This window comes from Paraburkholderia unamae (assembly GCF_003096875.1).
GTDB classification, from domain to species: Bacteria; Pseudomonadota; Gammaproteobacteria; order Burkholderiales; family Burkholderiaceae; genus Paraburkholderia; species Paraburkholderia unamae.
In genome coordinates this window covers 284,851-340,925 of sequence record NZ_QEOB01000006.1, presented here as the reverse complement: position 1 = coordinate 340,925, position 56,075 = coordinate 284,851, and the positions used below count along the sequence as shown (strand labels likewise).

Sequence of the window (56,075 nt, the reverse complement as noted above, 5' to 3'; positions counted from 1 at the left end):
CAGCGTGAGCAGGCGCTCGCCCGATTCGCCGGGTTTGGCGTGCAGCGTGGCGATGACCTGTGGAATGCCGCTGCCTTCCGCGCCGCGAAAGAACGTGCGCGTGAGCCATACCGCAACGGCGGCTACGGCGGGCGTGATGATGAGCGGCAGCCAGACGTGCTGCTTTTGCACGTGCAGGAACGCTTCGTAGCCCCAGTCGATCAGCTTCGCGTAGAACACGGCCACGACGCCGACGGCGATCGCGCCGAGCCAGAACACGCCGTATTGCCGCCAGAGGCGTCGAGCACGCCGCACGACGAGCGAAGAGAGGTTCGGGTTCATCAAGCGCATGGCCTCTTTTGAGCCGCAAAACCCCGATTATAGCGATGCACCTCGCGCACCTCTTTGCCACTGCGGCCGGCGCCCGCGCATTACACGGTTGTTAAAAGTGTCGCCGTTGCCTGGCGCATGCGGCGTAGAAAGCGCGCCGGAGCGCGTGTTTCGCGCGGCGTGTTACACGGGGCACACCGCTGCTTACAAATTGCAACGCCTCAACGGTTCGCCGTCGTGTTCAATCGAAACCGTCCAGCCCGACATCGAATGGCCGGACACAGACATTGACTTGAAGGGAGAACAACGTGAAACGACTGACGCTTACCCTCATCGCCGGCGCCTTGCTTGCGGCCTCGCTGGGCGGCTGCGTCGTGGTGCCGGCCGGCGGCTACTACGGCGGCGGATATCACCACGGCTATTACTATCGTTGATGGCCGGGAACCGCGAGATGCTTCCCTGACGAATGGCGCGTCCCTCGCGTGAGTGTCGCGCGAGCGGGCGGCTCGACCGCCATCCGGCGATCTGCCGATTCAGGCAAGCAGCATTTCGATCGCGACGACCGCGGCGATGGCCGCCGCGTTCGCCGCCAGTGCTTCGAGCAGCACGGCACGCCAGCTTGCGGTGCGCAGGCGAAACGCCAGCAGGAGCGAAATGCCCAGGGCGAGGGCGATGATCAGAACAAGGTCGGCGTTGCTCAGATGCAGGTTCATCTTCGGCTCCCCCGGGAGGTCACTCCCCGCCTGTTGATTCGAGTATAGGCACGCATCGCGCATGCCTGAAGCAATCAAAAAAGCGCGCATGAAAAAAAGCGGCATCCGCCAGGCGGATGCCGCTTTTTTGCTGTTGCGGGGAATGCGTCGGGCGAACTCAGCTCAGCGAGGTGTGGCGCGTTTCGCGCATGCACAGGACACCGAACAGGCTCACGCAGGCCGCGATCGACACATACGCGCCGACCCACGACAGACCGCCTCGCGCGGCCAGCACCTGCGCGATATACGGCGCGACCGAAGCGCCGAGAATGCCGCCCAGGTTGTACGCCACGCCCGCGCCCGTGTAGCGCACGCTGGTGGGGAACAGCTCGGGCAGCAGCGCGCCCATCGGCGCGAAGGTGGCGCCCATCAGGAACAACTGGATCACGAGGAAGAGCAGCACGAGCGGCGTCGCGCCGCTGCCGAGCAGCGGTTGCATTGTGAAGCCCGAGAGAATCGCCAGAATGCAGCCGACGATCAGCACCGGCTTGCGGCCGAAGCGGTCGGACAACCAGGCCGAGATCGGCGTGGCGATGCCCATGAACACCACCGCAATGCACAGCATGCCGAGGAAGGTCGGGCGCGGGATATGCAGCGCCGTCACGCCGTGCGAGAGCGAGAACACCGTGGCGTTGTAAAAGAGCGTGTAGCACACGACCATGGCGAGCGCGCCGAGCAGCGTGGGCACCCAGTGCTTCGAGAGCAGCGTGGCGACCGGCACCTTGACGCGCTCCTCGCGCTCGACAGCGGCCTTGAAGGCGGGCGTTTCGGCGATCTTCAGGCGCACGTAGAGGCCGAGCGCGACGAGCACCGCCGAGACGATGAACGGCACGCGCCAGCCCCAGTCGCGGAACTGCTGGTCGGAGAGCGTGGAGGCGAGCCCGAAGAACAGACCGTTCGAGGCGAGGAAGCCGACCGACGGCCCGAGCTGCGGGAACATGCCGAACCAGCCGCGCTTGCCTTGCGGCGCGTACTCGGTCGCGAGCAGCGCCGCGCCGCCCCATTCGCCGCCAAGGCCGATGCCCTGGCCGAAGCGCAGGATGCACAGCAAGATCGGCGCAAGGCTGCCAATCGCGTCATAGCCGGGCAGGAAGCCGATCAGCGTGGTGGACACGCCCATCACGAGGAGCGACGCCACCAGCGTCGATTTACGGCCGATACGGTCGCCGAAATGGCCAAAGATGAACGAGCCGATCGGGCGCGCGACGAACGCAATGCCGAACGTGACGAACGCCGAGAGCGCCTGCGCCGTGGCCGAGCCATGCGGGAAGAACACGGGGCCGATCACGAGCGCGGCGGCCGTTGCGTACACGTAGAAGTCGTAGAACTCGATCGCGGTGCCGATGAAGCTCGCGAAGATCACGCGCGCGGTGCTTTGCTGCTTGCCCGCTTGCGTCTCATCGGCGCGCGCGGGCGAAATGGGGGAGGTGGACATCCAGGGGTCTCCAGTCGTTGTGATGCGCGCTGGCGCCTCGGTTTCGCGATTTCACGCTTGTCATGAGGCGACGCGGGCGTCTTTGTTCAGGCTCGAAGCCTGGGGCGGGGCGCGCGGTTGGCGGAGGACGCAAAGCATGCGTCCGTCAGCCGGCGACGCCTCGCGCCAGTATGCATCGCGCGACGCGGGCTGCGTGCGCGACGTCGGGACCGGGCCGGGCCCGCGCCGATAGGCGCAAGTGGGCAAGGAGCACGGTCGCGGCCTCGCGCGGCCGCGCGGATGGCGCGTGGCGAGAGGCATGGCCGGCGGGCGCCGGCATGGGATAGCGAAAAATTATAACGACCGTGCGTACCGGCCAGCAAGGCGCGCGAAAGAGCGGCGAAAGGCGCGGGCGCAACGATTGCCGCTGGCGTCGCACAGCGGACCCGGTGTCACTGGAAATTCTGCGCCTGCGGCGAGGCGAGCGTGCGCAACTGGAACTTGCCGTTGTCGTTGAAGAGCCAGTCCTCGAACATTTCGAGCTGCCCGGCGGAATTGAGCAGGCGCCCGGGCGGCGCGGGCAAGGGCGCGGAGCGGCGCAGGGTGGCGAGCGCCGTGGTTTCGGCGTCGTCGTCACCGTTGGTCCGGTAAACCGACGACTTCACGATCTGACCATTGCGATCGACGGTGAACGAGACGACCACGAGCGAGCGCAGCATGGCTTGCGGCGTGCCGTGCAGGACATAGGACGGGTTGCGCTCGACGATGTGTTTCGCGACGGCCGTGCGGTAGTCGTCGAGTGTGGCGCTGTTGATCGCCGCGGGTGGAATGAGGAGGAGCGGCTTGGGCGGCGGTGTGATGGTGCAGGCGCTGAAGCCGCCGAGGAAACCGAGCAGCAAAATCAGGCCAAGGCGCCGTGCCAGGGCGGCGCAAGATGCGGACGGACCGCAGGACAGGCGGGCGCGGATGAGCATGTCGATCAGGCTCGGATGCGAAACCTGAATCGAGCTTAGTTCATACGCCGACAGACGCAATCAGCAGTGTCCCGCGTCCGTCAGGATGACCGCGCGGTGACGCGTGAAGCCTTATTCGACGGGGAATTGCGCGCAGGGATCGGTGACGACCGTGGCGCATGCATACGAGTATTCGCCGCTCTTCAGGAACAGCTCCTTGCCGACCTGGAAGTTCTCGCGCAGATTGGGCGAGCTTTCCCATGCGATGTAGCTGGAGCACATCACGGCGAACAGGACGACGAGCGAAAACGCGAACTTCTCAAGCAGTTGGTATTGGTGCGGCATGGTGACTAATCCCCTCAATGCGTAGGATTTTACCGCATTATTAGGGTTTTCACCTAGGTATTTGACAGCGGGCGCGTGATGTGCGCTGCCGCGCTATTCAAGGTGCGACCCTTAAATAGCGCGGGCATGGCTATCGTTGGGGCCGATGCCGGAACACCCACCAGCGGGCCGACGCGAAATTGACGCCCAGGCCCGCCACCGAACCCGCCGCGACGCCCAGGAAGGGCACGAAGCCCGCGCGCGGCAGCAGCAGCACCACGGCGCAATAGGCGGCGTAGTTCACGCAGCCGCCCGCCGACATGGCGGCGAGATAGCGCCACCATTCGTGCCATACCGAGCCGGATCGATGGGTGGCGAACGTAAAACGCCGATTGATCTGCCACGTCACCCAGACCGCGGCCAGAAACGAGGCGGCCCGCCCGACGAAATAGCCGGAGCCAAGCCGCAGGGCAAGCCATAGCACGCCCGCATCGACGAGGAAACCAACCGTGCCCGCCACGGCAAAACGCAGTACCTGGGTACGCATGTCAGTGCTGATCTCCAGCCGGTTTGGGGGCGGGATGCAGCAGGTAGGCGAACCGCTTCGCCTCCGCGCGGCCGCGCGTCACGGTGTCGAGCACGATGCCGCAGGTGAGCAGGATTGCGCCGAACAGCATGAGAGCGGCGCACAGCAGCGCCGTTGGCAACCGGGGAACGAGACCCGTGCGCAGGTACTCGTCGATCACGGGCACGGCGAGGACGATCGACAGCAGCGCGCACACGAAGAAGCCCAGCGAGAAGAACAGCAGCGGCTTCTCGGCCTTGAAGAGCCGCACGATCATGAGCAGGATGCGCAGACCGTCTTGCCACGTGTTCAGCTTGCTTTCCGACCCTTCCGGCCGCGCGCCGTACAGCGTGGCGACTTCGGCCACCGGCATGCGCAGCTCCAGCGCATGGACCGTGAGCTCCGTCTCGATCTCGAAGCCTGCCGCATGCGCGGGGAACGACTTGACGAAGCGCCGCGAGAAGGCGCGGTAGCCGGACAGCATGTCGGTGAAGGTGCGGCCGAACAGCGTCGCCACGCACTGTGTGAGCAGCCGGTTGCCGAAGCGGTGGCCGGGACGGTACGCCGCGCGTTCGTCGCTGACACGGGTGCCGACCACCATGTCGAGCGCGCCCGAGACCAGCGCGTCGACGAGTTGCGGCGCCGCTTTCGCGTCATAGGTGCCGTCGCCGTCCACCATCACATAGACGTCGGCCTCGACGTCCGCGAACATGCGGCGGATCACGTTGCCCTTGCCCTGGTCGGACACGGCGCGCACCACGGCGCCGGCTTCGCGCGCAATGCCCGCGGTGCCGTCCGACGAGTTGTTGTCGAATACATAGACCGTTGCCGATGGCAGGGCATGCTGGAAGTCACGCACGACGTCGGCGATCGTCGCCGCCTCGTTGTAGCAAGGCACGAGCACCGCGATGCGCTGTGTGCCCGGCGGTTGTGATGTGGGAGGCTGCAAGCCACGCAGCCCTGATGAGCGGTCCATGTGCAATCTGTTGTGTTCTTTGGATCGCGCAATTATAGAGCGGCGATGTGGGCGGCCCGTTTGCGGATTCGTTGCTCGCGGTTTTGCGCGATGAAGCGTGGCGCCACGGCGTGATGAGCGGGTAGTGCGGGGGGACTGGCTGGCCGGATGAACGCGCGGTGCGAGTTTGCGGCTGGGGGGATGGGGCGTCGGGATACTTCTGGCGGAGGCGGTGAGATTCGAACTCACGGAAGGGTTACCCCTTCGCCGGTTTTCAAGACCGGTGCATTCAACCACTCTGCCACACCTCCGGAGCCGCGCATTGTAACCCGAAACGCGAGCGCGGCGGCACTCGCCCAGACGATCTGCGTCGACCTCAGTGCGGGTCCTTGAGGAACAGCGCCTGCAAATCGTTGAGGAAGCGCTGCCCGAGCTCCGTCGGCGCGATCTTTTCGTAGTCGCGCGTGATGAGCCCGCGCCGCTCGGCCTCCTGCAACGCCGGTTCGATCGTCGTGATGGGCAGGCCGGTGCGCTCGATGAAGCGATGTACGGGAAACCCTTCCACGAGACGCAGCGCGTTGAGCATGAACTCGAACGGCAAGTCGCGTGCGTTCACTTCGTGCTCTTCCTGGACCGGCGTGCCCGCGCGCGCCTGCTCGATGAAGGTCGCCGGGTGCTTGTAGCGCGCCTGGCGCACGATGCGGTTCGGAAACGAAAGCTTCGTATGCGCGCCCGCGCCGATCCCCAGATAGTCGCCGAAGCGCCAGTAATTGAGGTTGTGCTTGCATTGCCGGTCCGGCTGCGCATAAGCCGACACCTCGTAGCGCCCGTATCCCGCGGCTGTGGTGCGCTCGTGAATCCAGTCCTGCATGTCGGCGGACTGGTCGTCGTCGGGCAGGGCGGGCGGGAACTTCGCGAACAACGTGTTCGGTTCGAGCGTGAGGTGATAGAGCGACAGATGCGGCGGCTTGAACGAAAGCGCCGTTTCGATATCGGCCTGGCATTCGTCGAGCGTTTGCTGCGGCAGCGCGAACATCAGGTCGAGATTGAAGTTGTCGAAGGTGCTCGCCGCGACCTCGACGGCATGGCGCGCCTGCGCCGCGTCGTGAATGCGTCCGAGCGCTTTCAGATGCGCTTCGTTGAAGCTCTGGATGCCCACTGAAAGCCGGTTCACGCCGCTCGCGCGAAACTGTGCGAACTTCGCGGCTTCGAACGTGCCGGGATTCGCTTCGAGCGTGATTTCGGCGTCGGCGTCGAGGGGCAGGAGCGCGCGCACATCGGAGAGCAGGCGATCGAGCCCCGCCGCCGAAAGCAGGCTGGGTGTGCCGCCGCCGATGAACACCGTATGCACCTGGCGGCCCCAGACGAGCGGCAGCGCCTGTTCGAGATCGGCGCGCAGCGCGTCGAGGTAATCGTCTTCAGGGAAACGCTCGCCTTTCCACTCGTGCGAGTTGAAATCGCAGTACGGGCACTTGCGCACGCACCACGGGAAATGCACGTAGAGCGCGAGCGGTGGCAGCGAAGTGAGGCGAATGCTGCCGGGCATCGTGAACGACTTCACGACTTCGATGCCGATGCGATGCTGCTGGCTCACGCTTCCTCCTGGAGCCGCGCGAGCAGTTGGCGCAGGGCGATTGCGCGATGGCTCGACGCGTTCTTGAGCGCCGGATCGAGTTCGGCGGCCGTCGCTTCCAGCTCGGGAACGTAGAAGTAAGGGTCGTAGCCGAAGCCGTTGTCGCCGCGCGGCGCGTCGAGCACGACGCCGTGCCAGCGGCCTTCGGCGATGAGCGGCTCGGGGTCGTCGGCGTGACGCACGAGCGCGAGCACGCAGTAGTAGTAGCCGCGGCGATCGGCGTGATCTTTCAGGTTGGCGACGAGTAGCGCGTTGTTCGCCGCATCGCTCTTTTCTCCGCCCGCAAGCTGCGCGTAGCGCGCCGAATACACGCCCGGCGCGCCGCGCAGCGCGCGCACGCACAGGCCCGAGTCGTCGGCGATCGCGGGCAGCCCCGTGAGCTTCGATGCATGGCGCGCCTTGGCGAGCGCGTTTTCCACGAAGGTGGGATGTGGCTCCTCGGCTTCGGGCACGTTCAGCGCGCCTTGCGGCACGAGTTCGATGCCCGCTGCGCCGAGCAGCGCCGCGAACTCGCGCAGCTTGCCGGCGTTGTTCGAGGCGAGCACGACGCGCGAAAGCGCGTCAGCCGCCGTTTTAGCCTGTGCATCCGGCTGTGAATCCGGTTGTGAAGCCGGCCGCAAATCAGCCATGCGTGATCTCCAGCGCCGCTTTCTGCTTCTCGACCAGCGAGCGGATGCCGCTTTGCGCGAGATCGAGCAGCGCGTTCAGTTCGTCGCGCGAAAAGGGCGCGCCTTCCGCCGTGCCCTGGACTTCGACCATGCCGCCCGAGCCCGTCATCACGACGTTCATGTCCGTGTCGCACTGCGAGTCTTCGGCATAGTCGAGGTCGAGCACCGGCACGCCTTCGTACACGCCCACCGAAATCGCCGCCACGTAGTCGGTGATCGGCGAACGTTCGATGCGGCCCGTGGCGAGCAGCTTCGAGACGGCGTCGTGGGCCGCCACGAACGCGCCCGTGATGCTGGCGGTGCGCGTGCCGCCGTCCGCCTGCAACACGTCGCAGTCGAGGTTGATGGTGCGCGCGCCGAGCGCTTCGAGGTCGAACACCGCGCGCATGGCGCGGCCGATCAGGCGCTGGATTTCCTGGGTGCGGCCCGTTTGCTTGCCGCGCGCGGCTTCGCGGTCGCTGCGCGTGTGCGTGGCGCGCGGCAGCATGCCGTATTCGGCGGTGAGCCAGCCCTGGCCCTTGTCGCGCAGGAACGGCGGCACGCTTTCGGACACGCTCGCGGTGCACAACACCTTGGTGTCTCCGAATTCCACGAGGACCGAGCCTTCGGCGTACTTCGTGTAATGGCGGGTGATGCGGACTTCGCGAAGCTGGTCGGCGGCGCGGCCGGAGGGGCGCTGGATGGATTGGGTCATCGTGGGGCGTGCGCGAGGCAAAAGAGGGTAGGGGAAACCGTAATTTTACCGCCTTCGTGTGTCTCGCGACGGGCGCCGCCCGATGGCCACAGGACGGGCGCGCGAAGGCGGCGGCGATGCCGCCGCGCCGGGGCGCGCTTGCGGGCTCGCGCTCGCGGGGACGCGGCTCCAAAAATGGGATAATACGGTTTCTCCGCCCCGCGCTATCGTCCGTTCATTGACCGTTCGCGACTACACGCCGGGCGCCTCGATTCCTCCGCCATGGCACGCGCGCCCGCCGCACGACGCCACGGCTTTTTCGCGAGACGAACCATGATTTACAGCATGACCGGCTATGCCAGCGCCACGCGCGAGCTTGCAGCGGCATCGGGCACGGGCGGCGCCAGTGTCTCCGTCGAATTGCGCACGGTGAATTCGCGCTTTCTCGACCTGAACTTCCGCATGCCCGAAGACGTGCGCGTGTGCGAGCCCACGCTGCGCGAGATGCTGATGACGAAGCTCTCCCGCGGCAAGGTCGACATTCGCATCAACATCCAGCGCAGCGAGCAGGGCGCCAACGCAGGCGCGCTCAACCGCGACGCGCTCGATCAGCTCGCCTCGCTCGAGCGGGCCGTGCTCGATGCGTTCCCCGAGTCGGGCCGTCTGCGCACGGGCGAGATCCTGCGCTGGCCAGGCGTGCTGGCGGAAAGCGGCGTGGCGGCCGAGGTGCTGCGCGACGCGGTGCTCGGCTGCGGCAAGCAGGCCATTGCCGACCTGATCGAAGTGCGCGGTCGCGAAGGCGCGCAACTCGCCAACATGCTGCTCACGAACGTCACCGAAATGGAGACCATCGTTGCGCGCATCACGCCGCTCGTGCCGGAGCTCATCGCCAAGCACCAGCAGAAGATTGTCGAGCGCTTGCAGGAAGCGCTCGGCATCGCGGCGCCGGACAGCAACGGCAACGGCGGCAGCATCGGCAACATCTCGCGCGAGGAAATCGCTGAGCGCATTCGCCAGGAAGTGACGATGTACGGCATTCGCATCGACATCGCCGAAGAACTCTCGCGCCTGACCGCGCACCTCAATGAAACGCGTCACGTGATCGAGAAGGGCGGCCGTGTCGGCAAGCGTCTCGACTTCATGATGCAGGAGCTCAACCGCGAAGCGAACACGCTTGGCTCGAAGGCGGCGGCGAAGGAACTTGCCGATGCATCGATGACGCTCAAGCTGCTCATCGAGCAGATGCGCGAGCAGGTCCAGAATCTCGAATGAAGGAAGCAACGAACATGACCGACCACACCAGCGCGCCGCACGTGGACGCCAAGCAGGACAAAAAGCGCAATCCGTACGCGGGCAACTACCCCGGCAACCTCTTCATGGTGGTGGCGCCTTCGGGTGCGGGCAAGTCGACGCTCGTGAACGCGCTGCTCGCGGAAGACAGCGCGATCCGCCTGTCGGTTTCGTACACGACGCGCGCGCCGCGTTCGAAGGAGCGCGACGGCGAGCACTATCACTTCACGACCGTCGACGACTTCCTCACGCGCCACGCAACGGGCGAGTTTCTCGAGAGCGCGGAAGTGCACGGCAACTACTATGCGACTTCGCGCGTGTGGATCGAAGACCAGATGAAAATCGGCCATGACGTCCTGCTCGAAATCGACTGGCAGGGCGCGCAGCAAGTGAAGAAGCAGTTCCGCAATGCCGTGGAAATCTTCATCCTGCCGCCGTCGCTCGAAGCGCTTGCCGACCGCCTGAAAAAGCGTGGCGAAGACGAGCCGAACGTCATCACGCGACGCCTGCTTGCAGCCGGTAGCGAGATCGCGCATGCGAGCGAATCGGAGTACGTCGTGATCAACGAGAACTTCGATCGCGCGTTGCAGGAGCTGCGCAATATCGTGAGCGCCACGCGCCTGCGCTTCGCTTCGCAATACGCACGGCATACCGAGCTCTTCGTGCAGCTCGGTATCCACCACCCGCAGCCCGGCGCATCGGGCACATAAGGTAGAATAAGAACCTGCTGAGAATGAGAAGGAACCCGACATGGCCCGCATCACCGTCGAAGATTGTCTGAAACAGATTCCGAACCGCTTCGAACTGGCGCTCGCCGCGACGTATCGCGCACGCCAGCTCGCACAAGGTCACACGCCCAAGATCGAAAGCCGCGACAAGCCTACCGTCGTCGCGCTGCGCGAGATCGCGTCTGGCCAGGTCGGCCTCGAAATGCTGAAGAAGGTGCCCGTCTGAAGTTCTCGGACTAAGGGCGCGTTCACACGCATTCCGTTAGCTACGTAGTTCGTACCACGCGCAGTTGCATCGACCCGCTTAATCGTCAACGCCAAACCTGATACGGAGGGGAACATGAGCATCACGCCCTCGCCGGCCACCGAGGTGGACCAGGAAGCCGAGACTGCGAGCCCTGCGCGCAATTACATCGACGCGGTCCTCGAACAGTCGTTTCGCCATCTGTTCGGACCGACCGCGACGCCGGAGCAGCCCCGTAAGCACGGGGTCGTCTCCATCGCCAATCTGACCGCCGCGCTCTCCGGTTACCTCACTCCCGAGGAAATCAAGGAGGTCAAGGCGGCGTTCCACTTCAGCGATGAAGCCCACCTCGGGCAATATCGCCAGAGCGGCGAACCCTATATCACCCATCCCGTCGCCGTCGCGGAAATCTGCGCCGGCTGGAAGCTCGACGCGCAGTCCATCATGGCCGCGCTCCTGCACGACGTGATGGAAGACCAGGGCGTGACCAAGGCGGAACTCGCCGAGCGCTTCGGCGCGAAGGTCGCGGAACTGGTCGACGGCCTGTCGAAACTCGACAAGATGGAGTTTCGCAACCGCGAGGAAGCGCAGGCGGAGAACTTCCGCAAGATGCTCCTCGCGATGGCGCGCGACGTGCGCGTGATTCTCGTGAAGCTCTCCGACCGGCTGCACAACATGCGCACGCTCGGCGCGGTGCCGCCCGAGAAGCGCCGCCGCGTGGCGCGCGAGACCATCGACATCTACGCGCCCATCGCGCACCGTCTTGGCCTGAACAACACCTACCGCGAGCTGCAAGACCTGAGCTTCGCGAACTTCAATCCGAATCGCTACGCCACGCTCGAAAAGGCGGTGAAGGCCGCGCGCGGCAATCGCCGCGAGGTGGTGAGCAAGATTCTCGAAGCGGTGCAGCGCGCCATTGCCGACGCGAAGCTCGACGCCGAAGTCACCGGCCGCGAGAAAACCATCTTCAGCATCTACAAGAAGATGCGCGACAAGCAATTGTCGTTCTCGCAGGTGCTCGACGTGTACGGCTTCCGTGTGGTCGTGGAGTCGGCGCTGGAGTGCTACACCTGCATCGGCGCGCTCCATGCGCTTTACAAGCCGGTGCCGGGCAAGTTCAAGGACTACATCGCCATTCCCAAGGTGAACGGCTATCAGTCCCTGCACACCACGCTCGTGGGCCCGTTCGGCGCGCCGATCGAATTCCAGGTGCGCACGCGCAAGATGCACGAGATCGCCGAAGCCGGCGTGGCCGCGCATTGGCTCTACAAGAACGGCGGCGCCGATCTGAACGACGTGCAAAAGCGCGCGCACCAGTGGCTCAAGTCGCTGCTCGACATTCAGAGCGAAGTGGGCGACTCGAGCGAGTTCCTCGAACACGTCAAGATCGACCTGTTCCCGGACGCCGTGTACGTCTTCACGCCGAAGTCGAAGATCATGGCGCTGCCGCGCGGCGCCACGGCGCTCGACTTCGCGTATTCGATCCACAGCGACCTGGGCAACCAGTGCGTGGCCGTGAAGATCAACAACGAGCTGCTGCCACTGCGCACCGAGCTCAAGAGCGGTGACATCGTCGAGGTGATCACCGCGCCGTATTCCAAGCCGAATCCGGCGTGGCTCGGCTTCGTGCGCACCGGCAAGGCGCGCTCGGCGATCCGGCACTATCTCAAGACCATGCGTCTCACGGAGTCGGTGCAGTTGGGCGAGCGGCTCGTCGATCAGGCGCTCAAAGGCTATGGCTACCAGCTTTCGGAAGTCACGCCGGAAGTGTGGGAGAAGCTGGTTCAGTGGACCGGCAACAAGAACCGCCAGGAAATTTTCGCCGACATCGGTTTGGGCCGGCGCGTGGCCGCGGTCATGGCCAAGCGCATCGAAGTGCTGATGAGCGGCCAGGACGCCGACGACGCCGAGCATCATCATCCGCCGCGCGACCCGAATGCGCCGCCCGCGCCGCCGGTCGTCATCACGGGCACCGAAGGCATGTCCGTGCAGCTTTCGGCCTGCTGCCGCCCGATTCCCGGCGACGCCATCATGGGCTACATCGGCATCGGCCTCGGCATGGCGATCCACACCACCGACTGCCGCGTCGCGCAGCGCATCCACCGGCGCGATCCGGGCCGCTGGATCGACGTGGCCTGGGCGCCGCAGCCGGGACGTCTGTTCGACGTCGCGGTGAAGGTACTCGTGAAAAACACCAAGGGCGTGTTCGCGCGCGTGGCGGCCGACATCACGTCCGCGGACGCCAACATCGTGCATATCGCCATGGACGACGATCTCGCGCAGGAGTCGAACATGCTGCGCTTCGTGATCCAGGTGAGCGACCGCGTGCACCTCGCGAACGTCATGCGCCGCGTGCGCACGAATCCGGACGTGATGCGCATTGCGCGCGAGCGTTCGAGCGACGACGGCCATCATCGCCACGACGGTGGCATGCGCATCGACCGCGAGCGCGCGGATTATTGATCGGTCGGGTGGCCCGCGGCGCGCACGCGCCGCCCCGCCATGTATCGCCATGCGCTACGCCCGTGACGCGAAACACCGCCACACCGCGTCTGTCGCGGTAATCTAGCGTTATCTCATCGGCCGCACGTTTTGCGGCAGCCTGGCCGCTTTCGGCGGTCACGGCGTGATCTTCCTTCGACCCGAAACGAGGGACCTGCAATGAAAGTAGCTGAACTGACCGGACTCGCGCTCGATTACTGGGTGGCGCGCAGTCTGCCGGATTTCGTCCGCGAGATCTATTTCACCGACAGTGGCGAGACGGTCGCCGTGCGCGGCAACGACAGGGGTCGTCCGTGGGACGGGCGCTTCGTGCCCACCGATTCGTGGGAGGCGGCGGGTGTCGTGCTCGATCGCGCAGTGCGTGTCGAACTGCGCGAAGGCGACCCGGCGCGATGCGTCGCGCAATTCGAGGGCGGGCGCGATGGAGTGGAAGCCCACGGCGCAACGACGCGCGAGGCGCTGCTCAGAGCGTTCGTGGCGAATTGTTTTGGCGAAACGGTGGGAGAGATGCTGCGCCAGCCCCAGACGCTGATCGGCGCGGGCATGGAGCCGATATCGGAGCCGAGCGCCGTAGGCGACGTCGAAGACTTGCCGCGACCCGACGCGCAGATCGGCGACATCGGGACGGCGCCGCGCTAGCGATTCGCGAACCGGAAGAGGCAAGCAGGCAGTAGCCGATTTTGCCGCTGAAAAGACAAAGGGCCTTTCCGATTGGAAAGGCCCTTTGAATGGTGGCGCGGCTGGCAGGATTCGAACCCACGACCCCTTGGTTCGTAGCCAAGTACTCTATCCAACTGAGCTACAGCCGCACGCTAAAGCGGTACAACCTACAACATATACTGCCTGAAACTTTTGCCGCCGAAAAGCAAAACGGCAAAAGCATCGAATAAGTGGCGCGGCTGGCAGGATTCGAACCCACGACCCCTTGGTTCGTAGCCAAGTACTCTATCCAACTGAGCTACAGCCGCACGCAGAAGTGAGATTATAGCAGGGGTTTGAAAAAAGGGAAGACCCTTATCGCGATTTGTCTTGAGAAGCGCTTCGTGTAACCTGTTTGTCGTAGTAGGGTAGTAGGCGTCAGCGTTCCGGGCGCCCGCACTGGCACGCACCAACACCGCAGCAAACCATCATGAACAAGGCCTTTGTCAAAGAATCGACCGACAACGACGACGACGATCTCGAAGCCGGTTACCCCGCGATTCCCGCCGGCACGAAGAACTACATGACGCCCGCCGGCTATGAGCGCATGCGCAACGAGCTGCTGCACCTGATCGACGAGGAGCGCCCCGAGGTGGTCAAGCTCGTCTCGTGGGCCGCTTCGAACGGCGACCGCTCGGAGAACGGCGACTATATCTACGGCAAGCGGCGGCTGCGCGAGATCGACCGGCGCATCCGTTTCCTCACGAAGCGTCTCGATCTGGCCGAGGTCGTCGACAGCAGCCGGCAAGAGAACGTGGACCAGGTGTTTTTCGGCGCGACCGTCGAATACGGCACCGAGGACGGCGAGGCGCATACGGTCACGATCGTCGGCGTCGACGAGGTCGATCTCGATGTCGGCCACGTGAGCTGGGTCTCGCCTGTCGCACGCGCCCTCCTGAAGGCGAAGATCGGCGATCAGGTGACGCTGTACACGCCGGTCGGGCCGGAGACGATCGACGTGCTCGACGTGCGCTATCCGGCACCGCCTGCCTGAGTTGCGCGCCAATGAAAAAAGGCACCCTCGGTGCCTTTTTTTAGCTGCAACGCTGGCCACAGGGGGCCAGCAGCGTGCGGCTTAGAAGCGGTGACGCATACCAACCGTCACAGCGACCTGGTCTTGACGGGTCGATGCCGAACCGAGACCGTTCAGGTAAGCGCCGATGTTCTCCGGGTTCGACGACACGTGTTGCCAGTCGCCTTGCAGGTAGACGTCGGTGCGCTTCGACAGTGCGTAGTCCGACTGGAGTGCAACCGTGTTGTAGTTCGGGTTCACGCCGCCGCCGATGTTTGCACGGGTGTACGTGTACGCGCCAGCCAGGCTCAGGGCCGGGGTCAGAGCGTAACGGACGTTACCTTCAAAGTTCTGGAAGCGTGCGCTGTTGGCGTTGAAGCCGATGCCGCCCGTCGTTGCCGTGCCCGTACCCGATTGCGTACCCGAGATGCCGCCGCCTGCTGCGTCGCTCAGGTTCGTCTGCGTGTACACGAAGCCAGCCGTTGCCGGGCCGAACGTGTAGTTGATGCCACCGCCGAACGTGCGCTGACGGCCTGCCAGGAACGTCCACTCACCCGTTTGCGCGCCTGCCGACGCCGACGAGAACACTGCGGCGTTGTTCATGTCGTTGTTCAGTTGCAGGTAGCCGGCTGCGACGTTCAGGCCGCCCCAGCTATACGATGCGCCGAAGCTGTATGCACGGTTGTTTGCGAATTCGGTGCTGTTCGAGAACGAGTACGTGCCGCCGAACTTGAAGCCGGCGTAGTTGATGCTCGTGTACTTGACCGTGTTGTTGAAACGAACCGAGTTGTTCAGGTTGTCGTTATCGAACGGGTGGGCAGCGATCGTGCCGCCGTATTGCGTGCCGGTGTTCGACAGCGGTGCGACGTAGTCGACCACGGAGTCGTACTGACGACCGAGGGTGACCGCGCCGTACTGGTCGCTTGCGAGACCGACGAAAGCCTGACGGCCGAACATACGGCCCGACTGGCCCGACGTGCCGTTCATGATGTTGAAGCCGTTTTCCAACGTGAAGATGGCCTTCAGACCGCCACCGAGGTCTTCAGAACCGCGCAGGCCCCAACGGCTGCCGTTGACCGTGCCGCTCGTTGCCTTCCAGAGGCTGTGGCCGCCGGAGTTGTTTGCGTAGGTGATGCCGGCGTCGATCAGGCCGTACAGCGTAACGCTGCTTTGCGCGTGTGCAGCCGTTGCAAAAACGCCCGTCAGGGCAGCGACCATGAGAGTCTTTTTCATCTTTGTAAACTCCGAGAACAGAGGTGGGTTTCGTTGAACCCGTTTGGGAAACCGTCCACGCGAAGCGCAGCGAGAGGCAAAGTTCGCGTGGTACGAATTAATCCGTCAAGTCGGTTTCCAGACAGCCAGAGTGTAGAGAGGGTGTTCGAAAAGGGGGTATTCCGATTTGCGCAATAAAGTATTGCGATATCGGAAATGATTAAGCCGCTGCCCTTAAGCCCTGCTGGTAAAGGCTTCGAGCGGGTTTCGCGAAATTGAGAGGGGGGTGTCAACCGCACGGGCGTTGTGCGATCGCTACAACAATTGATTGCGCAAAACGGCTTAAATGACCCGTTCTGATTATTGCGCTCAGCGTAACAGATGATTGTCTGTCGTAAGCTTAATGGTCAGACGAGAGTGCGGCTATACTGCAATTGCTGCTTTCCGAAGCAGACTTTTTCGTTGACGAAAAAGATCTCCAAACCTTTGTCGGCGCGGCCTTCCAGCCGCGCTTTTTTTTGCCCGCGTTTTTCACTCGCGGTTCACCGCCGTCTTGCCCGCCGACTGAAAGCCTGCCCGAAAGCCTTATCGGGCGCCAGTCTGCGGGGGTTCCGGCTGTAGGCTCCAGTCTTCCATTACGTAGTGCCGTGCGTCCATAGGGGAACACAGCAGGTTGTGCCAATGGTCCCCGTGCCACGCGCCATAGGTCTCGGCTTCTTCAGCCGTCGACGCCATTGCATCGGTTTGCACGAGCCAATGGATCCATCTCCGCAGAGTCGTCAGCATGATGACCTCCGATGCCTCTAACAATATGAATCTTGAATTGAATGTATTACTCGAACAACCGGTAGAAACACTTACGTTTGACACGAATTGTTACATTTCGGGAAAAACTTCCCGGTAGATGTGACGTGAAGAAGATAATCGGGTAAAAATGACGCATCCCGATATTCATTCACATGGCATACGATTTTCTGAAGATTTTTTGATGCGTACCGCTTTTATCTTCGAATCGGGAATGCTGTTATAAAAAATTCGCTTGACTGCCGATTGGCGTTCCCCGTATAACGGCAATGCTGATTTTCGTTCCGCTTCAATTCCAATAAGTGGAATTCACCTGATGCGGAACAGCGGGAATTGGCTGGTATACGGCGTGAGGGTGAATGCCCGCGTCATTAAAATCTCGAGGGAAACTGAAACATGGAAACCGGTATCGTCAAATGGTTCAATGATGCGAAGGGCTTTGGCTTTATCACGTCTGACGCCGGCGGCGACGATCTGTTCGCGCACTTCTCGGAAATCCGCGCCGACGGCTTCAAGTCGCTGAAGGAGAACCAGCGTGTCTCGTTCGACGTCAAGGTGGGTCCGAAGGGCAAGCAGGCCGCGAACATCCAGCCGCTGTAATGACAGCGTGCGGGCGCTCGCCGCGCGAGCGCTCAAGTCGTACAGAGCCCCGGACAAATCCGGGGCTTTTTTATTTTTGGCATATTGATATTCGCGTGATAATAATGGCCGCATTTTTTTTGGCCGCCTGGTTAATCGGGAAAACCCTGGATTAGCCGGATTTGCCGATTCGGGCTTCGAAAAATCGGCAAACGGGATTCATCTTGCCGACGCCGTCGCCGCGCGGCGTCCAAACGGTGCATACTTGGGCCGTTTTCCAATTTCCCTGCTGTTTCATCATGCTTGAATCCTCCTTGAACGCCGCACAGACTGCCGGCGATCTTCCCCTCGTTTTTGTCGATCTCGAGACAACAGGAGGCTCGGTCGGCGAACACCGGATCACCGAAGTTGGCGTGGTCGAAGTGGCGCAAGGGCAGGTGACGCGATGGAGTACGCTCGTCGATCCCGGCCAGTCGATTCCGCCCTTTATCCAGCAACTCACGGGTATCACGGACAAGATGGTGCGCGGCGCCCCGAGCTTTGCCGATATCGCCGCCGGACTCTACGAGCGACTGGCCGGCAAGCTCTTCATCGCGCATAACGCGGCCTTCGATCGCGGCTTCTTGCGCGCGGAGTTCGAGCGTGCCGGTTATTCCTTCAATCCGGACGTGCTCTGCACGGTGCGCCTGTCGCGGGCGCTTTTTCCGGGCGAGAAGCGCCACGGCCTCGATGCGCTGGTCGAGCGCCACGCGCTCGTGCCCTCGGACCGCCACCGCGCGCTCGCCGACGCCGACCTGCTCTGGCAATTCTGGCAGCGGCTGCCGGCACTCGTGCCCGAGGACGCGCTGGCGGCGCAAATCGAGCGCACGACGCGCCGTCACGTGCTGGCCGGCGACATTACCGATGAACTCATCGACACGGCTCCGGCCGGGCACGGCGTTTATGCGTTCTATGGCGAGAACGACGTGCCGCTCTACGTCGGGCGCAGCGTGCGTGTGCGCCAGCGCGTGCGCTCGCACCTCTCGGGCGACCGTCGGTCGTCGCGCGAACAACGCATGGCGCAGCAGGTGCGGCGCGTGGAGTGGCGCGCGACGGGTGGCGAACTGGGCGCGCTCCTCGTCGAGGCGCAATGGATCGCGATGCTCAAGCCGTCATTCAACCGCCTGCCGCGCGTGTCGAAGCGAGACCCCGCCGATCTCGGCGCGGCGCCCTGGCCGTTCGGCGGCGCCGTGCTCGTGCAGGAGCAGGACAACGCGAACGGCGCCGACGTCTTTCATTTGATCGATCGATGGTGCTATGTGGGCGCCTTCGCCAGTTCGGCCGAAGCGGCGCTGCTTGCGGATCCGGCGGTCGAGCGCGCGTTCGAGCTCTCGACCTGGCGCATCCTGCAAAGCCGCTTCGAGCGCGGCTTGAGCGTGCAGGTGCTGCAACCTTCCGAAGCGGACGGGCTGACGAGCCCGGCCTGACCCGCGAAGCGGGCGGGTGGCATTCAGGCGACGCCGCCTACGCCACCCGACTCGCAAACATGTCCCAGTGCCTGAGTCATGGCGTTCGCGCGCGTGGAGTCGTAGCGCGTGAGTTCCTTCCAGCTCGCCACCGACCGTGCGACGCGCGCCGGACAATCCGGCGCCTGACGCATCGGCTGCACGCGAGCGAGCGCGCCGATCAACCGCGCGGTGAGCTGGTCGAGTTGCGGCCGGGTGGCGGTGGCGAGATCCGGCGCCGGGTCGCTCGGCGCCTGCGAGGTGCGCCACGTGTCGAACAGCGACTTTTGCACCTGCGTGCTCGTATCGATCTGATCGCGGAAGAAGGTACGCGCAAACGCGGGGTCGACGCCGGCCGCCGCGGCGCGCTTCTGGACATCGGCGAGCAGGGCGTCTTCGCGGGGCGTATCGGTGATCGGCTTGTGGTGTTGCCACTTCCAGTGCGCGACCGGTTCGGCGAGCGCGAGGCGCTGCGAGACGAGTGCGACGAGGTTGGTGAGCGCGGTGTCGTCGCCATCGGCATGGGCGGACGTGAACGGCAGGGCGAAAAGCATCGCGGCGGCGCAACGCGCGCTCGTACGGATGAACAAAGACATGGAGTGGGAAGAGGCCGGCAGGGAAAAGCGAAGCATAGCCGGTTATGCTGTGCCTGCGTTCGGCAGCGACGCAGTCGTTTCGAGCGACCGCAGAGAAGCGCGCACGCAATCAAGCGTGCCAATCAAACGCATCAAACTAATCAGACAAGCATCGCGAGCACAACGTCGCGCGCAGAATTAACGCGCGCAAGCCCGCATTGCGCCTGTCAGCAGTGCGCATGCTGATACGCACACGCCTTTGCGCCGCGTGTGCGTTCCCCGTCACTTCTGTTCGTGTGCCTTGCGTTGCTCGTCAAGAAATGCCCGCACGTGAGCGGGCAATTCATCGCCGAGAAACTCGACGGCCACCGGTTCCGGATCCGGGCTGAAAACTTGGTCCGGGGTCGGAATCCTTGGCGGTTTGGCGTCCATGATCATTCTCCTGTGTAAGCCGATTATCCGGCTCGGCACTTCAATTGCGCTAGCCCCGCTTGCGGTAACAGTGCTTTTCCGGCGCGCCTGTTGCTTTATTCGGACAGCGATACAAATGATTAACGGCGCGGGAATATAATTGTCGAGATGTTCCTCGTCATGCACCATGCCGCATGAATCGCCATGTTGCGCATTCGGCGTGGCACGGCTGCTGCCCCGCACAATCCCTCAATCGCTCGCCCCGCAACCGCTGAGCCACGCGCTCGCAGGCGTCATGTCGCGCTCGCGTGACGCTGTGCCGCACGCTCGCTGCGAGCTTGCCTGCATGGCGCGACAGCGCCACCCGTCTACAACGGTTGATTATGCGATCGCGTTGACGTCGAAACGTTAATAAGAATTAAAACTATGTAAGCGTCCGTTTCTCGCCAATCGGCGGATTAATACTTTCGCTCACCAGCATTGGCCTGTGATTTAACGATCGTGCGTGCATAAATCGCCACGCGCAAAGGCGTGGCGTCCTGGCAAACGCCGTAAATTCGTTACGATTGCGTGGCCGGCGGCGCGGGCACGCGCTGCACATGGGCATGATTGTCGGGCGTCGCGCGCACATCGACCTGGCCGTGAATGCGCGCCTGATGACCGTCAGCGAACATGTAGTACGGAAACGGATGGGCGGGTTCGGAGGCCGCGTCGAGGCGCGCAACCAGTTCCGGCGCGAGCGTGAATTCGAGCGCGCCGAGCGATTGCTCCAGTTGCGAGACTTGGGTTGCGCCGACGATGATGCTCGCGACGCCTCGTTTCTGATACAGCCAGTTCAGGGCGACTTGCGCCATCGGCCGGTTGGCCTCGTGGGCGACGCGCTCCAGCTCGGCGACGATCGCGAAGTTGCGCGGCGAGAGCTTGTCGAAGCCAGGCGGCGGCTTGGCGCCCACCGTTTGCAGACGGCCCTCGCCGGACACACCCACAAGACCCGAAGCGTTGTGAGCGCCATCAGCGCCATCAGCGCTGGTTTGCGAGGGCCGGTATTTGCCCGAGAGCACGCCCATGCCGAGTGGACTCCACGGCACGAGACCCATGCCGAGTTGGGTCGCGAGATCCGCAAACTCGTGTTCCGCGTTGCGCTCGATCAGCGAGTATTCGAGCTGCATGGCCGCGACCGGTTCGAAACCGCGCCAGTCGGCGAGCGTCTGCGCGCGGCCAGCGTACCAGGCCGGGACGTCGGAAAGGCCCACGTAGCGGATCTTGCCCGCGCGCACCGCGTCGTCCATGGCGCGCATGACTTCGTCGACGGGCGTCATGCGATCCCACGTGTGCAGGTAATAGAGATCGATGTAGTCGGTGCCGAGGCGCTTGAGCGAACCCTCCAGCGCGCGCAGCAGATTCTTGCGATGGTTGCCGCCTGCATTCGGATTGCCCGATTCCGCGTTGTAGGAGTATTTGGTCGCGATGACGAGCCGCTCGCGCACACCACGCGCCGCCGCGAAGCGGCCGACCCACGATTCGCTTGTGCCCTCGGTGTAAAGATCGGCGGTGTCGATGAAGTTGCCGCCCGCATCGACGTAGAGATCGAAGAGTCGCTGTGCGGCGGCTTCGTCGGCGCCCCAGCCCCATTCGGTGCCGAACGTCATCGTGCCGAGAGCAATGGGGCTCACGCGCAGCCCGGAACGGCCCAGCAGGGTATAGCGATCGAGTTTCATGGCGGGTTCCTCAAAGGAAGAGCGGTGAAGACGAGGCCATCTTGCGCTTTTCCTTTTTGTGGAAAAATCGGGTTCACTTGAAATAACTGTGAAGCGGTACTTCACAATGGAGACGCCATGGACCCGATTACGAGCGCCAGCCCTGCGGCCCAAAGTCTCGCGGGCCGCCTGCCCGCGCTGCTGGCGGTCGCCGCCGTCGCGCGGCATGGCAGTTTTACGCGGGCCGCCGCCGCGGGCTTCTCGACTTCGGCGCTCTCGCAAACCGTGCGCGCACTCGAAGCGCAACTCGGCGTGAGGCTCTTCAATCGCACGACACGCCGCGTCGCGCTCACCGAAGCGGGCGCGCTGTTCCTCGCGCGCGTGCAGCCCGCGCTCGCCCAGATCGAGGAGGCGTTCGACGCGCTCGATGCTTCGCGCGACCAGGCCGCCGGTACGCTGCGCATCAACTTGCCGCGCGTGGCGAGCGAGCTGCTCGTGCTGCCGCATCTCGCGGAGTTCATGGAGCGCCACCCACAGATCAAACTCGAACTCGCGCTCGACGACGGTTTCGCCGATCTGGTGGGCGAGGGTTTCGACGCGGGCATCCGGCTGGGCGAATCGGTCGCGCCCGGCATGGTCGCGGTGCCGATCGGCGGCCCGATCCGTATCGCGGTGGTGGGTGCGCCGGACTACTTCAGACGTCATGCCCGGCCCGAGACTCCGGACGATCTGGCCGCGCACGATTGCCTGCATTACCGTTTCGCGACGGGCGGCGTGTACCGCTGGGAGTTTGCGCAGCCCGACGACCCGCAGCGCGTATTCGACGTGCTCACCACAGGGCGTTTCGTGACCAACGACCTGCGCACGATGGTGCGGGCCGCGGAGCAGGGCGTGGGCCTGCTGCACGTGATCGAGGACTACGTGCGGGCGCCGCTCGAGTGCGGCAGTCTCGTGCCGGTGCTGGAGGCGTGGTGCCCGTCGTTTCCGGGCTTCTATTTGTATACGGCGGGACGCGCGCAGCTACCGCCCAAGCTGCGCGTGTTCATCGACTTCTTGCGGGCCAAACGCCCGAGCGCCTGAAATCGCGCAGCCGTTTTCAGACATGTCTGATTCGGTAGCGTGCCGATCTTATTTATCTTTAAAAAGTACAGACGCGGAGGCCGCCCGGGCCCGAGCGCACCGCCCAGATCGAACCCGACCTGCGCGCCACCCATACGGCGCGAATTCACGATGAGCCACCCCGTCACCGCACCGGCCGAGACATCGGCTGACACTACGGCCACACACGCCCGCGCGAGCGAACCACTTGCGCTCGCAGACTTGCACTTCCAGGCGGGGCGAACGCGCGAGGCGTTGATCGCCTATCAGGATGTGCTCACGCAAGAGCCGCGCCACGCGCACGCGTTGCACCGCGTGGCGCTCTCTTATTTTCGCGACGGGCAACGCGACCTTGCGCGCGAATACCTGGAGCGCGCCATCAACGTGTCGCCCGAGCGCGCCGAGCTATGGGAGCATCGCGGTTTGCTGGCCGCGCTGGAGAAAGCCCACGTCGTGGCCGAAGCGTTATACCGCCGCGCGATCGCGCTCAGCGGCGGGACAGCCAGCCAGCATCGCAACCTGGCCGATGTGCTGAAGCTCGCGGGGCGCCGGGCCGAGGCGCGCATGCATTACGAGAAGGCGCTCGAATTCGATCCCACGTTGCATGACGCCATGCGTCGTCTTGCAGCGCTTTGCCTCGACGACGAACGCTTCGAAGAAGCTGTGATCTGGTCTCGCCGCGCGTACGAGTCAGGCGCTTCCCGTCTTGCCGATGGTCTCGATTTGCTGAAGGCGCTCGCTGGTCTCGGGCATGCCTCCGGGTTGAACGCGCAGATCACGCAAATGCGCGCGGCCTTCGCGCGGGACGCCGCGGCGCTCGAAAGCCTCGCTTTGCGGCTCAACGAAATCCATCGCTTCGACGCAGCATACGAGGTGGCGCTTCAGGGGCTCGCCGTCGACGCCACGCGCGGCAAGCTGCACCATTACGCGAGCTACGCCTTGAACATGCTCGGCGAGTATGCGCGCATGCGGCATCACGCCGACGAGGCGGCGCGCCTCTTGCCCGACGACGAGTCCGTGCAGTTCAACGCGGCCGTCACGATGTTGCGCGACGGCGACTTCGAGCGCGGCTGGCGGCATTACCACTGGCACGAGCGTCTGGCGTGCAACAGCACGCTGGTGCGTCCCGGTTTCGCGGAGTGGTCGGGCGAACCGGTGAGCGGGCGGCGCTTCTTGCTGGTAGGCGAGCAGGGGTTGGGCGACCAGCTTCAGTCCTTGCGCTACGCCGCGTGGCTGGAGCGCCAGGGCGCGACGGTCGACGTCTGGGTGGACAAGGCGATTGCCGACGTGGCGGCCCGCGCGCACGGCGTGCACCGGGTCTGGACCACGCTGCCGCCTGGCGCCTACGACTTCTGGAGCCGCATGTTTCGGCTTCCTGAGCATATGAAGCTGACGCTGGACAGGCTGCCGCTGGCGATGCCTTATCTCGGGGCGCCGCTCGACCTCATCGAGCGCTGGCGCGCGCGGCTCGCTGGCGGGGCGCCGCGTGGCGCGCGCAGGCTGCGCGTGGGCCTCGTCTGGGCGGGCAACCCCGATTACGAATTCGACCGCTACCGATCGCTCGCGTTACGCGTCATGCAGCCCGTGCTTGAGCGGGGCGGGGTGTCGTGGTTCTCGCTGCAAAAGGGCGCGGCGCAAAGCGAACTGGAGGCATTGCCTGCCGGCATCGACATTGCGCCGCTCGGGCGGGAAATATCGAGCTTCATGGACACGCTCGCCATCGTCCAGTCGCTCGACCTCGTGATTACCGTCGATACATCGGTCGCGCATCTCGCGGGTGCGGTGGGCGTGCCGGTGTGGATCCTGCTGCCGACCTGCACCGACTGGCGCTGGATGACGAAGCGAACCGACAGCCCGTGGTATCCCTCGGCGCGGCTTTTCAGGCAGCGCGAACTCGGGCGTTGGGATGAGGTGATCGAGGAGATGGGGGCGGCGCTCGATGCGTTGCCGCCAAAGGCGTGACGCAGTGGCCTCAGGGCGCGCTGAAAAGCAAAAAGCCCAGTCCGAAAACTGGGCTTTTGCTTGAATCCTGGTGCCGGAAAGAGGAATCGAACCCCCGACCTTCGCATTACGAATGCGCTGCTCTACCGTCTGAGCTATTCCGGCGCTGCATCAGAGAAGAAAGATTATAGGAAAGAGCCTCAGACTATGCAAGCCCTTTCTTCATCTTTTTTTATTTTTTCGCTTCGTGGTGATAGCGGGTCACGCGCTCGACCTCGTTCTTCGAGCCGAGGAACACGGCAACGCGCTCGTGCAGGCTCTTCGGCTGGATGTCGAGAATGCGTTGTTCGCCATTGGTCGCCACGCCGCCCGCCTGTTCGACGATGAACGACATCGGGTTCGCTTCGTACATCAGACGCAGCTTGCCCGGCTTCGACGGGTCACGCTTGTCCGCCGGATACATGAAGATGCCGCCGCGGTTCAGGATACGGTGCACGTCGGCGACCATCGAGGCGATCCAGCGCATGTTGAAGTTATCGCCGCGCGGGCCGTCCTTGCCCTCATTCAGCTCGCCAACGTACTTCTGCACCGGCTCATACCAGTGGCGCGCATTCGAAGCGTTGATCGCGTATTCGCGCGTGTCTTCCGGAATGCGCATGTTGCTTTGCGTGAGCACCCACGAGCCCAGTTCGCGGTCGAGCGTGAAGCAGTTCACGCCGTTGCCGGTCGTGAGCACGAGCACCGTTTGAGGGCCGTACACCGCGTAGCCGGCGGCGACCTGCTGCGTGCCGGGCTGGAGGAACGATTCTTCGGTGGCCTGCTTGCCGTCCGGGCAGCGCAGCACCGAGAAGATCGTGCCGATCGACACGTTCACGTCGATGTTCGACGAGCCGTCGAGCGGGTCGAACACGAGCAGGTATTCGCCCTTCGGGTAGTTGGCCGGGATCGGGAAGAACGTTTCCATTTCCTCCGAAGCCATCGCGGCGAGATTGCCGCCCCATTCGTTGGCGTCGAGCAGAATTTCGTTCGAGAGGATGTCGAGATTCTTCTGCACTTCGCCCTGGACGTTCTCGCTGCCGGCCGTGCCGAGGGCGTCGCCGAGCGCGCCCTTGCTGACGTTGAAGCTGATCGCCTTGCACGCGCGTGCGACGACTTCGATCAACAGGCGCAGGTCGGCGGGCAGGTTGCTGTGCTGGCGCTGCTGCTCGATCAGGTACTTGGTGAGGGTGGTGCGACGTTGCAAAGCCATTGCAGTACTCCGGATGCGCTTAGGGATGCCGCAATTCTACCCGCTCGACTGTGACCGGCCGCCGCGCAGCCGCGCAAAATAAAGCGCCGGAGCGTGCGCGGGCTTGACCGTGCGCGCTTTCGCGCGTCGGCCGGCCTGCTCGCGCCGTCAAAAATAATCACGAAAAAATGCGTAAAAAAACCGGCGCGAAGGCCGGTTGCCGGGTTGCCGGGTGATCGCGCGGCGGCTTGAACCTGCACAAGCGCGCCGCGCCTATTGTCTGATCAAGCCAGCGCTTTCTCGACGATCTCGCGCACGTCGCGCGATTTCGCCTCGGCGGCCACACGCTCCAGCGCCGCGCACATCGCGTCGCGCAGCGCGGGCGTGAAGCGGCGCCACAGTTCGAGATTGCGGGCGAGGCGCGCCGCGACTTGCGGGTTGAGCGCGTCGAGCGCGATCACCTGGTCGGCCCAGAACGCGTAGCCCGAGCCGTCGGCGGCGTGGAACTGCGCGGGGTTCGCGGCGCAGAAGCTGAAGATCAGCGAGCGGGCGCGGTTCGGGTTCTTGATGTTGAACGCGGGGTGAACCATGAGCGCGCGCACGGTTTCGATGGTCGGACGTTGCGCCGTGCCGCGCTGCGTGGCCTGGAGCGCAAACCACTTGTCGATGACGAGCGGCTCCTTTTCGAAGCGCACATAGAAGTCTTCGAGCGCCTTGCGCGCGACGTCGCCGCCGCTCGCCGCCTGGGCGTTCAGCAGCGCGGAAAGCGCCGCCGAGCGGTCGGTCATGTTGTTCGCCGCGTCGTACTGCGCCGTCGCGAGACGCACGGCTTCGGCGGAATCGTCGAGTTCCGAGAGATACGAGAGCGCGAGATTCTTCAGCCCGCGATGACCGGCCGCCTCGGGCGTCGGCTCGTATGCGCCCGGCGTGACATTGCGCTCGTAGGCCGCAAGCCATTCGGCCTTGAGCGCCGTGGCCAGTTGCTTGCGCACGAACTGACGCGCCGTGTGCACGGCGGCCGGATCGGATTGGGCCATCTGCTCGGCGAGATACGTTTCCGAAGGCAGCATGAGCGCAAGCTCGCGGAACGACGGCGAGAGCAATTCGTCGGTCAGCACGCGGTGGAAGGCATCGACGAGCGCGACGTTGATTTCGAGCGGCTGGCCGGCGGCGGCGCGGCTGGCGAGCGCGAGCAGTTCGCGCGTGGCGAGGCGCTGGCCCGCTTCCCAGCGGTTGAACGCGTCGCTGTCGTGCGCGAGCAGGAACGCGAGTTCGTCGTTGCCGTAGTCGTAGTCGACGATGACGGGCGCCGAGAAGTTGCGCAGCAGCGAGGGCAGGGGCTTGGCCGGCACGTCGGCGAACGTGAAGGTCTGCTGCGTTTCGGTGAGTTCGAGCACGCGCGTCGTACCGTGCGCGGCGGCTTCGCCTTCGAGACGCAGCGGCAGGTCCGCGCCGCCCGCGCCGATCAGGCCGATCGCAAACGGAATGTGCAGCGGGCCCTTTTGCGTTTCGCGCGCGGCGGGCGAGCCGTTGGCGTAGCCCTGCGTGAGCGTCACGCTGTAGCAGCGCGTGCCTTCGTCGTAGCTCGTCGTCACGGCGACGCGCGGCGTGCCCGCCTGGCTGTACCAGCGCTCGAACTGCGCGAGGTCGCGGCCGTTGGCGTCGGCCATCGCGTGGCGGAAGTCGTCGCAGGTCACGGCCTGGCCGTCGTGGCGCTGGAAGTACAGGTCCATGCCTTTACGGAAGCCGTCGCGGCCGAGCAGCGTTTGATACATCCGCACGACTTCCGCGCCTTTTTCGTAGACGGTCATCGTGTAGAAGTTGTTGATCTCCACGTAGCTTTCCGGGCGCACCGGGTGCGCCATCGGGCCCGCGTCTTCGGCGAACTGCATCTGGCGCAGCACGCGCACGTCCTCGATGCGCTTGGTGGCGCGCGCCGCTTCGTTCTCGTCGCCGCCCGACATCGCCGCCGAGAACTCCTGGTCGCGGAACACCGTGAGGCCTTCCTTCAGGCTCAACTGGAACCAGTCGCGGCAGGTCACGCGGTTGCCGGTCCAGTTGTGGAAGTACTCGTGGCCAACCACGGCTTCGATGTTCGCGAAGTCGACGTCGGTGGCCGTTTCCGGATTCGCGAGCACGTACTTCGTGTTGAAGATGTTGAGCCCCTTGTTCTCCATCGCGCCCATGTTGAAGTCGCTCACGGCGACGATCATGAAGCGGTCGAGGTCGAGTTCGAGGCCAAAGCGCTGCTCGTCCCAGTGGATCGAGTGGACGAGCGAGTCCATCGCATGGCGCGTCTTGTCGAGATCGTGCGGCTCGACCCACACCTGGAGCAGTTTTTCCTTGCCCGAGCCGCTCTGGATGCGCTCTTCCAGCGCCACCAGCTTGCCCGCCACGAGCGCGAACAGATAGCTCGGCTTGCGGAACGGGTCTTCCCATTTCGCATAGTGGCGACCATCGGGCAGGTCGCCCTCGGCGATCAGGTTGCCGTTCGAGAGCAGCACCGGGTAGGCGAGCTTGTCGGCGCGCAGCGTGACCGTGTAGGTCGCCATCACGTCCGGGCGGTCGAGGAACCAGGTGATGCGGCGAAAGCCTTCGGCCTCGCACTGCGTGAAGAAGTTGCCGCTCGACACGTACAGGCCCGAAAGCGTGGTGTTGGCGGCGGGGTCGCACGCGCCGGTGAGCGTGAGCTCGAAGGCGTCGGGCACGTTTTCGACCGTGAGGCCGTGCTCGTGCGCGCGCACGTTCGCGTAGGGCTTGCCGTCAATGGCCGCGCCGATGAATTCGAGCTGTTCGCCCATCAGTTCGAGATGCGCGGCGCCGGCGGCTTGTCCGGCCGCCGGATTGCGGCGCACGCGCAGTGTGCTCTTGACGACGGTGCGCTCGGGCGCGAGGTCGAACTCGAGGTCGACGGTATCGATCAGAAAAGCGGGCGGCGCGTAGTCTTCGCGGCGGATCACGGTGGGCGTGGCGGTATCGGACATGGTCTGGATAGGGGGCGCGTCAGATCGGGGTGGATCGGAGTGGCCGGCTGCCCGGGTCAGGAGAGCGCGGCGGATCGCCCCATTGTACAAAGGCTCGGGCCGCTTTGTCCGTCTGCGCCCGCGCGCTCTCGCGCGGCCCTGTGGCCCCCGAACTTTCGCGCGGCGGCGCGAGTCAGTATGATCGGGCTTCCGCGCCGGGCAATGGCCTCGCCCGGCGGACACATAATCAGGCGCGACCGGGCGACATGCGTACAAGACATGCGCACGGAATAAGCGCTGCGGCTGGATCGTATCGGAGAGAGCGGCCCCACAACTGCACTTTTCCAACCGAGGCAACACTGCTACGAGAAGACCATGATGCACGATCGATGGACCCGCCGCGCCCTCCTGATGCTGGCGGCGCTCGCCCTCACGCTTTCCGGCTGCACGACCTACGTGACGAGCCAGGTGACCGCTTTCTCCGCATGGGACGGCGGCAGCGACGCCACGCGCACCTTTGCGTTCAAACGCAGTCCCGAACAGAGCCAGAGCATCGAGCAGAGCACTTACGAGCAGTTCGTCGCCAACGGGCTCGCCATGCATGCGTTCCGCCTCGTGGCCGAGCCGCAGGCGCGCTATCTCGTGGGCCTCGCCTACGGCAGCCGCACGGACACGGTGACGGTTGCGCAGCCCGTGTTCTACAACCCCTGGCCGGGCCCGTACTGGGGGCCGTGGAATCCGTGGGGCGCGTGGGGACCGTATCAGCCCGCGTACGTGAACCAGACCTACCCGGTGTACTCGCATGCGCTCGGCATTCGCATTAGCGACAGGGCGAGCGGCAAGGAGGTCTATAACGTGACGGCGCGCACCTCGGGCGACGATCCGTCGCTCGTGCGCGTGATGCCTTTCCTCGTGCAGAGCGCGCTGGGGAATTTCCCGCTGGCCAACGGCACGGTGACCGAGGTCAAGATTCCGGTCGGCAAGAGCGGTGGCGCGCCGAACGAGACCGGTGTGCCGCCCGCGCAGGCCCCGGCGGGTGCGGGGCAGGCAAGCGCGGCGCCCGCAGGGAGCGCGCCGGCGAAGTAGGCGCTCCTGGTCGCGCCTTCCACACAGGCGCGACCGGCCGGGCGGGCCGGTGCCGTCAGCGGCGCGCGCCGTCGCGGCTGTGCACGCGTTTGCCCGCGGCGTAGGTCTCGAACACGGTGCGGTCGTCGCCCAGCAGCGCGAGGGCGAACAACAACTCCTCCAGCGATTCGGCGCGCGCGGTGCGCCGCGCGAGCAACGGCGTGGCCTGCGCATCGAGCACGACGAAATCCGCTTCGCTGCCGGGCGCGAGCGTGCCGATCTTGTCGGCGAGATCGAGCGCCTGCGCCGCGCCCGCCGTCGCGAGCCAGAACATGCGCGTGGCCGTGAGGTGATGGCCGCCCATGCGCGCCACCTTGTGCGCTTCGTTCATCGTTTGCAGCATCGAGAACGAGGTGCCGCCGCCCACGTCGGTGGCGAGCGTCACGGGCATCGACGACGCGCCCGCCTTGTCGAAGTCGAACAGGCCACTGCCGAGGAACAGGTTCGAGGTCGGGCAGTGCGCGGCGACCGTGCCGGTGTCCGCCATGCGGCGGCGGTCTTCGTCGTCGAGCCAGATGCAGTGGCCGTACACGGCGCGGCGGCGCAACAGGCCGTAGTGATCGTAGACGTCGAGATAGCTGCGATGGCCCGGAAACAACTCCTTGACCCACTTCACCTCGTCCGGGTTTTCGGCCACGTGGCTCTGGATGAAGATGTCCGCATGCGCTTTCGCGAGCGCGCCGCACGCTTCGAGTTGCGCTTCGGTCGACGTGGGCGCAAAGCGCGGCGTGAGCGCGTACATCTGGCGCCCGCGGTTGTGCCAGCGGCCGATCAACTCGGCGCTGTCGTCGTAGCCCGTTTGCGGCGTGTCGCGCAGGAACTCGGGGCAATGGCGGTCCATCAGCACCTTGCCTGCGACCATGCGCAGGTTCTTCGCCTCGCTTGCGGTGAAAAGCGCGTCGGCCGACTGCTTGTGCACGGTGCAGTAGACGAGCGCCGTGGTCGTACCGCAGGCGAGCAGTTCGTCGACGAAAAAGCGCGCCGTATCCTGCGCCACCGCTTCGTTTTCGAAGCCGCGCTCGGTCGGGAACGTGTAGGTGTCCAGCCACGGCAGCAGACCCGGCGCGGGCGAGGCGATCATGTCCGTCTGCGGGTAGTGGATGTGCGTGTCGATGAAGCCCGGCACGATCAGCTTGTCGCGCAGGTCGTGGACCGTCGCGCCGTCGCTCACACGCGACTTGAGCGCGGACCACGCGCCCGAGGCGACCACGTGGCCGTCTTCGACGATCACGACGCCGTCTTCGTCAAAGACAGCGGCGTCGGACGATTGCGCAGGGTCGCCGGTGAACGTCAACAGTTTTGCGCGGTAAGCCGATTGAGTCATGGGAACTTCGTCTCCGATAAATTCAGGTAGTCGTCCAGTGCATGCCCCGCATGGCGCGCGCCGCTCCTGAAAACGCAGCGCGCGAGGACCCACGGCCCGGCGCTCGCGCGCCGGGCCGGATTCGTGTGACAGCCCGTGCTGGGGCTTGCTGTGCGGACGAGTCCGCGTTTGGGTCGGCGCTTTACGTCACGCTGTCCGTGACGCTTTATGCCGTTGCGCGATTCCAGTTCGCGTCGAGTTTCGCGATCAGCGCGGCGCGTTCTTCGGGCGTCACGAACGAGGCCTCGAAGCCGTTGCGCAGGATCGTGTACACCTCGTCGCTGTCGAGCTTGAGTGCTTCGATGATCGCGCGGTAGTTCTCGTTGACGTAGCCGCCGAAGTACGCGGGGTCGTCGGAGTTGACGGTCACCGCCACGCCCTTGTCGAGCAGCGCCTTGAGCGTGTGTTGCGTCATGTCGTCGAACACGCACAGCTTGGTGTTCGAAAGCGGGCACACGGTGAGCGCCACGCGCGTGTCGGCCAGACGCGTGACGAGCGCCGCGTCTTCGATGCTGCGCACGCCGTGATCGACGCGATCGACCTTGAGCAGATCGAGCGCCTCATAGATGTACGAGGGCGGGCCTTCCTCGCCCGCGTGCGCGACGAGCTTCAGGCCCATCGCACGCGCCTGCTCGAACACGCGCTCGAATTTCGAAGGCGGATGGCCGCGCTCGGACGAATCGAGGCCCACGCCGATGAGGCGCGCATAGCGCGCGAACAGCGGGCGCGCGGCTTCGAAGGTGGCGAGCGCATCGGCTTCGCTCAGGTGGCGCAGGAAGCACAGGATCAGCTTGCTCGTGAGGCCGCGCTTTTCGGCGTCGGCGAGCGCGCGATCGATGCCCGCGACCACCGTTTCGATCGCCACGCCACGCTCGGTGTGCGTTTGCGGGTCGAAGAAAATTTCGGTGTGCACGACGTTGTCAGCGAGCGCGCGCTCGCAGTACGCCATCGTCATGTCGTAGAAGTCCTGCTCCGTGAGCAGCACGCTCGCACCTGCGTAGTAGATGTCGAGGAACGATTGCAGGTCGGTGAATGCGTAGGCCGCGCGCAGCGCCTCGATCGAGTCGTAGGCGAGCGTCACGTTGTTGCGCTGGGCGAGTGCGAAGATCAGCTCGGGTTCGAGCGAGCCTTCGATGTGGATGTGCAACTCGGCCTTCGGCGCGTTGGCGGCCTTTTCGACGAGCGCGCTTGCGTTGGCAGCGGCGTTATTGGTGTTGGCGGTGGTCGTGATCGTCATGGTCGGTTCGATTCGCTTATGGGTTCATCAGTGTGTGACATCACGCGCGATGGGTTGCAGATTCGGATGCGGTTGCGCTCGCCAGCTTCGCGGCCTCGATCGCCTGGAGCAGTTGCGCGGCGGCCGAGACCGCGATCACTTCGGGCGACTTGTCGACGATGCCGTCCACGCCGAGCGGGCAGTTCATGCGCGCGATCTGCATGGGGTCGATGCCGCGCGCGGCGAGCCGGTGCTCGAACTGCTTGCGCTTCGTGTGCGAGCCGATCATGCCGAAGAACACGAAGTCGCCGCGGCGCAGGATGCGCTCGGCGAGATCGAGATCGCGCGAATGATCGTGCGTCATCACGATGAAGCTCGTGCCGGGCGGGGCCGTATCGACGGCTTCGTCGGGCGCATCGTTGGCGTCGATCGCGACATTCGGCGCGTTGAGCAGCGCGAACGCCTCGGGCGTCGGAAACGCGGCGTCGCGCTCGTCGACCCACAGCACGCGGCAGGGCAGCGTGCCGAGCACGCGCACGAGCGCCGCGCCCACGTGACCCGCGCCGAACAGCACCACGGGGAAGTCGTTCGGCGCGATGGTCTCGGTGAGAAGCGTCGTGCCGCCGGTTTCCCACAGGAGGCAATCCGGCGCCTGCGCGGCCGGTTCCGGCTCGCTGAGCATGACCGCGTCGGTCGCGGCGGCCGCCGAGGTCGCCGCGGCATGGCCTTCCGGGCTCCCGTTGCGCGAGGAGCGGAATGATACGCTACGCACGGTCGATGCGCCCGTCGCGAGCCGGCGCGCGAGCGTGGCGATCCAGCCGAGGTCGGCCACGTCGAGGCGCTCGAACGCGAGCACCACGGCGCCGCCGCAGCACTGGCCGAGGCTCGGCCCGAGCGCGAGCCGCTCCAGGCGCCGCGCATGCGGCGTGCGCATGCCGTCGCGCAGCACCTGGCGGGCGATCTCGATGGCCTTCCATTCGAGGTGGCCGCCGCCTATCGTGTGGCGGGCCGCTTCGCGCGTGACGATCATCTTCGTGCCGGCCTCGCGCGGCGCCGACCCTTCGACGCGCGCGACGGTGACCAGCACCGCGGCGTCGCCGTGCGCGAGCAGTTGCTGCAAATCGGAAAGCCAGGCTTGCATCTGGCGGTTCTCCCTACAGGGCGGCACGTTCTGGCAGGTGCCGCCGGTTAATCTGAATCACTGCGCTGAATCACTGCGCTGAATCACTGCGCTGAATCACTGCGCGTGATCGCGCTCCTTCACGGTTGGAGTGCGCGGCGCTCCGGCGGTTCGCTCGCTTGCAGCGCCTTCAACGCGTCGAGCGCGTCCAGAATCGCTTCGGGCGTTGCGGGCGCGCGCAGCGGCGCGGCCTCGCGCGCTTCTGGCACCGCCGCGCCCACGGCGTCGCGAATCGCGAGAAATACCGAGAACGGCAAAAGCAGGGGCGGTTCGCCCACGGCCTTCGAGCGAAACACGCTCGGTTCGACATTGTCGTTGCCGCCGTCGCGATAGAGCTGCACGTGAAATGCCTCCGGCGTGTCGCTCACGGCCGGAATCTTGTACGTGGAAGGTGCGTGCGTCATGAGCCGTCCGTCGCCGTTCCACCAGAGCTCCTCGGTCGTGAGCCAGCCCATGCCCTGAATAAAGCCGCCTTCCACCTGGCCGAGATCGATGGCCGGATTGATCGACTGGCCCGCATCGTGCAGCAAGTCGGCGCGCACGAGCTTCCATTCGCCCGTGAGCGTGTCGACGACCACCTCGGACACCGCCGCGCCATAGGCGAAGTAGTAGAACGGGTGGCCGGTGAGCGTGCGCGCGTCCCAGTGCACCTTGGGCGTGGCGTAAAAGCCGTCGGACCACAGTTGCACGCGCTTGAGATACGCGAGTTCGACGAATTCGCCAAACGCAATCGCGCTGCCGTTCGCGCGCACCTGGCCGTCTTCGAACCTCACGTCCTCCGGCGCGCCGCCGTACTGCGCGGCCGCGAACGCCGCGAGGCGCGCGCGGATCGCAAGCGCAGCGTCCTCCGCAGCCTTGCCGTTCAGGTCGCTGCCGGTGGAGGCCGCCGTCGCCGACGTGTTGGCCACTTTCGACGTATCGGCGGCGCTCACGCGCACGCGTGCGAGCGGCAAACCGAGCGTGCCCGCCACGACCTGCGCGACCTTGGTGTTGAGCCCCTGGCCCATTTCGGTGCCGCCGTGATTCACGAGCACGGAGCCGTCGCGGTAGACGTGCACGAGCGCGCCCGCCTGGTTCAGATGCGGCACGTTGAACGAGATGCCGAACTTGACCGGCGTGAGCGCGATGCCGCGCTTGAGCACCGGGCTCGCGCGGTTGTACGCGGCCAGGGCCGCGCGGCGCTCGCCATAGCGGCTCGACGCGAGCAACGCGTCGGTGAGCGGCGCGAGCACGTTGTCCTCCACGCGCTGGCCGTAGGGCGTGACGTCGCGCTCGCCGATGCCGTAGTAGTTCGCGCGCCGCACGTCGAGCGGATCGCGGCCGAGCGCCTTCGCGATCTCGTCGAGCATCACCTCCATCACGAGCGCGCCCTGCGGGCCGCCAAAGCCGCGAAACGCCGTGTTCGACTGCGTATTCGTCTTGCAGCAAAGCGCGACGATTTCGACGTCGGAGAGATAGTAGGCGTTGTCGAAGTGGCAGACCGCGCGCGTGGCGACCGCGCCCGAGAGGTCGGCGGAATAGCCCGCGCGCAGCGCGATCTCGACGCGCGCGCCCACGAGGCGGCCGCCGTCGTCGTAGCCCGCTTCGTACGCATAGCGCGCGTCGTGGCGCTTGCCGGTGATCATGAAGTCGTCGTCGCGGTCGGCGCGCAGCTTCACGGGCCGTTGCAGCGTGTGCGCGGCAAGCGCCGCGACGCATGCGAACAGCGCCGACTGCGATTCCTTGCCGCCGAAACCGCCGCCCATGCGTCGGCATTCGCAGATCACACGATGCGCGGGCCAGCCGAGCAGATGCGCGATGACCTGCTGCATTTCGCTCGGGTGCTGCGTCGAACTGTAGACGAGCATGCCCGTTTGTTCCTGCGGCAGCGCGTAAGCGACCTGGCCTTCGAGATAGAACTGCTCCTGGCCGCCCACGGTGAACGTGCCCGCCAGACGATGCGGCGCAGAGGCGATGCGCTCGTTCGGCGCGCCGCGCACGAGACGCAGCGGCGGCAGCACGTAATGCTGGCGCTTGCGTGCTTCGTCGATGGTGAGCACCGGTTCCAGCGGCTCGTAGCGCACCACGTCTTCGCTGGCGGCGAGCGCAGCGGCGCGGCGCGCGAGTTCGTGGGTCGTCGCGACCACCGCGAACACGGGCTGCCCCAGGTATTGCACCACGTCGGTCGCGAGCACCGGATCGTCGTGGATCACCGGTCCGCAGTCGTTGGCGCCGGGAATGTCGGCGGCGCTCAGCACGGCCAGCACGCCCGGCGACGAGCGCACGCGTTCGAGATCGAGCGCGACGATGCGCGCGTGCGCATGGCGCGCGAGGCCGATCGCCGCGTGCACCGTGCCGTGCAGTTCGGGGATGTCGTCGGTGTAGCGCGCCTCGCCGCTCACGTGCGCTTCGGCCGATTCATGCGGCAGCGGCGCGCCGAGCGCGCATTCGCGGGCAGGTTCGGTGCCTGGCGCACTGCCGTGCTCCGGGCGCATGACGAGCGGTTCGGCCTCGTAGTTCATGGCGTGCCTCCGGCGGCTGCCGCCGTGTCGTCGTCCTCGCCCTCGGCGAAGGCGAACGCGTTGACGTCGCACAGCGCGAGCGGCGCGTCATCGCGCGTTTCGAGCCAGCAGCGCCACAGCAGGTTGCGCGCGACCTTCAGGCGATACGCGCTGCTCGCGCGCATGTCGGTGAGCGGCTGGTAGTCGGTGGCGAGCGCATCCATCGCGCGCTGCGCGCTGTGGTCGTCCCAGGGCGCGCCGGTGAGCACGGCCTCGGCGTGCGCCGCCCGTTGCGGCACGGCCGCCATGCCGCCGTAGGCCACGCGCGCGCTGGCGATCGAGCCGTCGTCGCGCACGTCGAGCGCAAACGCCGCGCACACCGCCGAAATGTCCTGGTCGTAGCGCTTCGAGACCTTGTACGTGCGAAAGCGCAGCGTCGGCGCGGGCCGCGGCACACGGATTGCCTCGACGAATTCGCCCGCTTCGAGCGCGTTCTTTTGATAGCCGGTGTAGAACGCCGCGAGCGACAGCGTGCGCACGCGCGCCGCGCGGCGCAGCACGAGCGTGGCGTCGAGCGCGAGCAGCGCGGGCATCGAGTCGCCGATCGGCGAGCCGTTCGCGACATTGCCGCCGAGCGTGCCCGCATTGCGGATCGGCAGCGAGGCAAAGCGCGCCCACAGTTCAGCGAGTTCGGGGTAGTCGGTGGCGAGCGCCGCATAGGCTTCTTCGAGCGGGACGGCCGCGCCGATCGATATCGTCTGCGCGTCGCGCCCGATCGTCCTGAGCTCCGCGACGTTGCCCGTATAGATGAGGTCGCCCAGATCGCGGAACTGCTTCGTGACCCACAGGCCGACGTCGGTGCTGCCCGCGAGCACGCGCGCCTCGGGGTGCGCGGCGCGCAGCGCGGCAAAGGCGTCGAGCGTGCGCGGCGCGTAAAACGTGCTTTCGCCGGACGCGGCGCCACGCACATCCGGCCCGCGATATTCGAAGGTGCCGGGCCGTTGCAGCGCGCGCAGTTGCGACTCCACGCGCGCGCGGTCCAGCGCCACGCGCGGGTGACAGGTTTCGTCGAACATGCGCAGCGCGGCGTCGACGATCGGCCGGTAGCCGGTGCAACGGCACAGGTTGCCCGAGAGCGCCTGAGCGATTTCGTCGCGACCGGGTAGCCCCGCGCCCGCAGGCTGGTTCTCGTAGAGCGCCCACATCGACATCACGAAACCCGGCGTGCAAAAGCCGCACTGCGAGCCGTGGCAATCGACCATCGCCTGCTGGACGGGGTGCAGCGCGCCGTCAGGCTGACGCAGGTCTTCCACGGTGTAGAGCGCGCGGCCGTCCAGGGTGGGCAGGAACTGGATGCAGGCGTTGACCGCCTTGAGCGCGAGACGGCCTTCGTCATCGAGCTCGCCCACGACGACCGTGCACGCGCCGCAGTCGCCTTCGGCGCAGCCTTCCTTGGTGCCGCAGGCGCGCAGATCCTCGCGCAGGTGCTGAAGCACGGTGCGCGTGGGGGGCAGGTCGCGCACTTCGTGCACGGCGCCTCGGTGGAGGAAGCGGATGGTTTGCGTTGTCATGGTGAACCCGGGGACATTGCGGATCAGGCGCGCGTTACGAGAGGGGCGCGCCAAAGCCGGCCTCGCGCACGTAGATCGCCATCCAGTTCCGAAGATAGCACCGCTCGCGTCGCGAAAGTATTTCCCCCGCAAGATGTGGGTTATGTGATTTGGATCATGACGCCGCGACGCGACGACGCACGGTTTAGCACGCTTTGATGCGGGAATTGTGCCGTGCGGGACGGGATCGTGCGCAGGTCGAGCGCGATTTGCGGGCGACGCGCAAAGCTGTCGCGCAGGCGGGGATGACGCGCCACCGCATGGCCGGGTGGCGGGCGGAGAAAGGGGCGCATGGCGCCCCCCGGGGACGTTTTAGCGGCGGATGCCGGGCCAGGACACCTGGCGGCGCCGGTTGCGCCACAGGCTCGCGATCACGGCAAGGAACGCGATGACGAATGCGAGCAGCGACCACATGGGGATGGTGAGCCCCAGCGTGGGCGCGTACGTGGTTTCGCACAGACCCTGCACCTTGAACACGCCGGGCAGCCAATGCGCGGGCGGCAATCCGTCGATGATGGGTTGCAGCGTGTCGAAGCCGCAGCTGAAGCTCGGGAACGCCTGCACCCAGACGAGCCGCGCGGCCGCGATCGCGCCGCCGAGCGCCGACAGCGCGACGAGCGCTTCGAGCACGCGCACGCCGCTCCAGCTCGTCATGCGCGCACCGAGGAAGGCGAAAACCGCAATCAGGATGAGGAAGTAGCGCCCGAGGATGCACAGCGGGCAGGGGTCCTGGTGCTCGGCATACTGGAAGTAGAGTGCGCCGGCCAGCAGCGCGAGGCAGATTACGCCAAGGAGGACCAGGAGGCGGCGCTCGCGGCGCAACAGCGCGTTATCGTCGTTCATGTGGCTCGTTCGTTCGGGTTGTCTTGGCGCAGCGCGAGAGTCGCTGCGACGGCGTGACGGGATTCTAGCGCGAAGGTTGCGCGCGGCGCGGACGTGTCCTTGCTCGCGCGCAGGGGTTGACTGCGCTGCATGGACGCGGGTCAGCGCAGCGGCGCGAGCACTGCCTCGACGCCGCGGCCGATGGCGAGCAGCGCGTCGTCGTGGCCGGGCGCGGCGGCGAGCATCAACCCGACCGGCGCCGCGCCATAGTGGTGGCACGGCAACGAGAGTGCGCAGCTATCGAGAAAGTTGAACGCGCTCGGGTTGCGCAGCACGAGCGCGTTGGTGCGTGCGAAGACCTCGTCGTCGGCGGCGAGCGGTGCGGCGGGCGGTGGCGCGATCGGCACGGTCGGTGCGATCACGGCGTCGAAGCGCGACCAGAGCGTGGCCTGCGCTTCTTCCATCATGGCCGCGCGCGCGGCGACGAGATCCAGATAATCGGCGGCCGTGGCGCTCTCGCCCCTCAGGATGCGCACCAGCACGCGCGGGTCGTACTGGTCGCGATGCTTCGCAATCCACTCGCGATGCCACGCATAGGCCTCCATCGGCGAGAAGCCGATGCGGTTGATCTCGCCAAGGCGCTCGAAGGCGGCGAAGCGGACTTCGCTCACGATCGCGCCGGCCGCGTCCAGATGCTTGAGCGCCGTATCGATCGTTTCCGCGACTTCGGGGTCCACGCCGTCGGTCACATAATTGGTGAGCACGCCAAGGCGCACGCCCTCCAGGTGGCGCGCGGCCGGCACGTTCGGCGCGAGCCCCGCGAGCAGGCGGTCCACGAGCGCGCAGCACGCCACCGTGTTGCCGATCGGGCCAAACGAGTCGAGCGTGGGCGAGAGCGGCACGCCGCCCGTTTTCGGAATGCGGGCGGCAGTGGGTTTGAAGCCCGTCAGGCCGCAGAACGCGGCGGGAATGCGAATGGAGCCGCCCGTGTCGGTGCCGAGTGCGACGGCGGCCATGCCGTCCGCGACCGAGGCTGCCGCGCCCGAGGACGAGCCGCCCGCCACCCGCGCGTCGCCTGCCACGCCGCGGTGCCAGGGCGAGAGCGGTGTGCCGTAGTGCGGATTCAGCCCGAGCCCCGAGAACGCGAATTCGCTCATGTTCGTGCGCCCGACCAGCACCGCGCCCGCATGGCGCAGCCGCGCGACGGCGGCGGCGTCCTCCTTGGCGGGCGCCGCATTCGCGAGCGCCGTGGAGCCCGCGCGCGTGACTTCGCCCGCCACGTCGAACAGATCCTTCACCGAGACGGGAATGCCCGCGAGCGGCGACAGCACGGTGCCGGACGCGCGCAGGCGGTCGTGCGCGTCGGCGGCGGCGCGCACGCGTTCGGCGTCGACGTGCGTGAACACGGTCGCGCCCTGGCCGGCCGGGTCGGCAATGCGTTCGAGCGCGGTTTCGGCGAGCGCGCGGCTCGTCGTGCGGCCCGCGGCGAGATCGGCGGCGAGCTGGGCGAGGGGAGGGAACGGGGAGAAAGCGGGAGCGGTGGTCATGGCGGCGGAAGACTCGGTCAATGCGCGGCGGCGCGCTGCGCGAAGGTCGGCGGAGCAGAACGGGCAGGCCGCCGGCGCAAGGCGCCGAGGGCGGACGGCGCCTGCAAGGGTCGCATCATTGTAGGTCGGCTTTTTTCCTTGCGGGCGATTTGGCTCGCGCCACGCATCAGGTAACATGCGGAGATTCGATAGCTATTTGTAAGGATAGACCTTCATGCATCAGGGAATCGGCTTCATTCAGGATCTGGCAGTCGTGATGGCGCTCGCGGGCGTCGTCACCGTGCTGTTTCATCGCCTGAAGCAGCCGGTCGTGCTCGGCTATATCGCGGCGGGCGTGATCATCGGGCCGTACACGCCGCCGTTCCAGCTCATCCACGACGAGCAGACCATCCAGACGATGGGCGAACTGGGCGTGGTGTTCCTGATGTTCTCGCTCGGCCTCGAATTCAGCCTGCGCAAGCTGTTCCAGGTGGGCGCGACCGCCATCGTCGCGGCGCTCTCGGAAATCGTGCTGATGTTGTGGCTCGGCTACGAGATCGGCCGCGCGTTCGGCTGGGCCACCATGGATTCGCTGTTCCTCGGCGCGATCCTCGCCATCTCTTCGACGACCATCATCGTCAAGGCGCTCGCGGACCTCGGCGTGAAGCGCGAACCGTTCGCGCAGCTCGTGTTCGGCATCCTGATCGTCGAGGACATTCTCGGCATCGCGATGCTCGTGCTGCTGGGCGGCATTGCGCAAACGGGCGAGCTGTCGCCCGGCATCGCGCTCATCACGCTCGGCAAGCTGCTGCTGTTCATGCTGGTGTCGCTTCTCGCGGGCATCCTGATCGTGCCGCGCGTGCTCGGCTATATCGCGCGCGTGGGCAACGACGAGATGCTGCTCGTCTCGGTGCTGGGCTTTTGCTTCGGCTTCTGCCTGCTCGTCGTGAAGCTCGACTATTCGATCGCGCTCGGCGCGTTCCTGATCGGCGCGATCATGGCGGAGTCGCGCCATCTGCATCGCATCGAGCATCTGGTCGCGCCGTTGCGCGACGCGTTTTCCGCCATCTTCTTCGTGACGATCGGGCTCATGCTCAACCCGCTGGTGCTGGTCGATTACGCGTGGCCGATCGCCGTGATCTCGATTGCCGTGGTGCTCGGCAAGCTCGTCTCGTGCGGACTCGGCACCTTTCTCGCGGGCCGCGACGGCCGCACCGCGATGCGCGTGGGCATGACCGTCTCGCAGATCGGCGAGTTCTCGTTCATCATCGCCTCGCTCGGTCTCACGCTGAAGGTGACGAGCGGGTTCCTCTATCCGATCGCCGTGACGGTTTCGGCCATCACGACGCTCACCACGCCTTACCTGATTCGCATTGCCGATCCGCTCTCGCAGCGTCTTGCGCGCGCCATGCCGCCCGCCGTTTCGAACGTGTTCGGCATGTACAGCCAGTGGCTGCGCTGCCTCGTGCCGCGCTCCGAAGGCCCCACGATCTTTTCGCTCACGAAGCGCATCGTCGTGCAGATCGCCGTGAATCTCGCGCTCGTTTCGGCCATCTTCATCGGCGTGTCGTATGGCGCGCGCTATGCGGGGCCGTTGCTCGCGCACTGGATTGCCGACGAGCGCATTCAGCGCGTCGTGCTCTGGAGCGCCGCGCTCGTGCTCGCGATGCCGTTTCTCGTGGCCGTGTGGCGCAAGACGCAGTCGCTCGCGCTGCTGCTCGCCGAAGTGAGCGTGCAGCCGGAGAAGGCGGGGCGCTTCACGCGCGCGATCCGTCATGTGATTGCGGAGCTGGTGCCCGTGGTCTCGATGTTCGGCGTGTTCCTGCTCGTGGCTGCGCTCTCGGGCACGATCCTGCCGCCCACCGGCTTCCTCGTTGGCGTGCTGGTGTGCGCGGCGGCGCTCACCATGCTGCTGTGGCGCTGGTGCGTGAAGATCCACGCGTCGATGCAGATCGCGTTGCGCGAGACCTTCGACGAACGGCCGGATGCCTGAACGGACGGCGCGCGCCTCGTGCGCGCGCCGAAGCGGCCGCCGGTGTGACCGGATGTGAGCAATTGTGTGCGGGGGTGGCGGCCGCGTGCGGTGCGAAGGATAATCGAACCCTGTTCATTCGTTCGCGCGCCGCGCGCCTGACCCCACGTCATGAGCGAAAACAAATCAGACCGCCCCGAGGTTCCTGACGGCGCAAGCCGTCCCGCCGATGCCGGTCCTGCCGGCGCCCCCTCGTCGTCGACGCCTCCGGCCGCCGGTTCGCCGGGCGCCTCCGGCGCTTCCTCTGCTTCTTCTTCCGCTTCGCCTCCACCTTCACCCTCTGGTTCGACTTCCGAGTCGACCTCCGGGGAGGCCGCGCAGCGCGCTTCGACCGACGCCCCCACCAGCGCCTCGACAGTCACGCCGAGCGCGGGGGCGCCGGCGGCGGCCACGCCGGGCGAGTTGCCGGAGCACGCGCCGGCCGGCGCCGCGCCGCGCTTCCCGATCGGCGAAGCCAGCGGTGCCGGCGCCTCCGCGCCCGCGCCGACCGGGCAAACGGAGCCCGCAAGCGCGGCCGGGGCCGCAGCGGCTTCGACGCCGCCGCGCGCCGGGGCGGCGCCAGCCGGGTTTGGCCAGGCGCCCGACTTCACGGCGCAGCATCCGCCGCCGCCCGGCGCCATTCCGCCCGAGCCGCCGCGTTACCTGCGCGCGAGCGATTCGGCGTGGGCCGTGTTCGGCCGCATCATCGCCGCGCGCGCGCGGCAACTTTTCGACCGGGCGGGGCAACGCATCACGCAGCGCACGCTGCGCATTGGCGTCTCCGCGCGGATCTTCCATCCGGAGCCGGGCGCGCAAGGCTTGCGCGGCAAGACGCTGCAATACCTGGAGGAGTCGATTGCGCACTGGGTGATGTCGCGCGACGTCATCGTGTTCATGATTCCGACGGTCGGCCATCAGGGCATGCTGCATCCGAGCAATATCCGCTTGCGCGATTACGCGAAGCATCTCGACGGCCTGCTGTTGCAAGGCGGCGCCGACGTGTCGCCGCAGACCTACGCCGAGGTGTCGCCGCGCCCCGAGTGGCCGGGCGACCGCGTGCGCGACATGTACGAGCTCGAACTGCTGCATGAGTTCGTCGAATCGGGCAAGCCGGTGCTGGGCGTGTGCCGCGGCTGCCAGCTCATCAACGTGGCGTTCGGCGGCACGCTCTATCAGGACATCGCCAGCGACGTGCCGATGGCCGGCGTGCACGTGAGCGAACACTACGACCAGCATCGCCACGCGATCACCTTCCCGGAGGGCTCGACGTTCGCGAGCATGTTCCCTGGGCGGCGTGAAGCGATCGTCAACTCGATCCACCACCAGGCAGTCCGCAGTCTTGGACGCGACCTGACCGTCGAAGCCGTCTCGGCCGGTGACGGCCTCATCGAGGCGGTGCGCTACCGGCGCGCGCCGTTCGTGGTGGGCGTGCAGTGGCACCCCGAGTTCCATCGTGCGGGCGGCCCGGAGTTGCTCGACTGCACGCCGCTGCTCGATACCTTCCTGCGATCGGCGCGCGAAACGCGCTTCTAGTCGCAAACCCATCGTTGGTCCGGCCGCGCGCAGCCTGCGCGCGGCCCGCCACGGTTCGCTCCCTCGTCGCTGTCCTACGCAGCCTGGATCCTTTCCGTTCTGGTTCGGTGTCCTTCCTACATAGGAATCGTCCGAATCTTGTGCTTCTCCGGCTTATCCAAATTTAAACGTCGTTTTTGAGATTTTCTCGCGGCGATAATGAAGGGTTACTGAGAATCCCGAATGGAACAGGCAGGTATGAAGCATTCAATCGCGTTGCGTCGTGTGATGCTCAGCGCCGCGGCGCTCATGCTCTTGCAGCAGGGGGCAGCGGCCTGGGCGGGCATGCCGGACGATGCGGGCAGCATGGCCGCCGCGTCCGGCGCGGCAGACGAACGTGCGCCGCTGGCGGGCAGCCGTCCGTCGCTTGGCAGTCTCACGCCGCAACCGGCCGGCGCGCTGCTGCCTGCGGGCGAGCCCGACGAGCAGGCCAGTGCCGGCGCAGCCCAGGGCGATGTCGCCACCCTGATGCAGCTCATCCACGACTCGCAGCTCATCGAACTGCGCACGACCTATAACGCGAGCTACGGCGCAAGTCTCTTTTTCTACCCGTCGGAGATGACGTACTACGTCGTGCTGTTTCAGGACAAGCATTTCTGGCGCGTGATCCGTTCGCAGGACGAAGCACGTTCCGAGGCGATCTACGCCGACTTCGTCCGGCAGACCGCGCAGCTCGCCGACGTCGAAATCCGGCGCACGCAACTGGAGGCCCAGAAGGCGTTTATCGAACACGTGATCGCGTTGTCCGAGGAGCGCGCACGCCGCCTTCAGGCCGACCTTGCCATTGCGCGAACGCAACAGGCGCGCGTGGACGATTACCAGCGCCAGGTGCAGGGCGACGCAACCGCGCTCAATGCGCAGAAGGCCCAGGCCCAGGCGCAATTGCTCGATTTGCAGCGCCAGGTGGACGCATTGCAACGCGCGACGGAGGCGGGCTTGCCGGGCGCGAGACGCTAGGCGGCGGGGCGGCTTCGCCCCGCATTTCCCGCAGTGTTTTCCCCTTGCTGGCTACGCGCTCGACGCGCGGCGCACAAAAAAGCCCGGTACGAAGCCGGGCTTTTTCGTTTCTGGCGGGGGCTTACTTCGCGAACCGGTCCGGCACCTCGGTCACGCGACGCTGCGAAACGTGGTTGACCCAGTCAGTGCTGTCGGCCGCCACGGTCGGGCGGTTCGCCGCGCGCGGCGTTGCGTACGTGTTCGCGTACGTGAGGACGGAGGCGTATTCGTCGACGGGATTCGCGCTGGATTGCCGGGGCGAATAAACCTGCGCTTGCGAGTACGAGCCGCGCGAGCGTTGTGTCGTGACGGGCGAAGCTTCGCGATACGGGGCGAATTCATGTGCGCCGTGACGCAGGCTCGTGCCGCGCCCGGCAACGCGTTGACCGGCGGCGCGTTTGAGCGCACGGTCGTTGCCGAGCTTTTCGCGTTGAACCAGCCTGGCGGGTGCCGCCGTTTTTGCTTGTGGCTGTACGCTGAAGTCGCGCTGTGCGCGTGCCGCGGCGCTCGCTGGCGGCGCTTTGCGCTCGCTGGCGGTGATCGGCAACGCAATAGTCGACGCCGGCGCGATCGCGGTAGACGACGCGGTTTTGGGCGCAGGCGCGGTCGCGATAGACGACGCGATTTTGGGTGCAGGCGCGGTTGCGGGTTGGGTTGCGGCGGCCTGAGGCGCCGTGCCGCCCGCGACGGCGTGATCGTGTTCGGCGCGAGCGTCCGCCAGACGTTGCGCGGCGTCATGCCCCGCGCTCGCGTTGGCGTGCGAGTCCGCCTTGCTGGATGCGGTTTGCGTTCCGGAAGGCGTGTGACTCGCGACGATCCAGGCGAGCAACGCCGCACTCCCAATTGCGACGGCGCCGCCAGTGAGCTTGCGGCGCTCGAAGGGCGGCGTGGCCTGACCGGTGGCGGCGGACGTACGCTGCGCGTGGCCGGCGCGCGCGGCCGTGGCGCGGGCGGGTTCGGGTGCAACCGGCGCGGCAACAGGCGCGGGCGGCATCGGAACGGGAATGCGAAGGTGGTCCCACCGGGCGGCTGCGCGAAAGGCTTCGACGCTCAGGCACACCGTACGCATGATGGCGGCGTAGAGCGCGCGCAGCTCGGTGCGCAAGCTGAAGTGTGGCGCGGTCAGCGCCCATTCCTTGCCGAACGAGGCCGGCAGGCGGGCAAGCGGACGAATATGCGGCAGCGCGAGCGTACCTTCGACCTGAACGAACGGAATGGTTGACATCGATTTCTCGCAGCCCCGGCGGTGGCGACGGCGCCGGGTGGCAATGTCATCAGCGGCGCACGCAGATGGGTCGCCTACGGCGCGCAGCATGAAAACAAACAGATGTCGCACATCATGGCGGCGCCCTTCCGGCCGTTCTATCGGAATTGTCTTAAAACGCTCCCAACCTTGTTGAGTACGGGGTGCGGCGGCCAGGCGCGCCGCCGCATGCGCCATTACATGGCGTCGAGGCGGTAGATGTAGCGCAGCGCCGTGATGTCGATGCCACCCATGTGGTCGGGCTCCGAACCGGAATAGGTCCAGCCCTGCCGTTCGTAGAACGCGATCGCGGGCGTGTTGCCGTCGAGCACGTACAGATAGAGCTGGGCTTCGCCCTGGGCGCGCGCCCAGTCCTGCGCCGCGCGCATGAGGCGCTTGCCCACGCCGATGCCCTGATGCGCGGGCAGCGCGTGGAGATTGTCGAGCAGCACGCCCCAAGGCGAGCCCGGCTGGCGTTCGACGCAAACGAAGCCGACCGGCGTGCCCGTCGACAGCTCGGCGATCAGGACGAGGCGGCGCTCGCCGCCGGGCGCTTCCATGCGCGCGCGCCAGTAAGCGGCGCGCTCGGCGTCGACTTCGCGCTCGAGGAAAGCGCTGGGCAGCAGGGCGCGATAGGTGGCCTGCCAGCTTGCCGAGTGCATGGCGGCGAGCAATGGAGCATCGGCGACAGTGGCCGGGCGCAATGTCAGGGTGTGCGCTTGAGTCATGCGGACGGGTGACGTCTGGGCGTCTGAAACAGGGCGCGCGTCGGGGGCCGTGCGCCGGGCCCTACCGCGTCCTATTGTGCCCCATCCGGAAGCCATCGCGGCGCGTTTGCCCGAAAGGAAAGAAAATCGAATGATTATTGAAGTGGAAGTGAAAGAAATGAGCGAAGTTGGCGATTTTTAGATGTATGTTTTAAGGAATTACCCCGATATCTGACTCCGGATCCACGCCGCATAATGAGTGCCCGACCGGGCACGCCCGCGAATTGCCGCGCGATACCTACCTTCGTGCAAGTTATTGTTTTTCCCCGACCCGCGAGCCTCTACGGCCTCAAGGGGCGGTCTCCTCAGAGATTGTCATGTCCACCGCGTCCCACGCATCTCCCAGCGAATCCAAGGCCCGGACCGTTTTCCGCGTCGTCAGCGGCAACTTCCTGGAAATGTACGATTTCATGGTCTACGGCTATTACGCTTCGGCGATCGCCCGGACCTACTTCCCGAGCGACAATCCCTTCGCCTCGCTGATGCTTGCGCTGTCGGTGTTCGGCGCGGGCTTTCTGGTGCGCCCGCTCGGCGCCATCATCCTCGGCGCGTACATCGACCATCACGGCCGCCGCAAGGGCCTCATCCTCACGCTCGGCCTGATGGCGCTCGGCACGCTCACGGTGGCCGTGGTGCCGGGCTACGCCACGATCGGCATCGTCGCGCCCGCCATCGTGCTGCTGGGGCGCCTGTTGCAGGGCTTCTCGGCGGGCGTGGAGCTTGGCGGCGTCTCGGTGTATCTCTCGGAAATCGCGACCAAGGGCAACAAGGGCTTCTACGTTTCGTGGCAGTCGGGCAGCCAGCAGGTCGCCGTCGTGTTCGCGGCGCTGCTTGGCGTGCTGCTGCATCGCCTGCTGCCCGTCGAGCACATGACGAATTGGGGCTGGCGCGTGCCGTTCATCATCGGCTGCCTGATCGTGCCGTTCCTGTTCATGATTCGCCGCTCGCTCCAGGAAACCGAGGAGTTCGCCAAGCGCAAGCATCGTCCGTCGATCGGCGAAATCATGGCGTCGATGATGCAGAACTGGGGCGTCGTGATCGCGGGCATGGGCATGGTCATCATGACCACGGTTTCGTTCTACATGATCACCGCCTACACGCCGACCTTCGGCAAGGAAGTGCTCAAGATGAACGAGATCGACACGCTGATCGTGACCGTCTGCATCGGCTTGTCGAACCTGTTCTGGCTGCCGGTTTCGGGCGCCATTTCGGACCGTGTCGGCCGTCGCCCGGTGCTGATTGTCTTCACCGTGCTCACGATTCTCACCGCCTATCCGACCGTGCAGTGGCTCGTGGCCGAGCCGTCGTTCGGCCGCTTGCTCTCGGTCGAGCTGTGGCTCTCGTTCCTGTACGCCTGCTATAACGGCGCGATGGTCGTGGCGCTCACCGAAGTCATGCCTGTCGATGTGCGCACCGCCGGTTTCTCGCTTGCCTACAGCCTCGCGACGACGATCGGCGGCTTCACGCCCGCGATCTCGACGTACCTCATCCACGTGAGCGGCAACAAGGCGGCGCCGGGTGCGTGGATGGGCGTGGCGGGCGTATGCGGCCTGATCGCGACGCTCGTGCTCTATCGCACGCCGGAAGCGCGCAACCAGTACAAGGCGGCTTGATACGCGTGCTGAGATGCGCGGTGCGCCGTAACGGGCGCACCGGCTGTTTGATCGATTGCGCTTTCATGGCCGGATTGGTGGCCGGATCTGCGATCGAATTCGCAACGAAAGAAAAGACGGCGCGGGGCATTGCCGGCCGCGCCTCGTCTGTCAGCCTGAGCGCCTGATGTTCCGCCGCTCAGGCGTCGCGCAATTCCCGCGCGACTGTTTCCACGACTTCTGCCCATGCGTGCGGCCGCGGCTGGCGCACGAGGCGCGCGCGCGGGTACCAGGGGCTCGTGTCCGTGCCCGTGAACCAGCGCCAGTCCGCCGCGAACGGCAGCATGACCCAGAGCTTTGCGCCGAGCGCACCGGCGAGGTGGGCGATCGAGGTGTCGATCGAGACCACGCCGTCCAGCCGTTCGATGACGGCGGCGGTATCCGCGAAGTCCTGAAGCCTGGCGCCGATACGATGGATCGAGCGGGTACGCGCATGCGCGTCGAGCGCTGCGTGTTCCGCTGTGCTCAGGTCCGGCTGGAGCACGATCCAGTCGATGCCTTCGAGCGCGAAAAGCGGTTCTAGCGCGGCGAGCGCGATTGCGCGGTTTTCGTGTTTCTGGATGCGGCCCGACCACGCGAGGCCGATTTTGCGCCGCGCCTGGCCGCCCAGCGAGCCGCGCCACTTGCGCCGGTAGGCGGTGCTCGCCTCCAGGTAGGGGGAGCCCGCGGACAGCGTGTCGAGATGCGCGCCGAGCGCGAGCGGCAGCGAAAGAAGCGGGCAGTGCAGGTCGGCGGCGGGGCGCGGCGCACCCTGTTCGACGAGCGTGACGCGCCAGGCGGCGGCCGCGGGCGCGATGAGCGGCATGAGCGCGCGCTGCACTTCGAGCACGACGCGTGCGTTGTTGCCCTGCGCCTGAGCGATGAGCGGGACGAAGCGCACGAACTGGAGCGTGTCGCCGAAACCCTGCTCGGCTTCGACGAAAAGCGTGCGGCCGTCTAGCGGTTCGCCATGCCAGCGCGGCAGTGCGCCGGGCGCGAGGTTCGGCATTGCCTCGGCGGCCGGCGCGCCCGGTGCGGTCTGTGCACGGGCCGGCGCGTAGCCGGCGCCGCGCGGCGCGTTGGCGTGCGCCTCCTCGCGCGCGGCCGGATCGAGCCGCCATTCGTATTCGGGGAGCCCGCGACGGAAGTCGCCGAGCGTGAGCCACGTGAGCGCCCGGTTGAGGTGAGCGGCGGCCAGATCGGGGCGCACGCGCAGCGCTTCGTCGAAGGCGCGCAGGGCGGCCGCATGACGGCCGAGCGCGTGGTGCGCCGTGCCGAGCGCGAGCCACGCGAGCGCGAATTTCGGATCGAAGCCGATGGCGCGCTCGTAGGGCCCGATCGCTTCGTCGTGACGGCCGAGCGCGGCGAGCGCATTGCCGAGGCCGAAGAGGGCCGGTACGAAGCGCGGCTGCATGGCGAGCGCCGCTTCGAACGAGGCAACGGCTTCGCGGTGGTGGCCGGTCGCGTCGAGCGTGTTCGCGAGATTGAAATGCGCGGCCACGAAGCGCGGCTGCACGCGCAGCGCCTTCTGGAACTGTTCGAGCGCGCTCGCGCTGTCACCCAGCGCGTTCAGCGACATGCCCAGGTTGTTGTGCGCACCGGCGTGGCCGGGACGAATCTTGAGCGCGCGGCGAAACGAGTCGACGGCCTCGCCGTGGCGGCCGAGCGCGTGCAGCGCGTTGCCGAGATTGTTGTGCGACGAGGCGTCGCCGGGTTGCAGGCGCACGGCGTGGCCGAACGCGTACATCGCGTCCTCGTGGCGGCCGATCGCCGCGTAGGCGTTGCCGAGGTTGTAGTGCGCGAGCGGGAAGGTCGGGGCGAGCGTGAGCGCGTTGCGAAAGCGCTCGATCGCGCCGTCCAGCTCGCCGAGCGCCTTGAGCGCATTGCCGAGGTTCAGCTGGAGGGCGGCGTCGTCGGGACGCAGCGCGACCGCGCGGCGCACGAGATCCGCGGCTTCCGCGTGCTGGCCCTGCTGGTGGCGCAGCACGCCCAGCAGATGCAGCGCATCGACGTGCACGGGATCGGCGGCGAGCGTCGCGCGGTAGCCGCGCTCGGCGTCGTCGAGCCGGCCGTCGCGATGTGCGGCGTACGCGCGGACAAAAACCTGTTCCATGACTGATGAAGCAAAACCTTCGGGACGCAAAGCGGGCATTTTCCCACACTCGCGCATGCGCTCCCGAAGTTGGTCTGGGTTTGAGTTGAGTTTGCGAGGAAGTTGACGAGGTTCCGTTGCGGAACTAACATGTGAACATCTGTTCATATATGATGTTGAATTTTATGGCCCCGATTTCCGACGACGAGCGCGTGGTGCCGCTCGCCGACCTGTTCCGCCTGCTTGGCGACGCTACGCGGCTGCGCATCGTGCTCGCCTGCGTGCAGGAGCGGCTCGCCGTGGGCGCGATCGCCGATACGCTTGGCTACTCGCCGTCGCTCGTGAGCCATCATCTGCGGCTCTTGCGCGCGGCGCGCATTGTGCGCGCGGAACGTGAGGGCAAGCAGGTGTTCTACGCCGCCGCGGATGCGCACATCAGCGCGATGGTCGCGGGCATGCTGGAGCACGTGGCGGAGCCTTCCACGCAGTGGCAGGAGGGCGTATGACCGGCGCCGATCGCGAGCGGGCCGACGCGGCGGGCGGCGCCGAAGAGCGCGAGGACGAGCACGCGCCCGTGTGGTTCGACGAGGCGGCCGCTCAGGCGCCGGAAGACGCGCAGGAGCTCGCCCGGGGGCAAACGGCTGCGCATGGGCATCGCCATGACGACGGGGCGCATGCCGGGCACGGCCACGATCATGCCCATCCTCATTCGGATGCCAGCGCGGATGCCAGCGCGGCCGAAGCCAATGGAGCGCACGAATCACACGAAGCGCCCGACGCCCACGCGTCGCATGGGCACGCACACGGCCACCATCACCATCATCACGCGCCGGTCGCGGGTCACGGCCGCGCGTTCGCGATTGCCGTCGCACTGAACGTCGTCATCGTCGTCGTGCAGACGGTGTATGGCGTGATCGCGCAGTCCACCGCGCTGCTCGCCGACGCGGGCCACAACCTCTCCGACGTGCTCGGCCTGCTGCTCGCCTGGGGCGCCGCCTGGCTTGCGACGCGCCGTCCGTCCGCGCAATTCACGTTCGGCTTCGGCAGTTCGTCGATTCTCGCCTCGCTCGCCAACGCGGCGTTGCTGCTCATCGCGTGTGGCGCGATCCTCGCGCAGGCGATCAGCCGCCTGTTTCATCCCGCGCCCGTGGCGGGCCTCGACGTGTTCGTGGTCGCGACCATCGGCATCGTGGTCAACGGCTTCTCGGCGTGGCTATTCGTGCGCGGGCAAAAGGACGACCTCAACATTCGCGGCGCATTCCTGCACATGGCCGCCGACGCGGGCGTTTCGGCGGCCGTCGCGATCAGCGGGCTCGCGATTCTCGCGACGGGCAGGACCTGGATCGATCCGCTCATGTCGATCGTGGTCGTGCTCGTGATCGTGTACGGCACGTGGGGGCTGTTGCGCGAGTCGGTGCGGCTCGCGCTCGCGGCGGTCCCGGCGAACGTCGATATCGTGAGCGTGCGCGCTTTCCTCGCGCAGCAGGAGGGCGTCGTGGATGTGCACGACCTCCATGTGTGGGCGCTCTCGACCACGGGCTGCGCGCTCACGGCGCACCTCGTGATGCCGACGGGGCACCCCGGCGACGCCGCGCTCGATCGCATCGTCGAGACGCTCAACGCGCGCTTCGGCATGCGCCACGCGACGCTTCAGGTGGACCTCGGCACGAGCGAGCATCGCTGCGCGCTGGACATGCCGGGCGACCAGTCCAGCGCGAATCCGCACACCCATTCGCATAGCCACTGAAAGACGCTGAAAGCGCGGCAATTCGTCCCGCATGGCGGGCGCGAATTGATGCGCTGCCGCGCGACCGGCAGGGGCGCGGGCGATACACTACGTAACGTGTCGAGCGCATGGAGGTCTGCATGGCCGTGGCATCTTCTCTCGCCCCCGTGCTCATCGTGGGTGCGGGACCCACCGGGCTGGCCGCGGCGATGAGTCTCGCGCGCGCGCATATTCCGGTGCGGCTGATCGATCGCACGCCGCAGCCCGGCCGCCACTCGAGGGCGATCGGCATTCAGGCGCGCACGCTCGAACTGTTCGAGCAGCATCGCATCGTCGAGCCGTTTCTCGAACTCGGCCACCGGGCGCATGTCGCGAATCTGTATTCGAACGGCCAGCGCCGCGCGCGGCTCGATTTCGATCCGCTTTTCACGCGCTATCCGTATCTGATCTTCATCGACCAGACCGTCACCGAGCGCATTCTCACCGAACATCTCGCGACGCTCGGCGTGGAGATCGAGCGCGGCAGCGAGCTGCTCGAATACACACAAGGCTCGGCGGGCGCGAGCGCGGAAGTGCGCCGGCCCGACGGGCGCATCGAGTCGCTGCGCTGCGCATACGTGATCGCCGCCGACGGCGCGCACAGCACCATTCGCCATCGCCTGGACATGAAGTTCGACGGCGAGACCATGGCGCAATCGTTCCTGCTCGCCGACCTGAGCGCGAGCACGCCCTGGCCCGACGACGAGTTCCACGTGTTCGCCTCGGGCGACGGGCTCGCCGCGCTCTTTCCGCTCGGCCACGGCCGCTACCGCCTGATCGCCGATCACAAGGCGATGCTGCCCGCGGCGCCCGACGGCGCGATTCCCGTGCCGACGCTGGAGGAATGCCGCGAGATCATCATGCAGCGCATGCATCATCCGGTGTCGGTCTCGGACATGACGTGGGCGTCGTACTTCGGCGTGAACAGCCGCATGGTGCGGCAACTGCGCGTGGAGCGCACCTTCTTTGCCGGCGACGCCGCGCACGTGCACAGCCCGGCGGGCGCGCAGGGGATGAATACGGGTATTCAGGAGGCCTTCAATCTGGGCTGGAAGATCGCGCGCGTGCATGCGCGCGGCGCGCCCGAGCGCCTGCTCGACACTTACCACGCCGAGCGCTATCCCATCGAGCGCCTTGTGCTCCAGCAAACGAGCTTCATGACGCAACTGGTCGAAGCCGATCACGGTCCGCTCAAGCTGTTGCGCGAGCGCGTGATGCCGGTGCTCGTGGCGCTCGGTCCATTGCGCGACGCGGCGCGTCAGGCGGTGAGCGAGCTGTCGATCCAGTACCGGCGCAGCCCGCTCACGCTCGAACGCGTGCTGGACGGCGGCCCGCGCGCGGGCGAACGCGCCCCGGACGCCTTCGTGCGTGTGGTGGACGGTCCGCTAGGCAAGGCGCCAGGCAAGGGGCGCATGTTCGATCTGCACGATCCGGCCTGCTTTTCGCTGTTCCTGCTGGTGGAGGACGATGCCGATGCCGCGCCGAAACATGGCGCGGACGCGGCCGCCGCGCTCAACCGCTTTGTCGAAGCCGTCGAGCGCTTGTTTCCGCAGGCGCTGCGGGTCTGGTGGATCGCCGATCTCGCCAATGGCGAAACGCCGCTGGCAGGCGAGGGCGCGCCTTCGCTCAGCGAATCGTACGGGCGCACGCGGCCCGCGTTTTATCTGGTGCGGCCCGATGGCTATATCGGCGCGCGGGGGCGTCCCGCGTCGGACCTCAATGCGCTGCTGCGCCACTGCGAGACGTGGTACGCCGCAACGGGCTACGCGCCGGCGCCGCCGGGTTGAACCGGCCGGCGCTGGCGCGCGCGTGATGCAAGGGGGCGGCTCGCGCCGATCAGGCGCGATCAAGCCGCCGCGGGTGCCAACGCCTCGCGATGTTTGGTGAGCGAAGCGAGCACGATTTCCGTGAAGCCCGCTTCCTCACCCTCGCCGTCGAGCGCCGCGAGCAGCGTGCGGCGCATGCGCGGCTCCCAGAACTTGCGGATGTGCTCCGCGATGCCCGTGAGCGCCTCCTCGCGATCGGGCAGCGAGTCGAAGAACATGCCGATCTGGTTCGCCATTTCGATCAAGTGGTCCGCTTTCATCGCCTTATTTCCCTGAAGTGGTAAGCGGTTCGCGCTTGCTCAGCAGTTCGAGCTGGGTCGTGTTGAAGCGCGAGTACTCGCGCTGCCATTCCGAGGGCTGCTGCACGTGGCTCACCTGCACGGCCGTCACCTTGTACTCGGGGCAGTTCGTGGCCCAGTCCGAGGCATCCGTGGTGATGACGTTCGCACCCGACTCGGGGAAATGGAACGTCGTGTAGACCACGCCCGGCTGCATGCGCGTGCTGACCTGCGCGCGCAGCACCGTGTGCCCGGCACGCGATTCGATCCCCACCCAGTCGCCGTCGCGAATGCCGCGGTCTTCGGCGTCCACCGGATGGATCTCCAGACGGTCCTCCTCGTGCCAGCGCGAGTTCTCGGTGCGGCGCGTTTGCGCGCCCACGTTGTACTGCGAGAGGATGCGGCCCGTCGTGAGCAGGAGCGGGAAGCGGCGCGTGACCTTCTCCGGCGAGGCGATGAACTTCGTGATGACGAACTTGCCCTTGCCGCGCACGAACTCGTCGATATGCATGATCGGTGTGCCCTCGGGTGCGGCCTCGTTGCACGGCCACTGGATGCTGCCCATCTCGTCGATCTTCTTGTACGAGACGCCGTGGAACGTGGGCGTGAGGCGCGCGATCTCGTCCATGATCTGCGACGGATGCGTGTAGTCCATCTCGTAGCCGAGCGCGCGCGAGAGCAGGATCGTCGCTTCCCAGTCCGCGTAGCCGGCGATCGGCGGCATCACCTTGCGCACGCGCGAGATGCGGCGCTCGGCGTTGGTGAAGGTGCCGTCCTTTTCGAGGAACGACGAACCCGGCAGCAGCACATGCGCGTACTTCGCCGTTTCGTTCAGGAAGATGTCCTGCACGACGATGCATTCCATCGACGAAAGCGCGGCCGCCACGTGCTGCGTGTTCGGGTCGGACTGGACGATGTCTTCGCCCTGGCAATAAAGGCCCATGAAGGTGCCGTCGAGCGCCGCCTCGAACATGTTCGGAATGCGCAGGCCCGGCTCGCTTTGCAGCGCGACGTTCCATGCGTCCTCGAAAAGCGCGCGCGTCGTGCTGTCGCCCACGTGACGATAGCCCGGCAGTTCGTGCGGGAACGAGCCCATGTCGCACGAACCCTGCACGTTGTTCTGGCCGCGCAGCGGATTCACGCCCACGCCTTCGCGGCCGATGTTGCCCGTGGCCATCGCGAGGTTGGCGATGCCCATCACCATCGTCGAGCCTTGTGCGTGTTCCGTGACGCCGAGGCCGTAGTAGATCGCCGAATTGCCTTGTTGCGCGTAGAGGCGCGCGGCGGCGCGCACTTGCTCGGCGGGCACGCCGGTTACTTCGGCCATCGCTTCCGGCGAGTTTTCCGGCAGCGAGACGAAATCGCGCCATTGCTCGAACGCGCGCGTTTCGCAGCGCTCGGCTACGAACGACTCATTGACGAGCCCTTCGGTGACGATCACGTGCGCGAGCGAGTTGACCATCGCGACGTTGGTGCCGGGGCGCAGTTGCAGGTGATGCTCGGCCTTCACGTGCGCGGTGTCGACGATGTCGATGCGGCGCGGATCGACGACGATCAGCTTCGCGCCCTCGCGCACGCGCCGCTTCAGGCGCGAGCCGAACACCGGGTGGCCGTCGGTCGGATTCGCGCCGATCACCATGATCACGTCCGAGTGGTCGACGGAGGCAAAAGTCTGCGTACCGGCCGATTCACCGAGCGTCGTCTTCAGGCCGTAGCCCGTGGGCGAGTGGCACACGCGCGCGCAGGTGTCGACGTTGTTGTTGCCGAACGCGGCGCGCACGAGCTTCTGCACGAGGTACGTTTCCTCGTTCGTGCAGCGCGACGAGGTGATGCCGCCAATCGAATCGCGCCCGTGCTTT

Annotated in this window: 49 protein-coding genes and 4 tRNA genes (2 of these 53 only partly in view); 19 read left to right on the top strand and 34 right to left on the bottom strand. The window is 66.2% G+C overall.

Features of this window, described 5'->3' with window-relative positions; all coding sequences use genetic code 11:
• A protein-coding gene (locus tag C7402_RS15350) for a chloride channel protein (RefSeq protein ID WP_372460461.1) crosses the window boundary here: on the bottom strand, positions 1 to 321 show its 5' end (the start). The gene continues 1,077 nt to the left of window position 1, outside the view; 321 of the gene's 1,398 nt are visible here — the first part of the coding sequence; it begins with the start codon at positions 319 to 321; its stop codon lies beyond the left edge, outside the window.
• Positions 322 to 617: 296 nt separating this feature from the next.
• Here C7402_RS15350 and C7402_RS48005 point away from each other — a divergent pair, with 296 nt between their 5' ends.
• The gene (locus C7402_RS48005; RefSeq protein WP_256094537.1) at positions 618 to 743 is read left to right on the top strand and encodes a hypothetical protein; all 126 of its coding nucleotides are present in this window, start codon (positions 618 to 620) and stop codon (positions 741 to 743) included.
• Between the two features lie 99 nt (positions 744 to 842).
• On the opposite strand, the gene C7402_RS15345 is transcribed toward C7402_RS48005, so the two are convergent.
• From C7402_RS15345 to rph, 10 genes are all read right to left on the bottom strand, one after another.
• Positions 843 to 1,022, bottom strand: a complete 180-nt coding sequence (locus C7402_RS15345; protein ID WP_112171487.1) for a hypothetical protein — start codon at positions 1,020 to 1,022, stop codon at positions 843 to 845.
• A 157-nt stretch (positions 1,023 to 1,179) separates the two neighbouring features.
• Entirely contained in the window at positions 1,180 to 2,496 is a 1,317-nt protein-coding gene (locus C7402_RS15340; RefSeq protein ID WP_112171399.1) for an MFS transporter, read from the bottom strand.
• A 431-nt stretch (positions 2,497 to 2,927) separates the two neighbouring features.
• The gene (locus tag C7402_RS15335) at positions 2,928 to 3,449 is read right to left on the bottom strand and encodes an energy transducer TonB family protein (RefSeq protein ID WP_116611249.1); all 522 of its coding nucleotides are present in this window, start codon (positions 3,447 to 3,449) and stop codon (positions 2,928 to 2,930) included.
• 111 nt (positions 3,450 to 3,560) lie between these two features.
• Complete coding sequence (locus tag C7402_RS15330; RefSeq protein ID WP_112171398.1) at positions 3,561 to 3,773, bottom strand: hypothetical protein; 213 nt, start codon at positions 3,771 to 3,773, stop codon at positions 3,561 to 3,563.
• 130 nt (positions 3,774 to 3,903) lie between these two features.
• Positions 3,904 to 4,299, bottom strand: a complete 396-nt coding sequence (locus C7402_RS15325; protein WP_116611195.1) for a GtrA family protein — start codon at positions 4,297 to 4,299, stop codon at positions 3,904 to 3,906.
• Position 4,300: 1 nt separating this feature from the next.
• Positions 4,301 to 5,293: a glycosyltransferase gene (locus C7402_RS15320; RefSeq protein WP_116611194.1), complete on the bottom strand. Its 993-nt coding sequence runs from the start codon at positions 5,291 to 5,293 to the stop codon at positions 4,301 to 4,303.
• A gap of 200 nt (positions 5,294 to 5,493) precedes the next feature.
• A tRNA-Ser gene (locus C7402_RS15315) sits at positions 5,494 to 5,583 on the bottom strand.
• A 65-nt stretch (positions 5,584 to 5,648) separates the two neighbouring features.
• Complete coding sequence (gene hemW, locus C7402_RS15310) at positions 5,649 to 6,818, bottom strand: radical SAM family heme chaperone HemW (protein WP_220092813.1); 1,170 nt, start codon at positions 6,816 to 6,818, stop codon at positions 5,649 to 5,651.
• A 44-nt stretch (positions 6,819 to 6,862) separates the two neighbouring features.
• A complete protein-coding gene (gene rdgB, locus C7402_RS15305) occupies positions 6,863 to 7,534 on the bottom strand; it encodes an RdgB/HAM1 family non-canonical purine NTP pyrophosphatase (RefSeq protein WP_116611193.1) in 672 nt (223 codons plus the stop codon).
• Positions 7,527 to 8,267 carry a ribonuclease PH gene (gene rph, locus C7402_RS15300; protein WP_112171389.1) on the bottom strand — a complete coding sequence of 247 codons (741 nt, stop codon included), beginning with the start codon at positions 8,265 to 8,267 and terminating at the stop codon, positions 7,527 to 7,529. Before rph ends, rdgB begins: the two co-directional genes overlap by 8 nt.
• 312 nt (positions 8,268 to 8,579) lie before the next feature.
• On the opposite strand from rph, the gene C7402_RS15295 reads away from it, so the two are divergent.
• From C7402_RS15295 to C7402_RS15275, 5 genes are all read left to right on the top strand, one after another.
• Positions 8,580 to 9,518, top strand: a complete 939-nt coding sequence (locus C7402_RS15295) for a YicC family protein (RefSeq protein ID WP_116611192.1) — start codon at positions 8,580 to 8,582, stop codon at positions 9,516 to 9,518.
• 14 nt (positions 9,519 to 9,532) lie between these two features.
• Complete coding sequence (gene gmk, locus C7402_RS15290) at positions 9,533 to 10,246, top strand: guanylate kinase (protein ID WP_112171485.1); 714 nt, start codon at positions 9,533 to 9,535, stop codon at positions 10,244 to 10,246.
• Between the two features lie 40 nt (positions 10,247 to 10,286).
• Complete coding sequence (gene rpoZ, locus C7402_RS15285) at positions 10,287 to 10,490, top strand: DNA-directed RNA polymerase subunit omega (protein WP_027817423.1); 204 nt, start codon at positions 10,287 to 10,289, stop codon at positions 10,488 to 10,490.
• 114 nt (positions 10,491 to 10,604) lie between these two features.
• Positions 10,605 to 12,971: a RelA/SpoT family protein gene (locus C7402_RS15280; protein WP_112171387.1), complete on the top strand. Its 2,367-nt coding sequence runs from the start codon at positions 10,605 to 10,607 to the stop codon at positions 12,969 to 12,971.
• Positions 12,972 to 13,169: 198 nt separating this feature from the next.
• A complete protein-coding gene (locus tag C7402_RS15275; RefSeq protein ID WP_116611191.1) occupies positions 13,170 to 13,649 on the top strand; it encodes a phage protein NinX family protein in 480 nt (159 codons plus the stop codon).
• 93 nt (positions 13,650 to 13,742) lie between these two features.
• Here the strand turns inward: C7402_RS15275 and C7402_RS15270 are convergent.
• A tRNA-Arg gene (locus C7402_RS15270) sits at positions 13,743 to 13,819 on the bottom strand.
• 82 nt (positions 13,820 to 13,901) lie between these two features.
• Positions 13,902 to 13,978, bottom strand: a tRNA-Arg gene (locus C7402_RS15265).
• Positions 13,979 to 14,139: 161 nt separating this feature from the next.
• Between C7402_RS15265 and greB the strand changes: the two genes are divergently transcribed.
• The gene (gene greB / locus C7402_RS15260) at positions 14,140 to 14,703 is read left to right on the top strand and encodes a transcription elongation factor GreB (protein ID WP_112171385.1); all 564 of its coding nucleotides are present in this window, start codon (positions 14,140 to 14,142) and stop codon (positions 14,701 to 14,703) included.
• Between the two features lie 81 nt (positions 14,704 to 14,784).
• Here greB and C7402_RS15255 read toward each other — a convergent pair whose 3' ends face one another.
• The gene (locus C7402_RS15255) at positions 14,785 to 15,954 is read right to left on the bottom strand and encodes a porin (protein ID WP_112171384.1); all 1,170 of its coding nucleotides are present in this window, start codon (positions 15,952 to 15,954) and stop codon (positions 14,785 to 14,787) included.
• A 564-nt stretch (positions 15,955 to 16,518) separates the two neighbouring features.
• Positions 16,519 to 16,719, bottom strand: coding sequence for a hypothetical protein (locus C7402_RS48305; RefSeq protein ID WP_112171484.1), 201 nt, complete (start codon positions 16,717 to 16,719; stop codon positions 16,519 to 16,521).
• Positions 16,720 to 17,133: 414 nt separating this feature from the next.
• On the opposite strand from C7402_RS48305, the gene C7402_RS15245 reads away from it, so the two are divergent.
• Positions 17,134 to 17,337 (top strand): cold-shock protein, encoded by a 204-nt coding sequence (locus C7402_RS15245; RefSeq protein WP_028205165.1) that lies wholly within the window; start codon positions 17,134 to 17,136, stop codon positions 17,335 to 17,337.
• Between the two features lie 151 nt (positions 17,338 to 17,488).
• Here C7402_RS15245 and C7402_RS48000 read toward each other — a convergent pair whose 3' ends face one another.
• Complete coding sequence (locus tag C7402_RS48000; protein WP_258396979.1) at positions 17,489 to 17,617, bottom strand: hypothetical protein; 129 nt, start codon at positions 17,615 to 17,617, stop codon at positions 17,489 to 17,491.
• On the opposite strand from C7402_RS48000, the gene C7402_RS15240 reads away from it, so the two are divergent.
• Positions 17,616 to 18,782: an exonuclease domain-containing protein gene (locus C7402_RS15240; protein WP_116611248.1), complete on the top strand. Its 1,167-nt coding sequence runs from the start codon at positions 17,616 to 17,618 to the stop codon at positions 18,780 to 18,782. The two genes, C7402_RS48000 and C7402_RS15240, sit on opposite strands and share 2 nt — an antisense overlap.
• 23 nt (positions 18,783 to 18,805) lie before the next feature.
• Here the strand turns inward: C7402_RS15240 and C7402_RS15235 are convergent, their stop codons facing one another.
• The 3 genes from C7402_RS15235 to C7402_RS15225 all read right to left on the bottom strand — a co-directional run bounded on the left by C7402_RS15235 (position 18,806) and on the right by C7402_RS15225 (position 21,504).
• Positions 18,806 to 19,396: a chorismate mutase gene (locus C7402_RS15235; RefSeq protein WP_116611190.1), complete on the bottom strand. Its 591-nt coding sequence runs from the start codon at positions 19,394 to 19,396 to the stop codon at positions 18,806 to 18,808.
• 261 nt (positions 19,397 to 19,657) lie between these two features.
• A complete protein-coding gene (locus C7402_RS46945) occupies positions 19,658 to 19,807 on the bottom strand; it encodes a hypothetical protein (protein WP_027795377.1) in 150 nt (49 codons plus the stop codon).
• Between the two features lie 539 nt (positions 19,808 to 20,346).
• Entirely contained in the window at positions 20,347 to 21,504 is a 1,158-nt protein-coding gene (locus tag C7402_RS15225) for an aldo/keto reductase (RefSeq protein ID WP_116611188.1), read from the bottom strand.
• Between the two features lie 117 nt (positions 21,505 to 21,621).
• Between C7402_RS15225 and C7402_RS15220 the strand changes: the two genes are divergently transcribed.
• Positions 21,622 to 22,563 (top strand): LysR family transcriptional regulator, encoded by a 942-nt coding sequence (locus C7402_RS15220; RefSeq protein WP_116611187.1) that lies wholly within the window; start codon positions 21,622 to 21,624, stop codon positions 22,561 to 22,563.
• Positions 22,564 to 22,713: 150 nt separating this feature from the next.
• On the top strand, positions 22,714 to 24,543 hold the full coding sequence (locus C7402_RS15215) for a tetratricopeptide repeat protein (protein WP_116611186.1): 1,830 nt from the start codon (positions 22,714 to 22,716) through the stop codon (positions 24,541 to 24,543).
• A 68-nt stretch (positions 24,544 to 24,611) separates the two neighbouring features.
• On the opposite strand, the gene C7402_RS15210 is transcribed toward C7402_RS15215, so the two are convergent.
• From C7402_RS15210 to pepN, 3 genes are all read right to left on the bottom strand, one after another.
• Positions 24,612 to 24,687, bottom strand: a tRNA-Thr gene (locus C7402_RS15210).
• Positions 24,688 to 24,754: 67 nt separating this feature from the next.
• Positions 24,755 to 25,771, bottom strand: a complete 1,017-nt coding sequence (locus C7402_RS15205) for a class 1 fructose-bisphosphatase (protein ID WP_112171380.1) — start codon at positions 25,769 to 25,771, stop codon at positions 24,755 to 24,757.
• A gap of 263 nt (positions 25,772 to 26,034) precedes the next feature.
• Positions 26,035 to 28,734, bottom strand: coding sequence for an aminopeptidase N (gene pepN, locus C7402_RS15200; RefSeq protein WP_116611185.1), 2,700 nt, complete (start codon positions 28,732 to 28,734; stop codon positions 26,035 to 26,037).
• Between the two features lie 354 nt (positions 28,735 to 29,088).
• Between pepN and C7402_RS15195 the strand changes: the two genes are divergently transcribed.
• Positions 29,089 to 29,799, top strand: a complete 711-nt coding sequence (locus C7402_RS15195; RefSeq protein WP_116611184.1) for a DUF4136 domain-containing protein — start codon at positions 29,089 to 29,091, stop codon at positions 29,797 to 29,799.
• Positions 29,800 to 29,854: 55 nt separating this feature from the next.
• Here the strand turns inward: C7402_RS15195 and guaD are convergent, their stop codons facing one another.
• From guaD to C7402_RS15155, 7 genes are all read right to left on the bottom strand, one after another.
• Positions 29,855 to 31,162 carry a guanine deaminase gene (gene guaD / locus C7402_RS15190; protein WP_116611183.1) on the bottom strand — a complete coding sequence of 436 codons (1,308 nt, stop codon included), beginning with the start codon at positions 31,160 to 31,162 and terminating at the stop codon, positions 29,855 to 29,857.
• A gap of 205 nt (positions 31,163 to 31,367) precedes the next feature.
• Positions 31,368 to 32,438: an adenosine deaminase gene (locus C7402_RS15185; protein WP_116611182.1), complete on the bottom strand. Its 1,071-nt coding sequence runs from the start codon at positions 32,436 to 32,438 to the stop codon at positions 31,368 to 31,370.
• Positions 32,439 to 32,478: 40 nt separating this feature from the next.
• Complete coding sequence (xdhC, locus tag C7402_RS15180; RefSeq protein ID WP_116611181.1) at positions 32,479 to 33,558, bottom strand: xanthine dehydrogenase accessory protein XdhC; 1,080 nt, start codon at positions 33,556 to 33,558, stop codon at positions 32,479 to 32,481.
• A gap of 119 nt (positions 33,559 to 33,677) precedes the next feature.
• Positions 33,678 to 36,071 (bottom strand): xanthine dehydrogenase molybdopterin binding subunit, encoded by a 2,394-nt coding sequence (gene xdhB, locus C7402_RS15175; protein WP_116611247.1) that lies wholly within the window; start codon positions 36,069 to 36,071, stop codon positions 33,678 to 33,680.
• A gap of 23 nt (positions 36,072 to 36,094) precedes the next feature.
• A complete protein-coding gene (gene xdhA, locus C7402_RS15170) occupies positions 36,095 to 37,648 on the bottom strand; it encodes a xanthine dehydrogenase small subunit (protein WP_116611180.1) in 1,554 nt (517 codons plus the stop codon).
• A 351-nt stretch (positions 37,649 to 37,999) separates the two neighbouring features.
• Complete coding sequence (locus tag C7402_RS15160; RefSeq protein WP_112171372.1) at positions 38,000 to 38,530, bottom strand: disulfide bond formation protein B; 531 nt, start codon at positions 38,528 to 38,530, stop codon at positions 38,000 to 38,002.
• Positions 38,531 to 38,670: 140 nt separating this feature from the next.
• Positions 38,671 to 40,056 carry an amidase gene (locus C7402_RS15155; RefSeq protein WP_116611178.1) on the bottom strand — a complete coding sequence of 462 codons (1,386 nt, stop codon included), beginning with the start codon at positions 40,054 to 40,056 and terminating at the stop codon, positions 38,671 to 38,673.
• Positions 40,057 to 40,270: 214 nt separating this feature from the next.
• Here C7402_RS15155 and C7402_RS15150 point away from each other — a divergent pair, with 214 nt between their 5' ends.
• From C7402_RS15150 to C7402_RS15140, 3 genes are all read left to right on the top strand, one after another.
• The gene (locus tag C7402_RS15150) at positions 40,271 to 42,028 is read left to right on the top strand and encodes a cation:proton antiporter (RefSeq protein WP_112171370.1); all 1,758 of its coding nucleotides are present in this window, start codon (positions 40,271 to 40,273) and stop codon (positions 42,026 to 42,028) included.
• A 150-nt stretch (positions 42,029 to 42,178) separates the two neighbouring features.
• Positions 42,179 to 43,579 (top strand): gamma-glutamyl-gamma-aminobutyrate hydrolase family protein, encoded by a 1,401-nt coding sequence (locus C7402_RS15145; RefSeq protein WP_116611177.1) that lies wholly within the window; start codon positions 42,179 to 42,181, stop codon positions 43,577 to 43,579.
• Between the two features lie 237 nt (positions 43,580 to 43,816).
• Positions 43,817 to 44,575 (top strand): DUF2968 domain-containing protein, encoded by a 759-nt coding sequence (locus C7402_RS15140; protein WP_112171367.1) that lies wholly within the window; start codon positions 43,817 to 43,819, stop codon positions 44,573 to 44,575.
• A gap of 121 nt (positions 44,576 to 44,696) precedes the next feature.
• Here C7402_RS15140 and C7402_RS15135 read toward each other — a convergent pair whose 3' ends face one another.
• Both C7402_RS15135 and C7402_RS15130 read right to left on the bottom strand, forming a co-directional pair.
• A complete protein-coding gene (locus C7402_RS15135) occupies positions 44,697 to 45,839 on the bottom strand; it encodes a hypothetical protein (protein WP_116611176.1) in 1,143 nt (380 codons plus the stop codon).
• Positions 45,840 to 46,054: 215 nt separating this feature from the next.
• Positions 46,055 to 46,585 (bottom strand): GNAT family N-acetyltransferase, encoded by a 531-nt coding sequence (locus C7402_RS15130; protein ID WP_116611175.1) that lies wholly within the window; start codon positions 46,583 to 46,585, stop codon positions 46,055 to 46,057.
• 356 nt (positions 46,586 to 46,941) lie between these two features.
• On the opposite strand from C7402_RS15130, the gene tcuC reads away from it, so the two are divergent.
• A complete protein-coding gene (tcuC, locus tag C7402_RS15125; protein ID WP_112171364.1) occupies positions 46,942 to 48,237 on the top strand; it encodes an MFS transporter in 1,296 nt (431 codons plus the stop codon).
• A gap of 178 nt (positions 48,238 to 48,415) precedes the next feature.
• Here the strand turns inward: tcuC and C7402_RS15120 are convergent, their stop codons facing one another.
• Entirely contained in the window at positions 48,416 to 50,368 is a 1,953-nt protein-coding gene (locus C7402_RS15120) for a tetratricopeptide repeat protein (protein ID WP_116611174.1), read from the bottom strand.
• Positions 50,369 to 50,532: 164 nt separating this feature from the next.
• On the opposite strand from C7402_RS15120, the gene C7402_RS15115 reads away from it, so the two are divergent.
• From C7402_RS15115 to C7402_RS15105, 3 genes are all read left to right on the top strand, one after another.
• Positions 50,533 to 50,853, top strand: coding sequence for an ArsR/SmtB family transcription factor (locus tag C7402_RS15115; protein ID WP_224045438.1), 321 nt, complete (start codon positions 50,533 to 50,535; stop codon positions 50,851 to 50,853).
• The gene (locus C7402_RS15110; protein ID WP_116611173.1) at positions 50,850 to 52,094 is read left to right on the top strand and encodes a cation diffusion facilitator family transporter; all 1,245 of its coding nucleotides are present in this window, start codon (positions 50,850 to 50,852) and stop codon (positions 52,092 to 52,094) included. The genes C7402_RS15115 and C7402_RS15110 overlap by 4 nt, the downstream gene beginning before the upstream one ends.
• A gap of 119 nt (positions 52,095 to 52,213) precedes the next feature.
• Positions 52,214 to 53,899 carry an FAD-dependent monooxygenase gene (locus C7402_RS15105; protein WP_116611172.1) on the top strand — a complete coding sequence of 562 codons (1,686 nt, stop codon included), beginning with the start codon at positions 52,214 to 52,216 and terminating at the stop codon, positions 53,897 to 53,899.
• Positions 53,900 to 53,958: 59 nt separating this feature from the next.
• Here C7402_RS15105 and C7402_RS15100 read toward each other — a convergent pair whose 3' ends face one another.
• Together C7402_RS15100 and fdhF are read right to left on the bottom strand one after the other, a co-directional pair.
• Entirely contained in the window at positions 53,959 to 54,198 is a 240-nt protein-coding gene (locus C7402_RS15100) for a formate dehydrogenase subunit delta (RefSeq protein WP_112171360.1), read from the bottom strand.
• Positions 54,199 to 54,202: 4 nt separating this feature from the next.
• Positions 54,203 to 56,075, bottom strand: partial view of a formate dehydrogenase subunit alpha gene (gene fdhF / locus C7402_RS15095; protein ID WP_112171359.1) — the 3' portion only. The gene runs 1,064 nt beyond the window's last position; 1,873 of the gene's 2,937 nt are visible here — the last part of the coding sequence; its start codon lies beyond the right edge, outside the window; its stop codon occupies positions 54,203 to 54,205.

Bases quoted from the DNA above. Each gene is read 5' to 3' on its own strand.
- C7402_RS15135 (WP_116611176.1), bottom strand. From the start codon at position 45,839: ATGTCAACCATTCCGTTCGTTCAGGTCGAAGGTACGCTCGCGCTGCCG.
- C7402_RS15340 (WP_112171399.1), bottom strand. From the start codon at position 2,496: ATGTCCACCTCCCCCATTTCGCCCGCGCGCGCCGATGAGACGCAAGCG.
- C7402_RS15115 (WP_224045438.1), top strand. From the start codon at position 50,533: ATGGCCCCGATTTCCGACGACGAGCGCGTGGTGCCGCTCGCCGACCTG.
- C7402_RS15240 (WP_116611248.1), top strand. From the start codon at position 17,616: ATGCTTGAATCCTCCTTGAACGCCGCACAGACTGCCGGCGATCTTCCC.
- greB (WP_112171385.1), top strand. From the start codon at position 14,140: ATGAACAAGGCCTTTGTCAAAGAATCGACCGACAACGACGACGACGAT.
- C7402_RS15255 (WP_112171384.1), bottom strand. From the start codon at position 15,954: ATGAAAAAGACTCTCATGGTCGCTGCCCTGACGGGCGTTTTTGCAACG.
- tcuC (WP_112171364.1), top strand. From the start codon at position 46,942: ATGTCCACCGCGTCCCACGCATCTCCCAGCGAATCCAAGGCCCGGACC.
- C7402_RS15275 (WP_116611191.1), top strand. From the start codon at position 13,170: ATGAAAGTAGCTGAACTGACCGGACTCGCGCTCGATTACTGGGTGGCG.
- guaD (WP_116611183.1), bottom strand. From the start codon at position 31,162: ATGACTCAATCGGCTTACCGCGCAAAACTGTTGACGTTCACCGGCGAC.
- C7402_RS15335 (WP_116611249.1), bottom strand. From the start codon at position 3,449: ATGCTCATCCGCGCCCGCCTGTCCTGCGGTCCGTCCGCATCTTGCGCC.
- C7402_RS15150 (WP_112171370.1), top strand. From the start codon at position 40,271: ATGCATCAGGGAATCGGCTTCATTCAGGATCTGGCAGTCGTGATGGCG.
- C7402_RS15185 (WP_116611182.1), bottom strand. From the start codon at position 32,438: ATGACGATCACGACCACCGCCAACACCAATAACGCCGCTGCCAACGCA.
- hemW (WP_220092813.1), bottom strand. From the start codon at position 6,818: ATGCCCGGCAGCATTCGCCTCACTTCGCTGCCACCGCTCGCGCTCTAC.
- C7402_RS48305 (WP_112171484.1), bottom strand. From the start codon at position 16,719: ATGCTGACGACTCTGCGGAGATGGATCCATTGGCTCGTGCAAACCGAT.
- C7402_RS15325 (WP_116611195.1), bottom strand. From the start codon at position 4,299: ATGCGTACCCAGGTACTGCGTTTTGCCGTGGCGGGCACGGTTGGTTTC.
- C7402_RS15145 (WP_116611177.1), top strand. From the start codon at position 42,179: ATGAGCGAAAACAAATCAGACCGCCCCGAGGTTCCTGACGGCGCAAGC.
- C7402_RS15215 (WP_116611186.1), top strand. From the start codon at position 22,714: ATGAGCCACCCCGTCACCGCACCGGCCGAGACATCGGCTGACACTACG.
- C7402_RS15140 (WP_112171367.1), top strand. From the start codon at position 43,817: ATGAAGCATTCAATCGCGTTGCGTCGTGTGATGCTCAGCGCCGCGGCG.
- C7402_RS15195 (WP_116611184.1), top strand. From the start codon at position 29,089: ATGATGCACGATCGATGGACCCGCCGCGCCCTCCTGATGCTGGCGGCG.
- C7402_RS15130 (WP_116611175.1), bottom strand. From the start codon at position 46,585: ATGACTCAAGCGCACACCCTGACATTGCGCCCGGCCACTGTCGCCGAT.
- C7402_RS48000 (WP_258396979.1), bottom strand. From the start codon at position 17,617: ATGATGAAACAGCAGGGAAATTGGAAAACGGCCCAAGTATGCACCGTT.
- C7402_RS15295 (WP_116611192.1), top strand. From the start codon at position 8,580: ATGATTTACAGCATGACCGGCTATGCCAGCGCCACGCGCGAGCTTGCA.
- C7402_RS15155 (WP_116611178.1), bottom strand. From the start codon at position 40,056: ATGACCACCGCTCCCGCTTTCTCCCCGTTCCCTCCCCTCGCCCAGCTC.
- C7402_RS15220 (WP_116611187.1), top strand. From the start codon at position 21,622: ATGGACCCGATTACGAGCGCCAGCCCTGCGGCCCAAAGTCTCGCGGGC.
- C7402_RS15205 (WP_112171380.1), bottom strand. From the start codon at position 25,771: ATGGCTTTGCAACGTCGCACCACCCTCACCAAGTACCTGATCGAGCAG.
- rph (WP_112171389.1), bottom strand. From the start codon at position 8,267: ATGACCCAATCCATCCAGCGCCCCTCCGGCCGCGCCGCCGACCAGCTT.
- C7402_RS15280 (WP_112171387.1), top strand. From the start codon at position 10,605: ATGAGCATCACGCCCTCGCCGGCCACCGAGGTGGACCAGGAAGCCGAG.
- C7402_RS15225 (WP_116611188.1), bottom strand. From the start codon at position 21,504: ATGAAACTCGATCGCTATACCCTGCTGGGCCGTTCCGGGCTGCGCGTG.
- rpoZ (WP_027817423.1), top strand. From the start codon at position 10,287: ATGGCCCGCATCACCGTCGAAGATTGTCTGAAACAGATTCCGAACCGC.
- pepN (WP_116611185.1), bottom strand. From the start codon at position 28,734: ATGTCCGATACCGCCACGCCCACCGTGATCCGCCGCGAAGACTACGCG.
- xdhA (WP_116611180.1), bottom strand. From the start codon at position 37,648: ATGACAACGCAAACCATCCGCTTCCTCCACCGAGGCGCCGTGCACGAA.
- C7402_RS15105 (WP_116611172.1), top strand. From the start codon at position 52,214: ATGGCCGTGGCATCTTCTCTCGCCCCCGTGCTCATCGTGGGTGCGGGA.
- gmk (WP_112171485.1), top strand. From the start codon at position 9,533: ATGACCGACCACACCAGCGCGCCGCACGTGGACGCCAAGCAGGACAAA.
- xdhC (WP_116611181.1), bottom strand. From the start codon at position 33,558: ATGCAAGCCTGGCTTTCCGATTTGCAGCAACTGCTCGCGCACGGCGAC.
- C7402_RS15345 (WP_112171487.1), bottom strand. From the start codon at position 1,022: ATGAACCTGCATCTGAGCAACGCCGACCTTGTTCTGATCATCGCCCTC.
- C7402_RS15160 (WP_112171372.1), bottom strand. From the start codon at position 38,530: ATGAACGACGATAACGCGCTGTTGCGCCGCGAGCGCCGCCTCCTGGTC.
- xdhB (WP_116611247.1), bottom strand. From the start codon at position 36,071: ATGCGCCCGGAGCACGGCAGTGCGCCAGGCACCGAACCTGCCCGCGAA.
- C7402_RS15110 (WP_116611173.1), top strand. From the start codon at position 50,850: ATGACCGGCGCCGATCGCGAGCGGGCCGACGCGGCGGGCGGCGCCGAA.
- C7402_RS15100 (WP_112171360.1), bottom strand. From the start codon at position 54,198: ATGAAAGCGGACCACTTGATCGAAATGGCGAACCAGATCGGCATGTTC.
- rdgB (WP_116611193.1), bottom strand. From the start codon at position 7,534: ATGGCTGATTTGCGGCCGGCTTCACAACCGGATTCACAGCCGGATGCA.
- C7402_RS15235 (WP_116611190.1), bottom strand. From the start codon at position 19,396: ATGTCTTTGTTCATCCGTACGAGCGCGCGTTGCGCCGCCGCGATGCTT.
- C7402_RS15330 (WP_112171398.1), bottom strand. From the start codon at position 3,773: ATGCCGCACCAATACCAACTGCTTGAGAAGTTCGCGTTTTCGCTCGTC.
- C7402_RS15245 (WP_028205165.1), top strand. From the start codon at position 17,134: ATGGAAACCGGTATCGTCAAATGGTTCAATGATGCGAAGGGCTTTGGC.
- C7402_RS46945 (WP_027795377.1), bottom strand. From the start codon at position 19,807: ATGGACGCCAAACCGCCAAGGATTCCGACCCCGGACCAAGTTTTCAGC.
- C7402_RS15320 (WP_116611194.1), bottom strand. From the start codon at position 5,293: ATGGACCGCTCATCAGGGCTGCGTGGCTTGCAGCCTCCCACATCACAA.
- C7402_RS15120 (WP_116611174.1), bottom strand. From the start codon at position 50,368: ATGGAACAGGTTTTTGTCCGCGCGTACGCCGCACATCGCGACGGCCGG.